The following is a 57,671-nucleotide window of genomic DNA, read 5'->3' on the forward strand; positions in this document are numbered from 1 at the left end:
TCATCGTCAAAACCAGTAAAAATCCACACAAGTTGTTCTTTACAATCTTTTAATGAATCAACTCCTAATCTCTCAAGAGTCACAACACCTCGTCAGTGTTGTTTAAATCAGAGCGCGTATTCTATATCATATTTGCTCTTTGTCAATCAGTTTTTAAATATTTTTTCGATCATCTCTACTTGAACACTTAAATCATTTTACTAATTGATTTGGCTAGATTTTTAGCTAACTCGCTGTTTAATAACAACTTATCGTTTCGCTTCATCATCGCCGTGGTGCGCATTATAGGGGGTTTAAAATGCTTTGCAACCCTTATTTTAAAATAATTGATTAGGCGTTTATGTTTTAATCATTTTTCTGATATATGTTTAGATTTTCGCCTATTTGAGCCTAATTTTGATCATTTCAGGGTGATTAAGCTTGAGCAAATGATTGAGGCTATTTGAATGGTAGTGTAATTACTCAAGGATGAAGCGGTGCTGCACTTATTTTTGCATTAATCAGCAGCGCAATACTCATGCAAGTTTGTTGCATTCTAGACGTAGATAATTTTAAACCTTGCAAAATGACGATGAGGTAAGGCGCTAAAGGCGGGGTTATTAAAAAGCGGCTATCATCAGGCCGCTTTTTAATAACTTAATGATAAATCAGGCCAAGACCTTAACCCGTGCAATGGCTTTTTTACCGGCTTGAATAATTACTGCATCACCAGCTTTCAAGGTAAAGCTGGCATCAATTACCTGCTGGTCGACCTTGACTGCGCCACGGCCTAAAGCATCCTTGGCCTGTGCTGCATTTTTGGTTAGGCCTGCACGCGATAACACGCTGGTAATAAATAACTGTTCCTGACCTTCCAGTGACAGTTCAACTTCATTGATGTCTTCCGGGATTTCGCCATCAACAATGCGATTGCCAGCACTCTTATGCGCATTGGCAGCAGCATCGGCATCATGGAAACGCTCTACCAGTTCCAGGGCAATGATACGTTTGATGTCCTGCGGGTTACGCCCGTCGCTGATTTCCTGCAAGTGCTGTTTCACTTCAGCCATGGGCTTAAAGCTTAGCAGTTCGAAGTAACGCTCAATCAGGCTATCCGGCATGGACAGGATTTTCTGGTAAATGGTGCCGGGGGTATCAAACACGCCAATATAGTTGCCTAAGGACTTGGACATTTTTTGCACGCCATCCAGCCCTTCCAGAATAGGCACGGTAATGCACACCTGTGGTTCCTGGTCATAACGGCTTTGCAGGGTACGCCCCATCAGCAGGTTAAAGGTCTGATCGGTGCCCCCCAGTTCGACATCGGCTTTAAGCGCGACCGAGTCATAGCCCTGAATGAGCGGATACAGGAACTCATGGATGGCAATGGGCTGCTGGTTTTTAAAGCGCTTGGAGAAGTCATCCCGTTCCATCATGCGGGAAACCGTTTGCTGACTGGCCAGACGGATCAGGTCGGCGGCACTTTGGGCATTAAACCATTCACTGTTAAACACCACTTTGGTTTTGGCCGGATCCAGAATTTTAAATACCTGTTCCTGATAGGTCTTGGCATTGGCCAGGACGTCTTCTCGGGTTAACGGCGGACGTGTGGCGCTTTTGCCCGTTGGGTCGCCAATCATGCCGGTGTAGTCGCCAATCAGAAAATAGACTTCATGACCCAGATCCTGAAAAGTTTTGAGCTTGTTAATCAGCACAGTATGTCCCAAGTGCAAGTCGGGTGCCGTGGGGTCAAAACCGGCTTTAATCCGCAGTGGACGGTTTTCTTTTAATTTTTTGAGCAAATCTTCGCGGGAAATAATGTCGGCAGTGCCGCGCTCGATTAGCTCAAGTTGTTGCTCAGCAGGTAAAAACGTTGTCATGGCAAATCAAAAACAATAAAGTTGGCATTGCGCGATATACTAACTTTTTTTTAGGCGAATTGCAGGCTTTGATATGACAGCAATGTATATAGGGATTATGTCGGGCACCAGCATGGATGGCATTGATCTGGTGGCTGCCTCATTTGATCCATTGGTATTGCATGCCACATTGACTGTTCCTTTCCCTGAAGAATTGCGTGATGAACTGATGGCCTTAAGCTCGCCCGGCGACAATGAAATTGAGCGCATGGGTCAGGCCGATGTGGCCTATGCCCGGCTGGTGGGACAGGCAGTGTGTCAACTGCTGCACGACAATAGCCTGGATGCGGCCAGTATTGTGGCGATTGGTAGCCATGGCCAGACGATTCGGCACCGGCCCCACTTGGGCTTTAGCCTGCAAATTGGCGATCCAAATTTAATTGCCGAAATGACTAAAATCCCCGTGGTATCTGACTTTCGCCGTCGTGATCTGGCAGCAGGTGGTCAGGGTGCGCCACTGGTGCCGGCCTTTCATCAGGCGCTGTTTGGACACGACAGCATTAACCGGATTATTTTAAATCTGGGCGGTATGGCCAATATCAGTGTACTGCCTGCCGAAAATCCGGCGCATATTTATGGTTACGATACTGGCCCGGCCAATGTGCTGATGGATGGCTGGTGCAAGCGGCATACTGGCCACAATTATGATCAGGATGGCGCATGGGCGGCCAATGGCAACTCAATTCCTGCCTTAATGGAAATTATGCAGCGGCATGATTACTTTGGTAAAAAGCCACCCAAAAGCACCGGGCGTGAAGACTTTAATATGGACTGGCTGGACAACCAGCTGGATGACTGGCGCAATCAGGCTGATTATGACCCCAATGATGATCATCCGGAAAATATTCAGGCCACTTTATTAAAGCTGACTATCCGGCCGATTAAAAAAGCCATTGCACGCTGTGGCCTGCCCGGTGGTGAGCTATATGTATGTGGTGGCGGGGCATATAACAAAACCCTGATGGAGCAGCTGCGCTGGAAACTGGGCAAGCATTGCTGGACGGTTGAAAGTACGGAGGTACTGGGACTGTCACCAACCTGGGTGGAAGCAACCGCCTTTGCCTGGCTGGCCAAACAGCGCATTGAACAGCATCCGGGTAACTTACCTGCCGTAACCGGTGCCAGTGGCTTGCGGATTTTAGGCACGGTTACTGGTTGATTCTTATGTGGAAATGGTTATTGCAACAAATTGATATCAGTGATGAATTGCCCAGATTTTCTGCCCTGTACATGGGATTATCGGGCGTGGTGATGGGAATGGCTTTTGTGGGGCTGTATTTTCACTATGAACGACAGGATAACCATGTGCTGGGTATTGCCATTATTATGACCCTGCTTATGTCACTGTATGAGCGCTACCGGATTAAGGCACATAAAAGCGCCAACTTAACTCTATTGTCAGCGATAATTTATAGCCTGCTCATGCGTTAAGCAGGCTTTTTATCCAATGTCTTGAACCTTAAATCACCTTTCTCACGTAGCGGCCCAAGCAGCAGGCGAGCGATTTAGATAATTCAGTGCCTGCTGGGTATTGCCTTCATGAACCGGATGAAAACTGGGCGGCAACCAGCGCAAGCTGGCTTTCAGCAGGTAGCTAAAGCGCGGCACATGATCAGTTTTACGACCAGTCTTTTCCATGGCCCATAGCATTTGCAGTACATTGTAGCGGGCATACTGTTTGGCATCAGCATCTTCACGGCAAATGGCACGCAAGCCATCGACCCATACTTTTACCAGTATTGGCAGTACAATGGCCATGAGTGCCTGCCGGCTCAGGTAAAAGCCAAACTCATTTTCAAACAGGTGGGCAAACAGGTCAAAGGCAACGCTGCGGTGTTCCACTTCTTCGGCCAGATGCCAGCGGAACAAATCAGCCATGACCGGATCAGCCTGATCCAGACTGGTGTTATCCAGCGACCACTGCCCTGCCACACCAGTAAAATGTTCAATAGCAGCCACCACACCAAGCCGTGTTAGTAACCACAGTTTTTCAGTGGCTTTAAATTGCAACGCTTTTAGGCCAGCCGGTGCTTCCCCCAGTAAAATTTCAAACAGGTAATGCATGCGGCGGTTATAGGCATCTACATTAATCTGATGATTTTTAAAGTATTGTAAGGCATGCTGATGAGTACGCCCATGCACTGCTTCCTGCCGGATAAAACCCAGTACATCCTGCTTAAGCTGCTCATCTTTAATATAAGGCAGCGCCTTGTTATAAACCCGGCAAAACCAGAACTCACCAGCAGGCAATACCAGATGGGCCACATTTAAAAAATGGGTTGAAAAGGCATCATTGGGAATCCAGTGTTTGGGAACAGCTGAAAAATCAAACTGGACTTTACGTGCCTTGATTTGATGATGGGCCAGTGCGTTCATGCGCTTTGTCCTGCTGCAATATGTACTGTGCTTACTATAAAAATTACCGTAAAAACAGACCAGCGCTATTGGGGACATTGACATGCATTGTTGTCCTGTAATGACAAAACAGGGTTAAACCCAACCACCCAAAGAACAGATATAAAAAAGCGCCCTGAATTTGAGCGCTTTTTTGAAGCTTTAATGGGGGTATTACAAGAAAAACTATAAGGAAAACGAAGAACCACAGCCACAGGTTGTAGTGGCATTTGGGTTTTTTACAATAAAGCGTGAGCCTTCCAGCCCTTCAATATAATCCACTTCGGAACCCACCAGATACTGGTAGCTTAGCGAATCCACCAGCATGGCCACATCACCATTTTCAAATCTGGCATCGTCGTCATTGGCAGCTTCAGCAAAGCTAAAGCCATAGGAAAAGCCTGAGCAGCCACCACCCGTTACATAAACGCGTAGCATTAGATCTTCGCTACCTTCCCCTTCGCGCAATTGACGAACCTTGTTCGCTGCACGATCTGTCATTACCAAAGCAGGAGCGTTCATGCCTGTCTCCAAAAACATAAAATCATGGCCAGCATACTGGCGATATCAGGCTGCTACTGTAGCACAACCCAGCTTATAAATTGGGTTGTGCTGCTGCCTTTTCAAGCATTATTTGCAACCGGATAAGCGATTTTACTCGTCTTTAAGCGCACATTCAAAGCTGGACGGTTCTGCCTGACAGCGTGCCCGCTTCAAAAATGACATCATTTTCTTGTTGTAAATGCCTTCCTTGGTCAGGGCAATGCGTGATTCGCGCATAAGCTTGATATAACCAATTTTGTCATTGGCCGGAATTTCCATCCAGTATTTGGCTGGAATATCTGCTTCCTGTTTGCCCAGCATAGTAAAAGCACGCGGTAACTGGCTGGCAATCCAGGTACGCGACTTTTGCCCGTAACCTTCAGGAAATTTGTCCTTGCGAATGATTACGTTACCGGTAACCTGCAATAGTGGAAAACGGACAATAGCGCCTTTAGAACCTAGCCCTTTGTACAGCTCCAGTGGCTTAAACACCACGGCTGGCGCACCAATGATGTCAACCTGGCCGTTATTAAACTTGCTACCAAAGTTGGTGACATCAGCAGAAACTGGTTGCGCACCAATTTGCTGAACCATCTTGGCCTGTGCCTTGTCATAGTCCAGTACCGCAACTTTCTTGCCCGCTGCCTTGGCCAGTGTATTTAAACTGCGGTCATTAACAAATAAATAAGCCGCACCCACCGGAATAACCCCCGCAACTTCATACGGGCCATTCACCATATCGGCGGCCAATTGTGGCTTGGCCAGCAGTTGCATGACGTTAACGGTTAGCTTCAGGTTAGGTAAAGCACCAATTGCATCCAGTGAGCCGGTAAAAGAGTTAAATTGACGGCCACGCATGCCACTAATTGCAGCACCATCGCATTTGCCGGCTTTAAAGTCTTCTGCAGCAACACGCTCATCGGTGTAGGCCTTGAGCTGAACATCAGCCCCCCAGCCTTTAGCAGCCAGTGCATAATCCTTCATGAGCGCATAAACATCACCAGCCGTACCCACCAGATCAAACACACAAACCGTTTGTTTGGCCTGTACCTGACTCGATGCCATGGCAATCACACCTGCCACTAATCCAAATTTTAAGCGCTGTAACATAATTTTTATGTCCTCATATCCTGTTGATGGTAACCCTGCTTTTCCAAACAGTTTGAACAGTGCTAGGTATAATCGCTTCCAAGGCGTTAAACAATAATCTTTTGGCAGTTTTTCCTGTCACTGGGGCCAATAAAAAACCCGACCTAAGTCGGGTTTTCAATCATGCGCCAGATTACGAGCGTTTATAACATCGTATCTTTAGGCAGCTTATTGTCGAGGATTACTCGTCTTTAAGCGCACATTCAAAGCTGGATGGCTCAACCTGACAACGCGCACGTTTCAGCAGGCTCATCATGCTTTTGTTATACAGGCCCTCTTTGGTCAACGCAATGCGTGATTCGCGCATCAGTTTCACATAGCCTACCCTGTCATTGGCTGGAATATCCATCCAGTATTTGGCTGGAATGGCAGCTTCAGTCTTGCTGATTAAAGAAGTCATGCGCGGTAACTGGCTGGCAATCCAGGTACGCGATTTTTGGCCATAACCAGCAGGGAATTTGTCCTTACGGATCACTACGTTGCCAGTTACCTGTAAAATCGGGAAACGGACAATGGCGCCTTTGGAACCCAAGCCTTTATGCAATTCCAGTGGCTTGAATGCCATGGCTGGCGCACCAATGATGTCAACCTGGCCGTTATTAAACTTGCTACCAAAGTTGGTAATATCGGCAGAAACTGGTTGCGCACCAATTTGCTGAACCATCTTGGCCTGTGCCTTGTCATAGTCCAGTACCGCAACTTTTTTGCCAGCCGCCTTGGCAATGGTATTAATACTACGGTCATTAACCATCAGATAAGCCGTACCCAACGGTACTACCCCGGCAACTTCGTAGTTGCCATTAACCATATTGCTGGCCAGTTTTGGGCTTGCCATTAACTGCATAACACTTTGAGCAACCTTGTTGCTTGAAATGGCGCCAATCGCATCAATAGAACCGGTGAAGGTATTGAACTGACGGCCACGCATACCGGTTAAGCTTACTGCATCACATTTGCCGGCTTTAAAGTCTTCCGCAGCAACACGCTCATCGGTGTAGGCCTTGAGCTGAACATCGGCCCCCCAGCCTTTAGCAGCCAGTGCATAATCCTTCATTAATGTATAGGTGTCACCCGCAGTACCCAGCAAGTCAAACACACAAACCGTTTGTGCCTGAGCAGTGTTGGACAGGGTGAAAACAGAGGCAGCCGCCATGGCCAAAGCAATTTTTTTCATCTTTAACTTCCTAGCAGAAAATTCCGGCTATGATTGTAGGGTGAAATTGGACATCATCCAAATTGATCATATTCTATCGAACAATTGTGTGAAACAATAGAGTATTTACTCCAATTTGCTCCACCATTTTTTGTTTTTTTACGTGTGGTTTATATTATTTGTTAATAGACAGTATGTTAATTAGCTGAGCTAATCATTCACAGTGTTTTCATAGTTATTGCAACATGAAGATTAGGTGAAGCTGTTGAATGACAAATCCTAATTTTAACCTTTATTTATACTATAATTCGCCTTTCAGTTAAATTGCTCCGGATGATTCATGATTCAGCTTCAAAACTTTGCTATTCGCCGTGGCGGCCGCCTGCTGTTTGAAAATGCCACCATGCAATTGCACCATGGCTGGAAAATTGGCTTAACCGGAGTAAATGGTGCAGGCAAATCCACCTTGTTTGCGGCCCTGCTGGGTTCCATTCACGGCGATGTGGGCAGCTTAACCCGGCCATCGGGCTGGATTGTGGCGCACATGGCGCAGGAAGTTGAAAGCCAGGAAACCTCGGCCATTGATTTTGTATTGTCCGGTGACGAGGAGTGGTGGGACATTCACCAGAAGCTGGAACATCAGGCCGACCAGCTGGATATTGATACCCTGACTCAGTTATATGGCCGGTTTGATGAAATCCATGGCTATACGGCACCGGCCAAGGCCGCGCAAATGATGGCTGGACTGGGATTTCTGGAAAACCAGATCAGGTTGCCGGTATCAAGTTTTTCCGGTGGCTGGCGCATGCGCCTGAATCTGGCACGCACCCTGATGAGCCGTTCTGACCTGCTGCTGCTGGATGAGCCGACAAACCATCTGGATTTGGATGCGGTACTGTGGCTGGAAGACTGGCTTAAAGCCTACGAAGGAACACTGGTGCTGATTTCACATGATCGTGATTTTCTGGATGCCATCGTTGACCATATTATTCATGTTGAAAATGCCCAGTTAACCCTGTACACCGGCAATTATTCTACTTTTGAACAAACCCGCGCTGAACGTCTGTCCCAGCAGCAGCAGGCTTTTGAAAAACAGGAAGCCACCCGCGCCCACCTGCAAAAATATATTGACCGCTTCAAGGCACAGGCCACCAAGGCCCGGCAGGCCCAAAGCCGTATCAAGCAGCTGGAACGCATGCAAAAGCTGGCACCAGCGCATGTGGATACGCCATTTACCTTTAGTTTCCGCGAACCCAGCCGTATGAGTTCTCCGTTATTACGACTGGATCATGTAGATGCCGGATATGCCGGTAAACTGATTTTAAGTAATATTAACCTGCAAATTACACCAGACAGCCGTATTGGCCTGCTGGGTATGAATGGCGCGGGTAAATCCACTTTAATCAAGACACTGGCAGGCACGCTGGCAGCCTTAAATGGTGAGCGTGATGCCAGTGAACTGCTTAATCTGGGTTATTTTGCCCAGCACCAAATGGATGCGCTGGATGGTGATGCATCACCCATGCTACAACTGGCACGCTTGGCAGGCCGGCAAATATCCGAAGCCACCTTGCGGGCCTTTTTAGGGAGTTTTGGCTTTAGCGGGGAGCGGATGGACACGCCGTGTGAGAGTTTTTCCGGCGGTGAACGGGCACGTCTGGCACTGGCATTAATTGTCTGGCAGAAGCCCAATGTGCTGATTCTGGATGAGCCGACCAACCATCTGGATCTGGACATGCGGCATGCACTAACCATGGCCTTGCAGGATTTTGAAGGGGCTGTGGTACTGGTATCGCATGAGCGTCAACTAATTGCCAGTGTGTGTGATGAACTGATGCTGGTGCATGATGGCAAGTGCGACGCTTTTGATGGTGATCTGGTGGACTATGCCAACTGGCTCCGTCAGGCGCGCATTGACATGGAAAAACAGCAAAAAGCCCTGCACCAAAAAGCCAATGAGCAAAAAAATACCTCTCCGAAAGCAGCCCAGCCTGCTGTTGCAGCAACGCCGGTTCAGGAATTCATTAAGCCTGCCCCCATTGCAACCAGCACAATCACTGGCCTGAGCAAGGAAGAATCACGCAAGGAAACAGCCCGTCGCCGGGAAGCCACACGTCCCTTGCGGGATAAAATTGAGAAGCATGAAAAGCAGCAGCAAAAAATCCAGCTTCGTCTGGTGGCAATTGAAAATCTGCTGGCTGATGAATCGCTGTATTTACCTGAGCAAAAGGTTGCATTGCTCAATCTAATGAATGAACAAACCGAACTTAGATCCACGCTGCAACACAGTGAAAATGAAACGCTGGAACTCATGCTGGAGCTGGAAGAGCTGCAACACAGTTTTGATCAGGCTTAATAGCCGATAGATAGTAAAAATTTGCCTTGTTTCACGTGGAACATAGTTTAGGAGCCGTAGGTTCCAACAATATTATGGCTATGATTCAGGGCAATTCTTTTTAAAGAGTGTTTTGTTGTTTAAGGTACTGCATTAGCAGTTGTGCAATCCGGTCAATGGCCTGCAAAATCACTTCCTCTGCCCCACCCTGAAACACCTCACGGTGGCTATAGGACTGCTGGTTAATAATCAGATGAAAAAACATGGTACCCACTGGCTTTTGTGGTGTTTCACTGCCACCTGGTGAAGCAAGCCCGGTAACCCCAACAATAATATCGGCGCTAAAGAACTGTTTCACATTTTTGGCAATCGCTTCGGTCACCTCGGCAGATTCCGGGGTGAACTGGTCGATTAATTCCTTGGGTACTTTTAATAAATCCTGTTTGATACAGGCATCATAACAAACCAGACTGCCCAGCAGACATTTTCCAGCATGTTCAGTCATGGAAAACTCTGCAGCCAGACGCCCTGCGGTTGCACTTTCAACAAAAGCAATTTTTAGCTTTTGCTCCGCCAGTAGCTGGGTACATTGCTCAACATACTTTGAAGACATCTAAATGCGTCCTAAAAATTCCTTTACTGGTGTAAAACCTAGCATGGTTTATTTTGATGCCACGTTATGTTTTGGTTGAAGTTTTTTAGCGGAATGCATCTTTTAGTCCGGTTATTAAACACAATATTTAAACCTAAAAATCAGCAATAAAAAAAGCTGCAACCTGTGCAGCTTTTTTAGCTTAACTTTCAATAGCCAGATTAAATATCCAGATTAGTGACTGTTAGCGCATTTTCTTCGATAAAAGCCCGACGTGGTTCTACGTCATCACCCATGAGACAACTAAACATGTGATCAGCATTAATGGCATCGTCAATGGTCACTTGCAGCATGCGCCGGTTTTCCGGATCCATGGTGGTTTCCCATAGCTGCTCGGCATTCATCTCACCCAGCCCTTTATAGCGCTGGATCATCAGGCCACGGCGTGAATCCTGCATGATCTGATTCCACAGATGGTGAAAGCTGGTAATGGGTACTTGCTTATCCCCGCGCTGTAAATAGGCCCCTTCTTCCAGCAAATGCAGCCAGCTTTGGCTACTGTTAATCAGACGGGCATATTCAGTAGATTGCAGCAATGCCGTTTCCAGCAAGTAATGCTGTGGCAAGTTATGCACATACACTGTCAGGCGCGGCCAGTACAAGGTCTTGCTAACACCCTCAGCACTTTCACTGCTAAAGCTTTCCAGACTGAATTCAGGCAGCAAACTTGGCTGAATCTGGGCAATCTGCTCAACCAGCTGGCTTGCCCAATGCTCGACATAAGCCTGATCATTAGCTTGTTCCACGTGGAACATCGGCACTTGTAACATGCCCTGTAACAGGCTGGCCGGATAGCGCTGGCCAAGCCGATTTATGGTTTTCTGGGTAGTCTGATAATCAGCAATCAGCTTTTCCAGCGCACTGCCGCTAATCGCCGGGGTATCCGGATTTATATGCAGTCTGAGTTCATCCAGTGCGCTCGACACCAGATATTTCTCCAGGGCATCGCCATCTTTCAGATACTGCTCCTGCTTGCCTTTCTTGATTTTGTATAATGGGGGCTGGGCAATATAAATATAACCACGTTCCAGCAATTCCGGCATTTGACGGAAGAAGAAGGTCAGCAACAAGGTGCGAATGTGTGAACCATCCACGTCGGCATCAGTCATCAGGATAATCTTGTGATAACGCAATTTATCCGGATTGTACTCTTCCCGGCCAATGCCGCAGCCCAGTGCAGTAATGAGGGTGCCTACTTCCTGACTGGAAATCATGCGGTCAAAGCGTGCACGCTCCACATTCAGAATTTTACCCTTCAATGGCAAAATAGCCTGCATCTTGCGGTTGCGGCCCTGCTTGGCACTACCACCCGCAGAGTCCCCTTCCACAATGTACAGCTCAGACAATGCCGGATCTTTTTCCTGACAGTCAGCCAGTTTACCGGGCAAACCGGCAATATCCAGCGCACTCTTACGGCGGGTCATTTCACGTGCTTTACGCGCGGCATCACGCGCGCGCGCCGCATCCAGAATCTTGCCAACAATGGTTTTGGCCACATTGGGCTTTTCCAGCAGGAAAGTTGAAAACTCACGGCTCATGGATGATTCCACCGCAGGTTTAACCTCACTGGAAACCAGTTTTTCCTTGGTCTGGCTGGAAAATTTGGGATCAGGCACTTTTACCGAAACAATGGCAGTCAAGCCTTCACGCGCATCATCACCGGTAACACTGACCTTTTCTTTTTTCAGCAGGTTTTCGTTTTCCATGTAGGTATTGAGGCAGCGGGTTAATGCCGCACGAAATCCTGCCAGATGCGTGCCACCATCCTTTTGCGGAATGTTATTGGTAAAGCAGTATACACTTTCCTGATAGGAGTCATTCCACTGCAAGGCCACTTCCACGCCAATGCCATTATCCGCCTGAACGGTAAAATGGAAAATCTCATTTAGCGGATGCTTGCCTTCATTGATGTATTTAACGAACTCGGACAAGCCACCTTCATAGTCAAATACATGCTCAACATTGGTACGTTCATCTTTTAGGACAATCCGTACCCCAGCATTCAAAAATGACAGTTCACGCAGGCGACGCGCCAGAATATCCACTGAAAAAATGGTCTGGGTAAAAGTATCGGTGCTGGGCCAGAAGCGCAATGTGGTGCCTGTCGTGCTGGCTTCACCAGCCACACGTAATGGATAATCCGGCACGCCATGACTGTAAGATTGCTCATACAGCTGGCCATTACGACGAATGTTAAGGGTAAGCTTGCTGGACAGGGCATTTACAACTGACACCCCTACCCCATGCAAACCACCGGAAACCTTGTAGCTGTTGTCATCAAACTTGCCACCGGCATGCAGGATGGTCATGATGACTTCGGCAGCCGATACGCCTTCTTCAGGGTGAATATCTACCGGAATACCCCGGCCATTGTCGCTAACACTAACGGATTCATCGGAATGAATGATGACCTTGATTTCATCACAGTGGCCAGCCAGGGCTTCATCAATGGCGTTATCAACCACTTCAAACACCATGTGGTGCAAGCCAGTACCATCATCGGTATCACCAATATACATGCCCGGACGCTTACGAACGGCATCCAGACCGCGCAGTACCTTGATACTGGAAGAATCATACGCCTTAGGGGTTTCTTGCTGTTGCAGCGAATCTTGTGTTGAGTCTGGTGTGTTGGTCACTGACTGGGTCTGGGAATCAGAACTCATGTTGTCTCCCTGATGATTCATATTTAAAAATGCTTAATTCAAATGAGATGTTACTAATTGTCAGAAAATGGCTGGGGCTGGACCTGTCCATTGCTGACTTCAAAAACAGCAGCCGGGACGCTCAGCACGTCCTGCATTTTCTGTACAGCACTGCCATTAAGGGTTGTGATAAAAACCTGACTATTTAAGCCGGCCAAGGTGGACAATAAACGTCCCTGAGCAGTGTCATCCAGCTCGGCACTAAAATCGTCTAATAATACCACAGTTTCCTTGTTCAAGTCTTGCAGCAGATGTATTTGCGACAGCTTTAGTGCCACCATCAGCAGCTTTTTCTGGCCGCGGGACAGCACCTCATCGGCAAGGCCTAAAGGCGTCTTTAAACGCAAATCAGCACGATGTGGCCCATGTTGCGTGGTGGCGCGATCCATATCCTTATTGCGATGCTGTACCAGACTGGCAGCCAGTCCCTGCTCGCGATCAAACCCGGCAAGATAAGCCAGCGTAATATCAATCTGGGGTAATAGCTGCTGGCGGTAATGCTCAAACAGAGGTTGCCACTGCCGCATCACTTTTTCACGCAGGCCATCAATTAGCTCACCATATTCTGCCAGGCCATGTTCCCAGCTCTGAATACTTTGCAGCCATAGTTTCTGATCACCCAGTGGATGCTTGAGCAGGTTATTGCGCTGTTTTAAGGCACGCTGGTAACGCAACCATAGACCATGAAACTCATGTTCCACGTGGAACATCAGCCAGTCCAGCAGTTGTCGCCGTGGCTTGGAACCGGTATCCAGCAGACTAATGGTATCGGGGTCAATCAGCTGGATGGGCAGCAGTTTGGCCAGTTCACTTTGGGTGGCAACAGTATCGCCATTGAGCCGAATAAGCTGTTCACCCGAAGCAAATTTTTGCAGGCCTAAACGATAATGGGTGGCTTCAGCATAAACCAGTCCATCCAGCTCACTATGCTGGATATATTGCTTAACCAGATTGGTACGAAAGGAGCGGCCTGTTGCAAGAATATGCACAGCTTCCAGAATAGATGACTTGCCGCTGCCATTGGCGCCATAAAAAATATTAAAGGGCTGAAGCTGTGTTAGCTCCACCCCTTTTAAATTACGGATACGCTCAATATGCAGGCGCTGTAAATGCATGGCAAACGGCCGCAATAACCGGCATTAAACCCGCATTGGCATAACTACGTACAAACTGCTGCTGGTACTTGGATCCTGCACCAAGGCACTCGCATTGGCTTCGGACAAGGTTAGCTGCACCTGATCACTGCTTAACACACCAATCACATCCAGCAGGTACTGGGCATTAAAGGACATCTCCAGACTATCCCCTTCATAGGAAATAGCCATGTCTTCAACCGCTTCATCCTGCTCGGGGTTATTGGCACGTAGTTGGAGTTCATTGTTTTTAAAGACCAGAAACACGCCACGCAGTTTTTCATTACTTAAAATGGCTACCCGTTGCAGCGACTGGCGGAACTGATCATGGTTAATCAGCACAATCTTGTTGCCATGGCGCGGCAAGACACGGCGATAATCCGGGAACTTGCCATCAATCAGCTTGGTGGTAAAACGCACCACAATATCGCTGTCTTTTTCTTTATCCTTGCCATTTAGGGTAATGCTGACATTCATCAGCTCACGGCCAATGATCAGGGTTAGTGGTTGTTCATCCACTGTCAGCAGGCGCTGTAGCTCTCCCACCGCCTTGCGCGGCACAATCGCTTGCAGGGTTTGCTGACCTTCAAAAAATGCTGAGGTTTCAGACAGGGCCAGACGGTGACCATCGGTAGTGACGGCACGCAATTGCCCCTCACCCACTTCGATTAAAGTACCGGTTAAATAAAAACGTACATCCTGTACTGCCATGGCAAAGGCTGTTTTATCCAGCAGTTTTTTCAGTTCACTTTGCGCAACCTGTACGGATTCGCCAGCCACCATGCCATTGCTGGCCAGTAAAGGATAGTCTTCCGCCGGTAATGTTCCCAGCACAAAACGGCTATTGCCGGACTTTAAAATACAGCGCTGGTCTTCTGTTACTTGCAGGTCAATCAGCGCAGCATTTGGCAATGATTTACAGATATCCACCAGCTTGCGGGCAGGTACAGTGGTTTCGCCGGCTTGCAGACAGGCACCACTGCCAAGCTGGGTACTGGCCACCAGTTCAACTTCCAGATCAGAGCCAGTTACCGTAAGTTGTTGCTCGGTAACCTGTAACTTGATATTGGACAAAATGCTTAAGGTATGACGACGCTCTACCGCCCCAACCACATGAGATAAAACGTTCAGTAGCAAGTCTTTGCTGATTTTCAGACGCACGCTGCTATCCTCTTTAAGGCAGTACAACACAACATTATTATGACAACATGGCTATTGGATTTAATGCTGGTTTGAAATTAAAGCGAAAATGATTACAGAGCTAATCATATAAAAAAATATGGCTTATTGTGCCAGTTAACTCTGCAATAAGCGCAACAAATTTTGATAATCTTCGTTAAAGGCAGGATCAGACTGGCATAGCTCTCTAACCTTGTCACAGGCATGCATCACAGTGCTGTGATCGCGGCCGCCAAAGGCTTCGCCAATGTCAGGAAAACTATCATTGGTCAGTTCACGGGCCAGTCCCATCGCAATCTGGCGTGGGCGTGCATAAATCCGGGTGCGCTTGGGCCCAATCAGCTCTTTTAGGGGAATACGGAAAAATTCGCTCACCACCCGCTGGATATTATCAATACTCATGGTACGGGCACGGATTGCCAGCACATCCTTTAAGGATTCACGCACCACCTCAAGGTCAATAGTAGTGCCCTTAAAGCGTGAAATGGCCACAACCTTATTCAGGGCACCTTCCAGTTCGCGCACATTGGCCACCACCTGCTGGGCAATAAACAAGGCACAGTTGCGCGGCAGTTCAATCCCATTACTTTCAGCTTTTTTGAGCAGGATTTCAATCCGGGTTTCCAGATCCGGCGGCTCTACTCCAACTGACAATCCCCAGGAAAAACGTGATACCAGACGTGGGTCCAGTTCAGTCAGTTCTTTGGGATAACGGTCTGAGGTCAGAATAATCTGTTTGGATTCATCCAGTAAGGCATTGAAAGTATGAAAAAATTCGACCAAACTGGCTTTGCCGGTCAGCAGGTGAATATCATCAACCAGCAACAAATCCAGTGAGCGGCAATTTTGCTTGAACTCATCAATCTTGCCGCGCTGCAAGGCACTGACAAAATCCTGCACAAAGTTTTCCGAGGTCATATAAATCACCCGGGCATTAGGCTTGGCCTGCAACAAGGCATTGCCAACCGCATGCATGAGGTGAGTCTTGCCCAGACCGGTAGGCCCATATAAAAACAGTGGATTGTGTTGTGATTCCCCCAACTGGGTCAGGACCCGGCGGCAGGTTTCAGCGGCCATCTGGTTAGAACGGCCTTCAACAAATAAAGCAAAGGTAAATTGCGGATTAAGCTGGCGTTTTTTTTGAGTCGGTGGGGCTTTGCTATCATCGGCTTCAAGAGCAGCCTTGCGCTCCCGCCCTGCCCCGTTGCTGATTTCAGTGGCTGCATGAGCGCTTGCTGGCTCGGCAGTCTGCGAAATAACTTCACCCGGCCGCGAATCAACCTGAATATGAACTTCAGAAATGCGTCCAGCACTGGCCTTGTTGACCAGATGACGGATCTGGTCCAGATGATGTTCCTGGATATAGCGGGTCCAGTAATGATTCGGCGCAAGCAGCACCAGCGCGTTGTCACGTTCTTCAGCATGAAGCGGACGAATCCACATCGTGAATACATTATCCGACAACTCATGCCGCAGTGTATTCAGACATTCGGCCCAGATCATGACACCCCCATAGAACGATGAACAATAAAAAAATGAACTAACGACAACCAGCGCTAATTAACTACGACATATCTCATGCACATCCGGGACTTTATTAGTGCTCACTTCCTGATGAGGACAGCATTCTAACCAACTTATCAACATCTGTCATGACAACCGTTCCCTGTGTTGCTGCTTTCTTGAACATTAAATTCATTTTCTACAAATTTAAATTTAAAGCAGGCTGTGGAAAACTTCTTGGATAATCCTGTGGATAAAATAATACCCAAACTTATCCACAATTCATACACAAATCTTAACTATTTTTATCCACAGGCTAAGTTATTGTTCTTCAATTAAAAAACATCCATTTCCACAGAAAATCCCTTCCCTAATAATAATAACCTTGAATTTAATAAAAATAAATTTATATTACTGGCTCGCCAGATTGGGGATAAATAAGATTTTAAATTTAAATTCAAAAAATTGAGATGGAGTGAGTCCGAGTGATCTGAACAGATGCACTAAAATATAATAAGATTGTGGATAACTTTCAATAATAACTTATTTTCTGTACCCATTTTATTGATTTAAAATGATTTTATTTTTATAAAGATACTGTGAATAATTTTGTGGATAACCAGATTAATACTTAAAACCCGTCATTTAGTTAAAAAATGAAGTTTATTATCAGTAAGTTACATATAATAATTACTAAATCAATATTTCAGTCCATCAGGCATTAGCACAAAAAAATGGCAGCAAACAAGGGCTTTTGTTTGACACAGCCCGCATAGGTCAATAAAATCGCGTTCTTTTTGTCAGCTTTGAGTTTTCATCATGAAACGTACTTTCCAACCCAGCGTGATCAAGCGTAAGCGTGTCCATGGTTTCCGTGCCCGTATGGCAACCAAAAATGGTCGTCAGGTTCTGGCCCGTCGTCGTGCTAAAGGCCGTCATCGTTTAACTGTGTAAGCGGTTAAACGTGAACAGACGCGTGCGCGTCGGGTAACATGACATCGTTTGCATTTCAACCAGAATGCAGGCTACTGACAACTGCCGATTTTAAGGCAGTGTTTGACCATGCCATGTATAAAGTCCATCAATCTGGTTTTTTGGTATTGGCAATCAAGCGCAATGCTGAATCTTCTCAAAGCCGTATCGGCATTGTGGTGGCCAAACGAAAAATCAAGCGCGCACATGAACGCAACCGCTTTAAACGGTTGACCCGAGAAAGTTTCCGGCTGCACCAGCAACAGCTACCTGCACTTGATATTATTGTGATGGCAAAGCAAGGCGCCGATCACATTGACAACCCGCAATTGCATCAGGAATTGCAAAATGCCTGGCGCATGCTACATACCCGGGTTAAAAAACAGCAGCTGATCCAGCAGCCTATTTCTCCTCCAGTGATGTAAAGGGCAAGCCAATGGCTCGTTTTTTACACTGGTTGATCCGATTTTATCAAATTGCCATCAGTCCATTGCTTGGCCCCCGATGCCGCTATACGCCTACCTGTTCCCAATATGCCCTTGAGGCCGTTGCCCTGCATGGCGCAGGCTATGGCAGCTGGCTGGCCTGTAAACGGGTATGCCGCTGTCATCCGTGGGGCGGGCATGGCTATGATCCGGTGCCTTCGATACGGCAACCGATGCGCCAATTTATATCGTTTCAGCCGCTTGATGCAAAGCAGGTAAAACCTGGCATTCCGTTTCGGCAATGCTAGGCGTTTCAGACAGCTTTATTTTTTGGGGTAAGCACTATGCAACAGTGGGGCAGAATTGCAATTCTGGCAGCCATGTTTGTGACGGCGTATTTAATTATCTTGGCGTGGCAAAAAGACTATGGTCCAGACGCCCAGGTAAACCAGCCACCAGCAGCCATTGCACCAAAAGCAGTGTCACCGGCGGACATACCCAATGCTTCTGGCACTGGTACAGCCACCGATATTCCATCCACCGCTTCGGCCACCGCCGCAAATCCTGCAGTGACTAATCCTGCTGCAACCACCAGTAACCTGATAGAAGTCACCACTGACGTTTACCATTTGTGGATTAATCCCAAGGGGGGTGACGTGGTGCGTGCTGAATTGCTTCAGCATGACCTGAACAAGAATCAGGAAAACAAACCGTTTGTCATACTGGAAAACGATGCCAACCGGGTCTATATCGCCCAGTCTGGCCTGATTGGCACCAATGGCCCGGATGCCAGTACGGGTGGACGACCCAATTTTGAAACTGAAAGCAAACAGTACAAACTGGCTGCCGGACAGCAGTCGCTGGTGGTGCCTTTGGTGTATCAGGCCGCCAACGGGGTAGAAATTATCAAGAATTTTACCTTCAAGGCGGGTGAATATCCGATTGGGGTAAGCTACCGGATTATTAACCGTGGCAGTCAGCCATGGCAAGGCCAAATGTTCGGCCAGATCAAGCGCGACAGCAGTGCTGATCCCAGCAAGAGTCATCAGGGTATTTTCCAACTGGGTACTTATCTGGGCGGTGCCTGGGGTACGCCGGATGAGCAGTATAACAAACTTAAGTTTGATGATTTTCAGTCTGATGGCTTAAGCCAGCAAGCAAAAGGCGGCTGGGTGGGTGTGGTTCAGCATTACTTTGTGACTGCCTGGATTCCCGATGCCAAATACAATGCCACGCTGGAATCACGCAAAGTGGGTGAGGACAATGTAATTGGCTTCCGTACACCGCTGATTAATGTGCCTGCGGGCAAGCAAATGGATGTTAGTGCCACGTTGTATACAGGTCCGAAGATACAGTCCGAGTTAAAAGACCTGGCTGCTGGCCTGAACCAGACTGTAGATTATGGCTGGTTGTGGCCAATTGCCCAGGTGCTGTTTATGGGCCTGAAGTTCTTCTATGGCATTGTAGGTAACTGGGGCTGGGCGATTATCCTGCTGACCTGTGCGGTCAAGCTGGTGCTGTTTCCGTTATCGGCCAAAAGCTATCGCTCGATGGCCAAAATGCGGGTGATTGCACCAGAAATGCAGCGCCTGAAAGAAGAACATGGCGAAGACCGCATGAAGTTTTCGCAGGAAATGATGGCACTGTACAAGAAGGAGCAGGTGAATCCGTTATCGGGCTGTCTGCCGTTGTTGCTGCAAATGCCGATTTTCCTGGCCCTGTACTGGGTCCTGATGGAAAGTGTGGAATTGCGTCATGCGCCATGGCTGGGCTGGATTCAGGATTTGTCCGCTATGGATCCGCTGTTCATTTTGCCACTGATCATGGGTGTCACCATGTATGTGCAGCAAATGCTGAACCCACAGCCGACTGATCCGATGCAGGCCAAGGTGTTCAAGCTGATGCCGATTATCTTTACGGTGTTCCTGCTGTTCTTCCCGTCAGGTCTGGTACTGTACTGGATTGTGAACAACCTGCTGACTATTTTGCAGCAATGGCTTGTTAACCGTGCAATTGCCAAGGAAGCAGCGGCCAGATCAGCGAGCTAATGATCAGTTCATTCTTGCCATATGTTTTTAAAAACCGCCTGAAGTGATACGCTTGGGCGGTTTTTTTATGCCTGCTGTTTAACGATCCGTTTACCTGTTTGTTTGAGATGCCATCATGACGCCAACCACCACCATTGCTGCCATCGCCACACCGCAGGGACGCGGTGGCGTTGGGGTTATCCGCCTGTCTGGCCCCAATGCCTTTGCCATTGCCGAAGCCTTAACCAGTAAGCCGCTACCTGCGCCACGCATGGCCGCCTTTCGCCAGTTTTGCGATGCACAGGGTGAGGTAATTGATGAAGGGCTGATTTTATGTTTTCCGGCGCCGCATTCGTTTACCGGTGAGCAGGTGGTGGAGGTGCAGGGCCATGGCGGGGTAGTGGTGCAAAACGCCCTGTTGACACGCCTGCTGAGCCTTGGGGCAACCGCAGCCAGGGCGGGAGAGTTTTCCCTGCGTGCCTTTGAAAATGGCAAGATGGATCTGGTGCAGGCCGAAGCCATTAGTGACCTGATTGATGCCAGCAGTCAGGCAGCAGCCCGTTCGGCGGTACGCTCGCTACAAGGTGCATTTTCAGCGCGGGTCAATGCCGTGCTGGAACAATTGATTCATTTGCGCCTGCATGTGGAAGCTGCGATTGATTTTCCTGAAGAAGAAATTGATTTTCTGGCCGATGGCCGGATATTAACCCTGCTGGAGCAGGTACAGGAAGCTGTGGCACAGGTGCAAAAATCGGCCAAGCAGGGCCAGTTATTGCGCGAAGGGTTACAGGTGGTAATTGCTGGCAAGCCGAATGCCGGCAAGTCCAGCCTGCTAAATGCACTGGCCGGGGTTGACCGGGCAATTGTCACCGACATTGCAGGGACTACCCGTGATGTCCTGCATGAAAAAATTACCTTGAATGGCTTGCCCATTACCCTGACGGACACAGCTGGTCTGCGTGAAACGGGTGATATTGTCGAGCAGGAAGGTATCAAGCGGGCTTATAAGGAAATTGAACAGGCGGACTTGCTGCTGCTGGTTTATGACCTGACCACGGACGATGATCCACTGGCACTGGCTGATGGTTTTTTTCACCAGCTGGATCACAAGCGTTTGCTGTTGATCGCCAACAAGGCTGATCTGGCCGGGCAAACCCCGCAACAGGATGAACTTAACGGCTTTAGACGCATTGTGTTGTCGGCGCGGCAGGAAAGTGGCCTAGAGACGCTTATACAGGCGATTAGCGCGCATGCTGGCTACCAGCCTGAGGAAACCACCTTTATTGCCCGTACGCGCCATCTGGACGCAATGATGCGTTGCCAGCAGCACTTGGCCGATGCCCGGGTACAACTGGTTGAGTTTTATGCTGGCGAGCTTATGGCAGAAGCCCTGCGGCTGGCCCAAAATGCCTTGAGCGAAATTACTGGTGAATTTAGTGCGGATGATTTACTGGGCAAGATTTTTGGCAGTTTTTGTATTGGCAAGTAAATTAAAACACGCAAAATTGGTAGAGTAATTATAATAGTAAAAAGCCATGAGCAATCAGGTAATAGAGGCATAGCAAGACTTGCATACAGCCAAAATTGTGCTGACGCCTTGGCCAGCACAATCAGGTAATTAGGGCTTAAGTTATTTATTTAATAGAGTCACTGATTTGCTCAGCCATTTGTAAATGCATGGCCACTGCCGCACGGGTCATAGTCAGGTGGTTGCGCAGATCAGCATGCTGGGCATTGGGGATCAGCTTCTTATCAATGGTTTCCAGTACCATTTTATGCACTTTAACCTGACTTTCCATATAAGTTTCATCAAAGTCCTTGGCATCTGCCTTGTTAAGTTTCATGACCACGTCATTGCTGTCTTTTTGCAGTTTCATGCTGAGGTGATTGGTTTGTGGCGTCATGTTGGCGCTAGTCAGCAACGCCTGTCCTTTCTGGTCATTCTGGGTATGTTCAGTCACCATGCGCTGGGCAAAGCTTCTGACATCGGCACGCTGCGCTTTTTGCAGGGCAATCTGGCCCTGACTAATTTCACCCATGTTGGCGGTGTGCAGAACCGATAAAATCTGGGCATCACTCATCTTGGCTTTCATCATGGACATGCCATCGCCATCACCCATGCCATCCATACTTTGGCAGCCCGTCATGGCAACCAGCACACCCAGTAGCGCTCCAGTAGCAATAATTTTCATAACGTATCCTCTATTTGCTATATACACGTGTAAAGCTAAAGACTAGGCCATGAAAATAAATAATTTGTAAGATTTTAACCAAGGTTTTAAAGAAGTTACGTGAAAAAATGGCTTGTAATGTAGCGTTATATAACAATTTCTGCTTTGGATAACAGTGTATTAAATTAAGTTAACAATGAAATAAGTAGATTAAATTGAATCAGTGCAACTGATAAGCTGGTGATGTTTTGGGTTTAAAAATAAGGCAGGGAGCAAACTACACACTGCCTAATCGTTAAACCTCTGCCCTTGGCTCAAGCCTGATGGTTGATCATTGCCAGGGTAACAATTGACCCTGTCAAGTTCAAAAATCAGGCTGATAGAGGATTTAAGGCGTAATCAATTTTATACCTGATGACGCTTGCGCATAATCAGGTTGTAGATAAACAGCACCAGTACGGCACCCACTACCGACATGATAAACCCGGCCGCCTCACCATCGGCATACCACCCCATCCAGCGTCCCAGATAGGTCGCTAGCAGCGAACCAATAATGCCGAGTACGGTAGTGACGATAAAACCAGCTTTGTCATCCCCCGGATGAACAGCGCGGGCAATCAGGCCAGCAAAAAAACCAATAATAATTGCGCCAATGAGTGAAAACATGTGAAAGCTCCTTAATTGATGAATGACCCCATACATTAAGAAATAGCATGCTGGAAAAAACAGTCAAACGGGCTTTGGTGAGCTTTGGGTGAGGGATTGTAGTTATTGTTACTAATGGATTTTTTAATTTAGCCGCTAAAAAAGCCTTGCAGGAAAATGACCAGATGGCAATCTCATTGCAAGGCTTTTAAAAAATTCAAGCCTGATGCTTAAATGGCCCAGCCACCGATATAAAAAGCCGCCAGAATGAGGGCAATGGTTACGGTGCCGATATTCAGCTTGCGCCATTCGCCCGCAAACAGGCGGCCAATCACCAGCGCGCTAAAGCCCAGCATAATGCCAGTCACAATATTGCAGGTGAGTACAATAAACACTGCACAAATCAGGCCGGACATGGCCCCAACAAAGTCGGCAAAGTTAATCTTGCTGACGTTGCTGAGCATCAGCAGCCCCACATACATGAGCGCCGGTGCCGTGGCATATTCCGGCACCAGATAGGCCAGCGGTGATAAAAACAGAATCAGCAGGAACAGCACACCCACTACAATGGCAGTCAGACCGGTTTTGCCACCCGCAGCAGTGCCAGCAGCGGATTCGATATACACAGCAGCAGGGGCTGTACCCAGCAGGCCGGATGCAATGCTGCTGACTGAATCAGAGGTGAGTGCGCGCTTGCCATTAATAATTTGCCCATCCTGATCAATCAGGTTGGCTTGACCAGCCACCGCGCGAATAGTGCCTGTGGCATCAAAAATGGCCGTCATTACCAGTGCAAACACTGTTGGCAGGATTTTCGGGTCCAGTGCGCCCACAATATCCAGACTAAACAGCAGCGAATGGCCGTTACTGTCCGTCAGGCTGGGCATGGCAAACAGGCCCTGAAACTTCACCGCTGGATCAAAAATCAGTCCCAATATGGAAATGGCAATGATCACCAGCAAAATTGCGCCCGGCACTTTCAGGCGTTCAAGGCCAATGGTCACTGCAAGACCCAGTAGCGCCATCAACACCGGAAACGAAGTCAGCTGACCGAGGCTAATGGGCAGGCCTTCATTGGGGTTTTTGATAATCAGGCCAACACCGCTGGCTGCAATTAAAAACAGGAACAGGCCAATGCCCACACCAATACCATGGGCAATATCCATTGGCAGGTTTTTTAAAATCCAGGTGCGAATACCAGTGACCGAAATCAGGGTAAACAAAATACCCATTAAAAATACCGCACCCAGTGCCACAGGAATACTGACCTGCTGGCCCAGTACCAGACTAAAGGCAGTAAATGCAGTCAGCGAAATGGCACAACCAATGGCCATGGGAACATTGGCCCAAAAACCAATCAGCAGGGAACCAAAACCAGCCACCAGACAAGTGGCAACAAACACCAGCTCAGGTGGAAACCCGGCCTTGGCCAGCATGCCCGGCACCACAATGACCGAGTACACCATGGCCAGAAAGGTGGTAAGACCAGCAATAATTTCCTGCCGGATATTGCTGCCGCGTGCACTGATGCCAAAAAAGCTATCAAGTCCGCGTGGGTTAGAGTGAGGGGCAGTCATAAATTTCCTCTTCACAGCGCATTGCGCCTATTTCCTGACAAATACAATTTCTGATGGTTCACCCTGCGCCAATACATGCCGGTTTTTTGGTTAAACCGTGCTAATGATACACGTCCGAATCACTTTTTTGCGCGGGAAAAAGCTGCCTTAACCAGTCAGTTTCCTGCTGGTTTTGCTTCAGCAGATGGGCAAATCTTCAGTTGAAAATACCTGACCGAAAGCAGGAAAAGTTCTAAAAATAAAAGCGCGGGCAGGCTCAATGTTAGTGGTAGGAATATATAACCACATGAAAAGCGGCAGGATTTATTGCAATGGTCTGCATTAAAAGCAAAAAGCCAGCGAGGTTTGACACTGGCTGGCTGGTTGAGCAACATGAAGGGGTTTATCTGCTCTTGAGGGCAGCAATAATTTTCTGGTGCAGGCCACCAAAACCGCCATTGGACATAATGACAATAGCATCGCCAGACTGCGCTTGTTGCTGAACGCGGCTGATAATCTGCTCCAGCTGTTGCGAAATGGTGGCAGAATTGGTAGACGCGGCAATTACCGGCGATAAATCCCAGTCCAGACCTTCGGGCTGATACCAGATCACTTCATCGGCCATGCGGGCAGAATGCGCCAGATTATCCTTGTGGCTGCCCATGCGCATGGTGTTGGAGCGTGGCTCAATAATGGCCCACAATTTGCGCTGGCCAATTTTCTTGCGCGCGCCATCCAGTGTGGTTTCAATGGCAGTGGGATGGTGGGCAAAGTCGTCATACACATCAATGCCATCAATGGTGCCCAGCAGTTCCATGCGCCGCTTGATACCTGCAAAATTTGACAGGGCTTCACAGGCTTGCTGTGGGCTAACTCCTACATGATAAGCTGCTGCAATTGCGGCCAAGCCATTGGACACGCTATGCTGGCCACTCATGCTCCAGTTGACTGTGCCTGCTTCCTCACCCTGATGCATCACCTTAAACTGGCTACCATCTTCATGCAGTAATTCAGCCTGCCAATCGGCTTTATTTTCTCCAATGGCCGTGCGCTGTACCGGCGTCCAGCATCCCATGTCCAGCACTTCGTCAATATGGTTTTCGGTGATTGGGGCAATAATCTGGCCTTCGCTGGGAATAGTGCGCACCAGATGGTGAAACTGCTTTTGAATGGCGGCCAGATCATCAAAAATATCAGCATGGTCAAATTCAAGGTTGTTTAAAATGGCGGTGCGCGGCTGGTAATGCACAAACTTGGAACGCTTGTCAAAAAACGCCGAATCATATTCATCGGCTTCCACCACAAAGTAGTTTTTCTCAGCGTTTACCTCACCACCAAGACGCGCACTGTGGCTAAAGCACAACGGTACGCCACCAATCAAAAAGCCCGGATTTAAACCCGCCTGATCCAGAATCCATGCCAGCATGGTGGTGGTGGTGGTTTTGCCATGGGTTCCGGCCACTGCCAGCACATGGCGGCCACGCAGCACGTAATCAGACAAAAACTGCGGGCCCGAGGTGTAGGGCAGGCCAGCATTCAACATGTATTCCACGGCATCAATGCCACGCTTCATGGCATTACCGACAATCACCAGATCAGGGTGCGGCTGCAAATGACTGGCCGCATAGCCCTGCATCAGTGCAATGCCAGCAGCTTCCAGCTGGGTGGACATGGGCGGATAAACATTCTGGTCTGATCCGGTGACCGTATGACCCAGTTCGCGGGCCAGTAGTGCCAATGAACCCATAAACGTGCCACAAATCCCCAAAATATGCAGATGCATTACTTGTTTTCTCCATGCCAGAACCGGTGCGTGCAGGCGAGTGCTTAAAAATTTTGCCTGCTAAAAATTGCCAAGAACGATAGCAAGGCTCAGGCTAAAAAGATACTGTTAGCCCATGTCTTTTAGCACTGGTGTTTCAGGCCTGTAATGCCGTGCAGCCTGTATTGCCCAATGGGAGAAATTTATGTCAGCCCTCTGGTTTCCGCTGTTTTTGCTGGTGGTGTCCAACTGTTTCATGACACTGGCGTGGTATGGTCACCTCAAGTTTTTGCATCATGCCCCATTGTGGCAAGCCATCCTGTGTGGCTGGCTGATTGCCTTGCTGGAATATGCCTTTATGGTTCCGGCCAACCGGTTTTTAAACGAACAGGGATTTAGCCTTGGGCAAATGAAAATCACGCAGGAAGTCATTACCCTGCTGGTGTTTGTGCCGTTTATGCTGTGGATGTTCAAGCAACCCTTCAAACTGGATTACGTATGGGCTGGTTTGTGCCTGCTGGGAGCGGTATTTTTTGTGTTTAGAAGTCATGGAGTTAGTGCTTAACCCAGTGTTAAGCTCATTAAACGCCAATAGCCTAGCTCAAATATCCTGATTTTCAGGAATTTTAACCACACGGCCACCACGCCGCTTTTTATAGTTCCAGATTAGGCTGCCTGCAATCAATAGTACAAGCCATAAGGGCCACAGCAGCATGGCAGTGACAATAAAATCCATAAAACCAACACCACCCAGCACCATTGCGTGCCAGAGACGAGTCAGAAAACCGTCCTGCTGTTTAGCCAGCAGATGCAGGTCAATATCCTGGGTTTGCCGTACTCTTGCGGGCTGATTAAAATCAAGCTCAATAGTGCTGTAATGCAGGCGGTCTACTACTTCCTGCCGGGTTAATTGGGCAATTTCCGTAGCCAGTGGGCTAGCTGTTCTGGTTGGTGCTGATGCAGCCGTACTTTGCTGGGCCAGTTTTTCCTGCAACAGTTTCAGCTCAAGGCGTTTTGCCTCATAGCGCTGTTCATTTAAAAACAGCATGAATTTTGGCAGCGTATTAATAAAACGCTGGGTTTGGGCACTGGGAATCCTGACAATCATGCTGGCGTGCGGCCTTATTTTGCTATACACAGTCTGGGTTCCTTCCTGACCTGTGTTGTTTCGCCTAATTTGATCTTCAAGCTGTTTCTGAATATTTTTCTGTTCTACAAACCCTGCAAAGTCATTAGCCAGTTGCTCTAGCTGCAAAGCCGTTTGATAAACATCCTTCACTTCAAAGCTAATGGTCGCGGTTTTTACCATTGGCCGGCTTTTTTCAACGGCATTAATTTGCTCTGACATTAATAGCTCAGGCTTGTCCTGAGAGTTGATGCGCTGCCTTAGCTGATCAGTGGCAGGAATGGCCGCGTCAGTTTGCACTTCGGCACCGGTTGCGGCGCTTGCATCAGCATATTCCGGCTGTTTGGAGCAGGCAGTTAATGTCATGAGCAGGGTGAACAGGACGCTGAGTTGAAGCATGGAATTGGTTTGCATTGTTTGGAGGGTTGTGTGCATTGTTTTTTGCATGATAACGGGCCTTAATTTTTAATTATTTTGCAAAAGCAGCAGGTGGTTTATACAGTACCACAAAGATTTAAAATTTCTGGATAACTTATTGAAAGCTTAAAATCTTTTCTTATAAGAAGGTAAGCAAAAGTCTAAAATGCGCTGTATTGTTAATTTTGTGCTATTTAGAAATTTAATATTTAAACAATAAGCGCGTCAACTCATGGGTAAACGCGCCTGATTACCATAGGCTATATCAGCCTATGGCCTTGATTTATCTTGGCTTAACTGAGAAGCCTATCTTAAACTGCTGGTTTTGGCATGTCACGGTGTGCCTTGTTGTGATGGTTAAAACTGGCGCGTTTGGCTTGTGCCGTTTTCAATTCATCAATGCTCAGGGCACCATCCTTGTTGCTATCCAGACGGGCAAAGCGGTTTTTTTCCATTTCTTGCTTGCGGGCTTACCACGCTGCTTTTTTCAGTTCATTAAACTTGGCAAATTCGGTGCTGGATAGCTTGCCATCTTTATTGCTATCCGCTTGCTGGAATAACGCCACCTGCTGAGCCTGCATTTTGGCTTTACGTTCAGTTTGCTTGGCGCTGTGGTCAGTGTTTGCTGGCTGGGTAGTAGAAGTTGCCGCAAAGGCAGACACGGCGATACCACTGCTTACAATAGCAACTGCTAAGGTTTTTGATAAGGTTTTCATGGTTCATTCCTGCATGTATGGCTTGATCTGGTTGTACGTGATCAGCTTTAGAGCAATTATCCTGTGGTGTTGTATACAGGCAATTGGGCAAATCACGCCATGCCGCCATCATAGCGGCTTGTCTGGCCCACAGTTGGTAGAAAGCATGTAGAAATGCCCCGATTGGCAGCTTTGGCGAGTGGCTTGTGTAATGGTTTGAAATACAGCAGGTTATTTTGCTCAATAAGTTAATTTTTATCCTTTTTCTTTGCTATTTTCAATTACTCATGAAGCAATGTGCTGGTTTAGTACGCTGAATAACTTGATAAGCTGCTTAATGTGCAGCCATTTTATCCAGTCATGCTTAAAAAATGATAAATTTCTTGGCTGTTGCTGCTTTTTCAGGCAAAATATGCGGTCTTTTTTTTAACAAACGCTCTGGATAGCCGTGCTTATGAACTCGTCCGTTAACCCTGCCAACCCACCGCTGGTTGGAATTATCATGGGCTCTCAGTCTGACTGGGCGACGCTTGAACACACTGCCAATATGCTGAATGCATTAAATGTGCCCTTTGAAGCCGAAGTGGTATCCGCGCACCGTACCCCGGACCGTTTGTTTGAATATGCCGAAACAGCGCGCGCGCGCGGCATTCAGGTAATTATTGCCGGTGCGGGCGGGGCAGCGCATTTGCCGGGCATGTGTGCGGCCAAAACCGACTTGCCGGTGCTGGGTGTGCCCGTACAGTCATCCATTTTAAATGGGGTGGATTCGCTGCTGTCGATTGTACAAATGCCAGCGGGTATTGCCGTGGGAACCCTTGCCATTGGCAAGGCAGGTGCCACCAATGCAGCAATTTTGGCGGCACAAATTCTGGGCTTAAACAACCCCATCATTGCCGAAGCGGTGCAGCAGTTTAGACTGTCACAAACTGAAAAAGTCAGCAGCAACAACATTCCCGGTCAAAGTAATTAAGGACGGGCAGCATGGCACCTAACGACAATCTGAAAGTGAACTCGGCTATGGTTAACACTGTTGGCATTTTTGGTGGTGGCCAGCTCGGCCGGATGCTGGCACAGGCCGCCTTGCCGCTGGGTTTGCAATGTACTTTTTATGAGGCTGGCAGCGACTGTCCATCCGCCGCGCTGGGACGGGTGATTGATAATACCCAGCCCGAAGCGCTGCAAGCCTTTATACACAGTGCTGATGTATTTAGCCTTGAATTTGAAAACACGCCACTGGCCGATGCAGATGCACTTACCCAGCACAAAACCTTGTATCCGCCGCGTCAGGCACTCGCCATTGCGCAACATCGCCTGTCGGAAAAAGCCCTGTTTGACCAGCTGGCCATTCCGGTTGCCCCTTATTCAGCCGTGCATAGCCTGAATGATTTACAGCGCGCTGTACAGGAACAAGGCTTGCCCTTGGTGGTGAAAACTGCCACCGGTGGCTACGATGGCAAGGGCCAGTTTGCCATTCGTGAAACAGCGCAAATTGAGCAAGCTTGGCATGAGCTGGGTCAGGCGGGGCCACTGATAGCCGAAAGCTTTGTGCGCTTTAGTCGCGAAGTGTCGATTATTGCCGTGCGCGGGCAGGATGGTGAAGTTCGCACCTGGCCACTGGCTGAAAACCACCATCATCAGGGCATTTTGTCGCACTCCATTGTCCCGGCACCGCAAAGCCAGGATTTGCAACCAATTGCCACCGATTACATCACTCGTTTGCTCAATCATTTGAATTATGTTGGCGTACTCACGCTGGAGCTGTTTGTCACCGAACAGGGCCTGCTGGCCAATGAAATGGCGCCACGGGTGCATAACTCCGGGCACTGGAGTATTGAAGGCGCGGTATGTTCGCAGTTTGAAAACCACATGCGTGCGGTTGCAGGCTTGCCGCTGGGTTCTACCGAGCTGGTTAAGCCTACTGTCATGGTCAATATCATTGGCCAGCATCCCAATACTGCTGATATTCTGGCGCTGGATGGCGCACATTTGCACCTGTATGGTAAAACTGAGCGGACTGGCCGCAAGCTGGGCCATATTACTCTAATGCCGACAGACAGCAGCCAGTTAAGCCATTTGTGTCAGCAACTTGCTGGCTTACTGCCACAACCATTGGCCCTGACACCGGACATGGCGATTCCACTGGCTGATAATGCTTAAAAAATACTATTTTGTTAGACAATTTTTTTGGTTTTTGTGTCTTGCCATTTTATAATGGTAACGTGAACGGCTAATTTAGTTTGTTGCACCCTTTCGATGGGGCACATCGACCAAACCCTCTTTCAAAGGTGGCTCCTGCCACCTTCTTTTTTGCCTAAAATTTGCCAAGGCTACCATCAAAAGTATTCATTAATTGCCTGTTTAAGACCTTTTAAGGCCGTTCCGCATATTGTAGTTAGCCATCACAAATCATTTTCCATTCGGCTTTGGAGGCTACACAAACATGCAGGCTTGGGCCATGGCTCAGTGGTGTATCCAGCGTGCCCTGCCGCAGGCGATAATGCACTGGATCATTGTCGCGCTTGCTATAAATGGGCGCACCGCAATCGCCACAAAATACCCGGTTTACGCCAGGACTGGAAGAAAATTCCTTTAAGCCGGTTGCACCTTTTAGCAGCTTAAAATCAGTCCTATCTATCAATGGGTACATTTACCGCTGGCTTTAAGGCAAGGCTGACAATGACAAATGACTACCTTACCCATTTCAGCATGAATCTGATAGACCACCACACCGCATAAACAGGTTCCGGACTACATCATTACCTCGTTTGGTTATGCTTGTTGAATAGACCTCTTTCACAATTGTGGTTTCGACAGGCTCAACCATCGTAGCCTGAGCTTGACGAACCATGTCAAAACTATCTTCATAAAAGAAATCTAATGATGATAAATAGTTATCCACAATTTTAGGCAATATATTTCCTATTTTCATTTGAATTTAAAAGTTTCCATTTTAAATTCAAATCCTAAACATGATAAAATTGATCCCTTGTGGATAAGTTTTTAGACTGAGAATTATCTGGTTGAAATGAATTCAAAAGTTTAAATTTAAAGTTTTGAATTCATTTTTAAGCGACTGAACTGGCGTAATAATTAAAAAATAGGCATTTAGCCAAAAACTATGAATTTAAAACCGTGAATTTTAAATTCATAACTATCCCATTGCAGTGAATTATTTTAAATTTAAAAGTTAATAAAATGAATTTAAAAGTTTGAATTCAAATTTTGCTGGATTGGTTTGAAAAAAATTTGAATTCAAAATTTCTGAATTAATTGATTTGCTGGTTTGAATTTAAATATCTTATTTTGAATTTATTTTAATGATTAATATTTGGGTAATAACATGACAGATTTTCATCCTGCCATTTCAGCGGCAGCTCATCACGAAATTCTGCAGCGGCTACAGCATGCAGAACAGCAACATAATGTCCGCATCCTGTATGCCACTGAATCGGGTAGCCGTGCCTGGGGTTTTCATTCTCCGGATAGCGACTATGACGTGCGCTTTGTTTATATCCGTCCGCAAGACTGGTATTTAAGTATTGACGTGGAAGATCGCCGCGATGTGATTGAATACCCGATTGTGGATGAGATTGACATCAATGGCTGGGACTTGCGCAAAGCACTGCGTTTGCAGGCCAAAAGTAATCCGGCCATTGTGGAGTGGCTACACTCACCAATTGTGTATCGTGAGCAGGGTGAATATGCACAACAGGCGCGCCAATTATTAAGCCAGCATTACAACAAGGCCCGTGGTTTTTATCATTACCGCAGTACAGCCAGTTCCAATTTTCAGCAGTTTTTACAAGGTGAGCAGGTTAAGCTGAAAAAATACCTATATGTCTTGCGGCCTTTGCTGGCGGTACGCTGGATTGAGCAGTTTGGCGGCGTTGCACCCATTGAATTTGAGCGCCTGCGTCAGGTATTAAACGATACGCCCGTACAGCAGGCAATTGATGCCTTACTGCTTCAAAAGCGCCAGCACGGTGAAGCCGAGGCGCAACCAGCGGTTCCGGTACTACAGCAGTGGATTAAGGCCGAATTAGCGCGTTTACAGCATGTGGTGCCAGCACAGGACATGGAGCCTGTAGCGCTGGCCAACCTGAACCAGTTGTTTTTGAAGCTATTGCCGCACGCTTAATATTGCTTCAGTGGCTGATTGATGACCGTCCAAGAGTAATGCTACATATTAAAACCAAGCGGCTGGTTATAAGCAGGTTTCAGCATGCTAAGGTAATAAAAATCAAGGCAGTCACCGGTTTTAAAAGGGCTAATTTTAAAACCGGTGCTTTTACAGCTAGGCAATTAAGGTAGGACAATGAAACGTAGTGGTATAACCAGAAAATTATCCCTGAGAAAATTATCCCTGTTGGCACTGGCTGGCTTACTGACTGCACCGGTCAGTAGTTTTGCTGTTGATGCCCAAAGCTCTGATAGCCAGTTTCAGGGCTGTTTGAGTAACCTGCGCAGTAATGCGATGGCCGCTGGTGTTTCGGGTCAGGCCTTTGATCAGTACACGGCCAATCTTGCTCCTGACATGACAGTCATTGAAAAACTGAATTACCAGCCTGAATTTAGTACGCCGATCTGGGATTATTTGTCAGGTCTGGTGGATCAGGAGCGGGTGAATCTGGGGCGGCAAAAAATGACGCAGTATGCTGATGTGCTGCGCCGCATTGAAGCACAGTATGGAGTAGAACCTGCGGCAGTGGTTGCGGTCTGGGGCGTAGAAAGCAATTTTGGCGATATTTCAGGTAAATACTCACTGGTGCAGGCCTTGGGCACTTTAAGCTGCTATGGCCGCCGTCAGGGCTATTTCCGTACCGAATTGTATGCTGCCTTACGGATTTTACAGGCGGGGCACATTTCAGAAGACCGTTTGCGCGGTTCATGGGCTGGCGCATTTGGCCATACCCAGTTTATGCCATCGACCTTTGAGCGTCTGGCAGTTGATTTTGATGGTAATGGTCGCCGTGACATTGTGGATAGCGTGCCGGATGCGCTGGCATCAACCGCCAATTTCCTCAAGAAATCCGGCTGGCAAACTGGCATGCCGTGGGGTTTTGAGGTTCGCTTGCCTGATGGCACCAATACCAGTGGGGAAGGGCGACGCAGCAAGCGCTCGCTAAGTAGCTGGCAGCAGCGTGGTCTGACCCGTGTTGATGGGTCAACGCTCATTCAGGGTAATTTAAGCGCATCCAGTATGGCAGGCCTGTTAGTGCCAGCAGATGCCACTGGCCCGGTGTTTCTGGTATTTAAAAACTTTGATGCGTTTTATAGCTATAACGCGGCAGAAAGCTACGCGCTGGCGATTGCCCATTTGTCTGATCGCCTAAAAGGTGCAGGTCCATTTGTCACTGCATGGCCAACCGATGATCCGGGTACCTCACGTGCGGAGCGCCGTGAAATCCAGCGCTATTTGCTGGCTAAAGGCTATGATATTGGGGAACCCGATGGCCTGATTGGGGACAAATCCCGGCAGGCCATTCGGCAGGAACAGGCTCGACGTGGCTTGCCACAAACAGGCCGCGGTGGACAGCGTATTTTGCAGGTATTGCGACAGGATGCCCAGCAAACGGGTCAATTGGGGAGTACTGGCAGCACCAGCGTAGTCAACAGACCTGCACCTGTCCCGGAATTAAGCACAGCACCGGCAATAGAGCAAAGTGAAAACCTGACCATTCAGCAAACCATCCGGCAGGCCCCACAAAACATGCAGGGTGAACCGTTTTAGTTGGGTTGATTCAGCCTAAATACCAAGCAGGATGCCGTTTGATCCTGCTTTTTTCAGGATAATATTCATGCGCTTACGGTTAAGCCGTTATGTTTACAGCTTGTGCTGCTTGATTATTGGCTTGGGACTCAATTTAGTACTAAGTACCACGGGCTATGCTAAAGTACATGTTTATCAATTTGGCTTTCCAAAGCGACACAGCACGGTGGCTGAACGTGCGCGTGTCCATCAATGGATTCCGTTGGGAGCAGCACAGTTTCAGGAGGGTGTTTCAATCCCTGCTTATGGCATTACTATTGAAGACCCTATTGAGGAAGGTTTACTCAAGGACTTTACATTCTGCCAGCCAGTAACATGTCATTTCAAGTTCAAACTCAACGCTGCACAGGCGCAGCAATTGGCAGTGTATCAGGTACAGGGCTTGGGCTGGTTTCTCGCACCACGCCACTGGAAAACCATTGAAGCCAGCATGGGGCCATCCGGGATTGCTGCACTTGTCATGTTTAGTCCTGATGGTACTCAGTACTTAAGCATGGATGACACGTCAGCCTGTGTCGGCTGCGCCTTAACCAGTGCCTCGCTATTTTTTCAAGAAGCAGCAGACGAAGCCCGCAAAAATGATTTCTGGGTATATGGTTCAAGCAATGTTCCCTTAAAAAAAATCCTGTTAAATCAGCAAACCATAATTTATAGCTATCAGTTGCCAGCGCATTATCCCAGTCATGGTGTGGCAAAATTTACTGGCATGCAGGCCGATATTGTCAACTTCAGGCGCATGACCGTTAGCCTCGCGCCAGAGGACAAAGCACTGGCACAGGCCATACTTAATTTTTATTTGCTCACTCATTAGTAAGCTATCTTGCATCATGTTCCACGTGAAACATGAGGCAAGATAGCTTGCACAACAGAAAGCCAGTCAGGGCAACATGCTATCTTACAACTGGCGGTAAAATCACTTTAACTGGCATTAGCCAGCATTAGCACAGATGAGTTTAACGACAATTCTTGAAATTTTTGCGCAATACAACCGCAGACAATCGCGGCATAATAAGAGTAATGGCTATCAGCAGGTAGCCGTGTTGCGATACTGGAGCATTGAAATCACCATGAATGAGAAACGTAGTGAACAGGATTTAATTCAGGCCATTGCCGAATTGACAGCAAAGCTGGATCGGTTCACGCAGGTGTTTGGCAGTTTGACGCAATCTGTGGTGCCAGATACTACCGTGCTGGATAGTGCGATTGCCTTTCGCTGGGAAAAAACCGAAGGCCTGCTGCAAAGTTCTGGTTTTGTACCCTTGCATCAGCCGCAATTGATTGACTTTGATGCACTTTGTAATGTGGAAAAACAGCAACTAAAGATTCGCCAAAACACCGAGCAATTTGTAAAAGGCTTTTTTGCCAATAATGTATTGCTGACTGGCGCACGCGGTACGGGCAAGTCTTCACTGGTTAAAGCTTGCCTCAAAGAGTTCCATATGCTGGGCCTGCGCGTGATTGAAGTGGAAAAAAAGTTTTTAAATGACTTGCCGCGCATTGTGGCTGCCATTAACAACCGCCCGGAAAAGTTTATTATTTTTTGCGATGACTTATCGTTTGAGGAAGGTGATACCAGCTATGCCGGGCTTAAAACCGTGCTGGATGGCTCACTGGCTGGCCCATCAGGTAATGTATTAATTTATGCCACCTCAAATCGTAAGCACTTAATGGTTGAGAAAAATCGCGATAATCTGGAATACCATCAAAGTCCAGATGGCGAAATTCATCCGGGCGATAGTATCGAGGAAAAAGTATCTCTGGCTGATCGCTTTGGTTTGCAAATTACCTTTTATGGGTTTAGCCAGCAGGAATACCTGAATATGATTCATGCCTGGCTCAGCCGCTTTGGCTGGACAGATGCAGACATCAAGGCGCAGGAAAAACTGGCATTACAGTGGGCCACCCAAAAGGGTAACCGTTCTGGCCGGGTGGCCATGCAGTTTGCCAAGCAGGTGGCCGGGCAGCGTATGGTCGAGCAGGGCCGCTAAAAAGCTATGATGTGTTCCACGTGGAACCTGCCAGCAATACATGAATGGAGTGATGTCACTCTATAGCTTGCGGTTTATTCATCACGCTTAGACAGTAAGGTTTTATCAGCCACAGTTAGTTTGAAATTATCGACATCCTGCTGCTTAAGCACCGGATACATGAGGGCATACGGGTCGCTGTTATGGGCAAGGCCCAGTGCGTGGCCCAGTTCATGGGCAATGGTCAGGCGCAAATCGGCAGGTGTACTAAACTCATAAATATTAATCTGACGGCCATCGTATACACCTTTTTCAAACTCACGCGGTACAAAGCGCGCTTCATAGCGATTAACCGCCTGATTATAATGGTCGGCCATCTGGTTTAGGCTACTGGCCACCTGATTTAGGCCATTAACCTGCTGGTTATAATGCGCCATGGCATTGCGAATGTCCTGACGCTCGTTGTCCAGTAGACGTTGCTGCTGTTCCAGTTGCTGGCGGTTAAAGTCATCCAGCTGGCCCAGGGTGTTCCAGTCCTGTACGGTGCGGTTATAGCTGGCCAGTCGCTCCCTAAAAGCGGCTTCACGCAAATCCAGCTGACGGCGCTGCTGTTCTAATTGCTGCTGGCGCTGCTGGTATTCACTGTTATTGCTTTGCTGACTGGCTAATTGCTGCTGCAACTGCTGTTGCTGGGAATGACGCAGGTTACTTTCAAGCTGGCGTTCATCAAAGCGCAGGTTAATGCTTAAGGCGGCGGCTGGATCATAAACAAACAAGTCCTTGCCAGCGCCCTGATGCCAGATTTTAGCAGCTTGTTTGGCTAACTCAATTACGTCGGCTTTTGACAAGTTAAACTGCGGATCAACTTCACCAATGCGGTAATGCACCCGCTTGTCAAAAGGATGCAATAGCTGGGTTGCCAGACTGGTATGGCGACGTTGTGACTCATTAGCCTGATACAGATACACCAGAACTATCATTACTAGTAAGACAGGCAACCATGAACGCATGGGCATTGGCACTAATAAAAGCGTAATGCATGAAGTATAAAGTGCGCAGTAAACAGATTAAAGCCAAGTTTAAAACCAGCATTAGAAAAATGTGCATCAAAAACCGCGCACACAGCGCGGTATTAACGACAACACAGACTTGAGCAAGAGGATTAATTAATCATCCAGTTTGCTGGCCATACAACCTACAGTAGTGCATTCCCGCAGGCGATCATTCAGCCAGTTGGTGCGGCTGGTGGTTTGATCCAGCAGGCAGGCGCTATCAATCACTTCACCCATGTCTACACTGTTCATGGTGCAGGCCTGATCGCGCTGTTTAATCCATCTTAACTGGCCACTACGCAGCGTCTTTTTATTGGCAACCGATAGCTTTTTTGTGAGTTGCTTATACACAGTGTTTAGCTCTTTATCGGCTTTTTGATAAATAATATTGCTACAGTGAATGGCATCCAGACTATTACGGGTATGGTCGCAGTTATCCGCGTGAGCCGTTAAACAGACAGCCGCCAGTCCTAATCCCAGCAGTAATTTTTTCATGGTTGCTCTCATTATGGTTGTCCGAAATGGTTTTCTTAAAAATATGAGTAATACAAAGTCATTATTGTTGGTTTTCATCAATGACTACTGTTTTGAAGTTTAATCGGCAACCGGCCAAATACCAGTAAGCATTTGTTAACTGAACTAGACATCAGTCATCGTTTTGCCGTCGACCATTTCGACAGGCTCAATGACCGTAGTCTGCCTTTAAAAGAACTCTACTATAAAACTATAAAGACACAGCCATAAAAAAACCGCCCTGTTTTTCAACAGGAGCGGTTTTTATTTTTTACCTTGAGTATCAAGCTGACAAATTATTTCTTGTCGTCTTTTACTTCGGTAAACTCGGCATCAACCACGCCATCGTCGCTTGGTTGTTGCTGTTGCGCACCGGCGTTCTGGCCAAAGCTGTTTGGATCAAAACCTTGTGCACCACCAGCATCACCACCTTGTGGCTGGTTCTGCTCATACACACGCTGCATTAAAGGCAGGGAAGCATTGGACAATGCCTCGATCTTGGCCTTAATGGCATCCACATCATTTTCTTTGGTAGCCAGTTCCAGTTCAGAAATCGCCGCATCAATTGAAGCTTTTTCTTCATCAGTGGCCTTGTCACCCAAGTCCTTGATAGCTTTTTGCGTGCTGTGGATCAAGCCATCCGCTTCGTTACGCGCTTTGGCCAAGTCCTCGAATTTTTTATCTTCTTCGGCGTTGGCTTCCGCATCACGAATCATTTGCTCAATTTCAGCATCAGACAGGCCAGAGTTGGCTTTAATCTGGATAGATTGTGCCTTACCTGTACCCTTGTCTTTGGCAGACACATTCAGGATACCATCCGCGTTGATATCGAAAGTTACTTCGATTTGTGGCATGCCGCGCGGTGCTGGTGGAATATCAGTTAAGTCAAAACGGCCCAGCGATTTGTTTTGCGCGGCCATTTTGCGCTCGCCCTGGAATACCTGAATGGTTACCGCAGGCTGGTTGTCATCGGCGGTTGAGAAAACCTGTGATTTCTTGGTCGGAATCATGCTGTTTTTCTCAATGATCGGTGTTAATACACCGCCCATGGTTTCAATCCCCAGCGTGAGCGGGGTAACGTCCAGCAGCAGTACGTCTTTCTTGTCACCACCCAGTACTGCACCCTGAATCGCTGCACCGACGGCAACCGCTTCATCCGGGTTTACGTCTTTACGTGGCTCTTTACCAAAGAATTCCTGCACTTTGGCCTGTACCAGTGGCATACGGGTCTGACCACCCACCAGAATCACGTCCTGAATATCAGATGCAGACAAACCGGCATCTTTCAGTGCAATTTTGCAGGGTTCCATGGTGCGGGCAACCAGATCACCAACCAGTGCTTCCAGTTTGCTACGGGTAATGTTCACCACCAAGTGTTTTGGACCGGTTGCATCGGCAGTGATGTACGGCAGGTTTACTTCGGTAGAGGTGGCAGAAGACAGTTCAATCTTGGCTTTTTCGGCCGCTTCTTTTAAGCGTTGCAATGCCAGCGGATCGTTTTTCAGGTTAACACTTTGTTCTTTCTTGAACTCTTCAACCAGATAGTCGATTAGTGCCAAGTCAAAGTCTTCACCGCCAAGGAAAGTGTCGCCATTGGTTGACAGAACTTCAAACTGCTGTTCGCCATCAACGTCGGCAATTTCAATAATCGACACGTCAAACGTACCACCGCCAAGGTCATACACGGCAATTTTGCGGTCGCCTTCTTTTTTGTCCATACCAAAGGCAAGGGCAGCAGCGGTCGGCTCGTTAATAATACGCTTAACGTCTAAGCCCGCAATTTTACCGGCATCCTTGGTGGCCTGACGCTGCGCATCGTTGAAGTACGCAGGCACGGTAATGACCGCTTCAGTAACCGTTTCGCCCAGATAGTCTTCGGCGGTTTTTTTCATTTTTTTCAGGATTTCAGCAGAAACCTGTTGTGGCGCCAGTTTTTTGTCGTTGACGTTAACCCACGCATCGCCATTGTCAGCCTGTACAATCTTGTACGGTACCATACCGATGTCTTTTTGTACCACGTCATCCTGATAACGACGGCCAATCAAACGCTTGATGGCAAACAGGGTGTTTTTTGGGTTGGTAACGGCCTGACGCTTGGCACTTTGGCCAACCAGCACTTCACCATCTTTATAGGCAATAATCGACGGCGTGGTGCGTGCACCTTCGGCGTTTTCAATGACTTTTACTTTGTCGCCTTCCAGAACGGCAACACAGGAATTGGTTGTACCTAAGTCAATGCCAATAATTTTGGCCATGTGTATCTCTCCTCATAATTTTGCAGTAGTGGCTGCTTGCTATTCGATATCGGTGTGAATCGGTTAATTTCAAGCATATTCCGCAAAAAATTTTTAAAAATGACTCAAAAAACAATGAATCACGCAACTATTTAGTAAACAACTTAGTGAACAACGAATTATTGGGATGCTCTGGCCACACCATGGACAAGGCATTTAATGACCAAATACAGCCCTGCTTGCAGGACATGCATGGTTTTATCAAAATTACTGGCCCACGGTAACCATGGCTGGACGCAGCAGGCGACCCGACAGGCTATAACCTTTTTGCAGCACATTGGCGACTTGTCCCGCCGGGGTATTGGGATCAATGCCCACTGCCTGATGCAACTCGGCATTAAATGGCTGGCCCGCCGGATCAACGACACTAACGCCGTGCTTTTCCAGTGCACCGAGCAGGTTTTTGTGGGTCAGGCGCACCCCTTCAATCACCGGCTGATTTATTAAATGGTCATCGTTTCCGGCAGCAGCAATGGCACGCTCAAGGTTATCCACTACATCCAGCAGGCTACCGGCAAACTTTTCCAGCGCATATTTCTTGGCGTTGTCGGTTTCACGCTCAACCCGCTTCTGGAAGTTATACATGTCAGCATTGGCACGTGCCTTTACTTCGGTAATTTCAGCTTCCAGTTCTTCAATACGGGCTTGTAAATCTTCCGGTGTCCCGTTGTTGTCATGGTCATCCGCAGGGGTGCCAGAAGGGACAAAATCGCTATCGTTATTGATCTGATCCTGTGTATTGATCTGCTCATTGTTGTTCGTGGTACCGTTTTCAGGCATGGAATTGTCTTGGCTAGACATGGCTGACCTCCGTTTAAAAAATTGAAACATGTACAGTCCTTAGGCCTTGCGGCAATATTTTGACGTTGCTGTACGTTTAAGCTGAACATGCACACTTGAGTGAGGGTAATCCGCCTAAAATTCAAGAAAGTAATGCGATTTTTTTAGTGAGTCTGTTGATTTTTAAACCAGCAATGTTCCAAATATGCAACAAACTGTTGTTAGAAATGACCCTGACATTTAAAAATCATTCGATAAAATGAAGCACGACTAACAAATGAGGCGAATGACAATGCAAAAGTTAATGATGCAAAAACTAAAAATGCTTGCCCACGGTACGGTAATCAGTACCGCATTAATTGCAGCCAGCACTGCCAGTATGGCAGCAACCACCGACTACCAGATTGATGCCAAGCACACGGCTACCCTGTTTAGCTGGAGCCATTTTGGCTTTTCCAACCCGACAGCCAACTTTGATGACGTACAGGGCGTGATTACGGTAGATGACAAGCACCCGGAAAAATCCAGCGTGTCTGTCACTATTCCAGTCAAGAGCATTAATAGCCACGTTGAAGCACTGGACAAGGAATTTTTAACCGAGGCCTGGTTTAACGAAGCCAAATATCCCAACATCACCTTTAAAAGCACCAAGGTTCAAACCAAGGACAAAAAACACTTCAAGATTAGCGGTGACCTGACCGTGAAGGGCGTAACCAAACCAGTAGTGCTGAACGCAACCTTAAATGGCATGGGCGAGCACCCCATGGCCAAAAAAAAGGCCATTGGTTTTAATGCCACCACCAGTTTCAAGCGTTCCGACTTTGGCATTGGACAGTACGTGCCTGCAGTCAGTGATGAAATCAAGGTGAACATTACCACCGAAGCACTGATTAAATAACGCACATAGCAGTCTTTAACAACTGCATTGAATTTCTTTTTTAGTTTTAAATTTTGCTAGGAACACCTCATGGCCAATACTTTTTTAGACAGCATTACCAAGCGCCGCTCCATTTATCACATTGGTAAAAATGTGAGCCTGTCAGAAGCGCAAATCAGCGAGCTGATTCAAACTGCCGTTGAACAAAGCCCGTCATCATTTAATTCGCAAAGCTCGCGTGCGGTTATTTTGTTTGGTCAGGCCAGTGCAGACTTCTGGGAAATTGTGCGGGAAACCTTGCGCAAGATGGTGCCAGAAGCGGCATTTGAAGCCACCAGCAACAAGATTTCGTCATTTGCAGCAGGTCTGGGCACCGTGCTGTTTTTTGAGGATCAGGACATTATTAAAAATTTACAGGAACAGTTTGCCCTGTATGCCGATAATTTTCCGGTGTGGTCTGAGCATTCGACTGGCATTGCACAGTTTGCGGTGTGGTCGGCACTGGCCAATGAAAACATTGGTGCCAGCCTGCAACACTACAATCCAATTATTGATGCTGAGGTACAGTCGCGTTTTGGTATTCCGGATAGCTGGAAACTGCGGGCACAAATGCCATTTGGTTCTATTGAATCTCCAGCAGGTGACAAGAACTACATGCAGCGTGAAGACCGCTTCAAGATTATTAAATAGCGGTTTTTCACTCAGGCTGTTTAAGTCAGTACGGCTAAGTTAATTAGCTAAAACAAAAACGTCCCTGATGGCTAGTTGATCAGGGACGTTTTTGTGTTTAAACACTATAAAAACTGCAAAACCTTACTGGTGCGCAGCAGTGGCGGGTAGCATTTCAGGCAATTCAATATAACCGCTGATACTGGCCTCGGCATGTGCCTTGCTGCTGCGGCCAAAGTAGCGGCTACGGCTGCTAATGACCAAGCCCAGCACTTCTCCTTGCTTAAGTTTTGCATTGACTGCCGGTAAATCAATCCCCTTGGCCGGGTCATCAATCGGCACCTGTAACTGGCTGAGCATTTGATTGCGGTAATGCAGCTTTTGCAGGTTAATGGGAAGCACCTGCTCATTGAGTACCTGATAGCTGCCTTTGCCCGGTGTCCAGCGTGCCAGCGACACAAACAGGGTGGGGGAGTTTTGGTTATTTACTGTAGTGGGCGTATCAATGCTGAGGTGCAAGCGTGGAATGCCAGTAAGCCATTGCGTGGCGTTCATGCGGGTTAGCGGCAACAATAACGGACGCTGGCCGCCATGTTGCGGTTGTTGCCAGTGGGCCGGTAAATGCTGTGCCGTAAACAAATGCCGCAAGCGATCAGTTGATTTAAATAGCCATTCATAACCACCCCCTGCATGGATATGCAGGGCTGGCAGCGGATAGCTGACCCGGGGCTGTAAGGCGTCACTGTTTTGCACCGGGCTATGGTCAATGCAAACGGCCGGAATCTGGTCCAGTTGCGCAGGCTGATCCTTGAGCTTGGCATCAAACCAGCGGGCAATCATGGCCTGTATGTTGAGCATTTTGCCCTGACAATCCATGGTTTTACCAATGTACCATGCCGGTAGTTCAAGGCCGGGAGAGCGTTGCACACCGGGCTGCAAATGGCCGCCTTCAACCCCCAGCAAGCGCACATCATGGCCAGCCTGCTTTAGGCACTGATAGGCTGAAATGCCTTCATTAAAGGGAAACAGCACATCGCGGAAACCCTGAATAATCAGTGCATCGGCTTGTGGGGCTTGCCCGGTGTCACAAAACCAGCGCGCCTGATGGGTTTTTAAAAACTGATACGAGGACGCTGAAATAGCCCCATTTTTGGTGTCCTGATAGGCCATTTTCAGTGCGGGATCAAACTTGTTCCAGTTCCACCAGTCGCCCACAATATTAAGCAAATCCAGCCAGCCACTTTTGGGCACGCCATTGGGTGCAAGGCTGTATTCCAGATTGTACCAGGTGGTGACGGGCACCAGTGCGGCAATGCGCTTGTCCTGTGCCGAAGCAATATACTGAATTGCGCCGCCATAGGATTCGCCAATCATGCCCACCCGTGCACCATGGGTATTGCGTGCAAGCTGCGGCAGGTGTTGCTCGGCCCAGTCAATGAGGCGGCTGACATCACGGCCTTCAAACTGCGGATCAGTCAGGCGGATTTTGCCACCGGTTCCATCCATGCCCCCATGTCCACGCTGGTCAAAACTAATGACCCAGTAGCCACGTTTCCATGCTGCTTCGGCACCTTGTCCGGTAGGCATCACGCTGCCATACAGGCTTAAATACGGGCGCTTCATGCGTGACAGGCCAAAACCATGGGTGTGAATGACCAGCGGTGCAGTCTGGCCGGGGGCAAGTGCGGGCTGGTATACGGTAAAAGACAGGGTAACGCCATCATCCGTGGTCATGCGCATTTGATAATGGCTTTGCTTCAGCGTACCGTGTGCCGTGGTAGGCAACAGTGGCTTAACCTGACGGGTAGCACAACCGGTTAAGGCAAGTAGCAGGCTTAAGCCCAACAGGCTAAGCGATGTTTGAAATGCCATAAGATTCCTTTTTACAGCAGCCATGCTTCGGCAAAACATGGCGTTGAAGGTTTTAAATTAACAGACTAAACAAGTGCATAATTATTGCGCGTTAATAACAGTGCCCATGGCCTGACCCATCATCACCGTACTGCCGGCTTCAAACGGGGCCAGCCAGTTAATTTTACTGTTTTCAAACAGCACAATAGCCGTAGAACCCAGATAAAAACGGCCCAGCTCTGCACCCTTTTCAAGCTGAAGATCATGTGTGCGGTGTTCCAGTGTGCCGGATGGCTTAATCTTGCCGGTGGCCACGCATTCAATACCCGCCACAATCATGGCACCCACCAGTACCACCGCCATACGGCCCACGCTGGTGTCAAACAGGCATACCAGACGCTCATTGCGTGCAAACAGCGCTGGCACATTTTCAGCAGTGACAGTATTGACCGAAAACAGCTTGCCCGGCACATAAATGGTGTCAGTCAGGCGACCGGCAAACGGCATGTGCACGCGGTGATAATCACGCGGTGACAGGTACACGGTGGCAAATTCACCGCCAACAAAGTGTTGGGCAAGTGCTGCATCACCAATCAACTGGTTAAGGGAAAAACTTTGTCCCTTGGCCTGAAAAATCTCGTCACCGTCAATTTTGCCCAACTGGGAAATCGCACCATCGGCAGGGGAAACAATGCTGGTGGGCGAAGCATCCACCGGGCGGGCATCCACTTTAAGCGCACGGGTAAAGAATTCATTAAACGAGCCAAACCCAGCCAGTTCTTCAATTTCAGCCAGACTCATGTCAATCTGGTAGCGGTCATGGAACAGCTTGATAAAGGCCTTTTTCACCAGCGGATTTTTGCTGGCAGCCAGTGTACCCACCAGACGGCTTAAACCATGTTGCGGTGCCAGATGCTGAAAGTGGATAAAAGCCTTATCCATCAAACTTTTCTTTTGATTTGCGTTGTCTTGACTCAAAGCGGGTGTTCTCCTGTCACAATAGGCGTATCAAGTCGATTGCCCCATTCACTCCACGCGCCATCATACGCGCGAACCGGCCAATTGAACAGCCGCGCCAGCACGTAGGCCAGCCCTGAGCGATGGTGGCTTTGGCAATATACAATTACGGGTTTTTGCGGGTCCAAGCCTTGCTGTTGCAGCTCGGCCATAATCTCGGGCAGGGGCCGTAAACACAGGTTATTTTGCCGATCCAGTACCGTGTTCCATTCATAATGAAATGCCCCCGGCAAATGCCCGCCACGCCGTGCTGCCAGCCGTGCGCCGGTGTATTCACCCTGCGTGCGGCAATCCCACAGGGTATAGGCATCCGGTTGTTCATCCAGAATGGTTTTTAGCTCGGCTAAGGTAATGCGTGGTTCAGGGTTTAAGCCATTGAGTTGAAAAGGTTCTACTGGTGCAAGACCAGTCATCTCGCTGCTGGTCGGCAAGCCCTTGGCCAGCCAGGCATGAATCCCGCCGTTCAGCAAACTGACCCGGCTAAAACCCAGTATATGCAGTGTCCAGATCAGGCGGCCTGCCCATGCGCCGCCTTCATCGTCATACACCACCACCTGATGCTGTGGAGTAATTTGCAGGGTTTGTACCAGTTGTTGCAGTTGCTCAATATCTGGCAGCAAACCCGAGGCATGTTCTTCCTGTCGCACCAGCAGGGCTGGTGGCAGTGACAACGCATGGGGCAAATGTACCTGTTCATACACCCGTGGCTTGCCCAGATCCACAATACGCAGCAATGGATGAGAAAGCACGGGTAACAGTTGTTCGGCATCAACCAGCAGGGGCAGGCTAAGGGTTTCGGCAGGCATCATGAGTGTGATAAAAAACGGCAAAAAACCACTGTACAAGAACTTATCCGAATTGACTACCCGCCAAGTTTTGTATTTTTTGAATGACTGTTACGCCATCATTTAAACAATCCATCAGCCTGTCAGTTTTTAACAGGATTGCAGCAGGGCTATGCTTTATTTCACAATAGCCAAAACAGCAAGGATAAGGTTATGCGGGTACTGATTCAGCGCGTTAAACAGGCCAAAGTTGAGGTTAATGGCGAGATAATTGGTCAAATTGAACAGGGTTTATTGGTGTTTGTGGGGCTTGGCAAAACCGATACCCTGCACACTGCCGAGAAAATGCTGAAAAAAATTCTGGCCTACCGTCTGTTCAGTGATGACAATGATCGCATGAACCTGAATCTACAACAGGTCAACGGCGGCTTGCTGCTGGTATCGCAATTCACCCTGATGGCCGAAACCCGTAAGGGATTACGTCCGGATTTTGGCCCGGCCATGCCACCCGATGAGGCGCGTGAGCTATTTAGCCAACTGGTTGCGCATGCCAAAGATATCTATCCGAATGTGCAAACCGGTGCTTTTGGTGCCGACATGCAAGTGAGCCTGCAAAATGATGGGCCAGTCACCTTTATGCTGGAATTTGAATAATGCACTGTGGCGCTATTGCTTTATTTCTACAGGGAAATTTAGTCAAAATACTTATTATCCTGATTCAGCCCGCCCAATAAATAGTCTAAAGGCACCGCAATGATCTGGATTTTCTTTACCCTGATGGCTGCATTCATGCAGGCGTGGCGCAATGCCTTTCAAAAGCAGCTCAGCACCACAGTGGATGCCTATGGCGTCACACTGGCCCGCTTTATTGGCGCAACCCCACTGGCTGCGCTGTATTTGCTACTGCTTTATCACTTTCAGCCGGTGACGCAATACGTGCCTCTGAGCAGCTTTGGCAATCGCTTCTGGTTGTATATTGGCATGGTGGCAGTGAGCCAGATTCTGGCCACGGTACTGATGGTGAAACTGTTTCAGCAAAAAAACTACGCCATTGGGGTGGGCCTGGCCAAAAGTGAAGCGATTCTGGCTGCGATCATTGGGGTGGCTGTACTGGGCGTGCAGTTATCATTCTTGGGATGGCTTGGTGTACTCATTGGCGCAGTGGCAGTATTTTTACTCAGCGGTGCGCGCTCCATGGCCACGCTGTCATGGCCAACCTTATGGACGGGACTGGCCAGTGGTTTTTGTTTTGCTATTGCATCCTTAATGGTGCGTGAAGCCAGTCTTGAGCTAATCCAGCTACCTTTTTTGCACCGGGCGGGGTGGGTGCTGCTGTGCGCTATTAGCTTGCAAAACCTGCTACTGCTTACATGGTTATCCATTAAAAGTCCGCAAACATTAACTGCCATGCGACAGCGCAAAGGTTTAACGGCACGCGTAAGTATTGCCAGTTTTCTGGGGTCACTGGGCTGGTTTAGCGCCATGAGTTTGCAGTCAGTGCCACTGGTCAAAACGCTGGGGCAAATTGAGGTACTATTTACCTTATTGATTTCATTATATTTCTTTAAGGAAAGACTGGTGAAAACAGATCATGCCGGATTGTGGCTGGTCATGCTGGGTGCGGTATTAGTGATTTGGGCTTAAGGGTTAAGGATAAAATATTTCTGCCCAATAAATATGCTAGGCTAGCTCAATCATTCACTGATTTTGACGTGAGGTTGGGTATGTCTGTTGTTTATAAAAATAGGTCACTTATTACTGAAACAGATTATCTGGAAGGTGAGAAAGATACGTATATAAAGCATGAATATGTGGATGGTGAAGTTTATGCCATGTCTGGCGCTAGTGCCAATCACAACCGGATTGCTGGCAATATATTCCGCAAGCTTGGAAATGCGCTGGAAAATCAGTCTTGTCAGCCCTATACCTCAGATATGAAGGTTAAAGTGAGCAGCAAATACTTCTATCCGGATGTGCTGGTTGATTGCTCTGATTTGTCAGGAGATAGTTACTTTACCGAAAGCCCGGTTTTAATTGTTGAGGTGTTGTCCAAATCAACTCGGCAAATTGATGAGAAACTAAAACGTGAAGTTTATTTGCAAATTGGGACATTGCAGGAATATATCCTGATTGAGCAGGATTTTGTAGATGTGGAGATAGTACGCCGCAGTAAAGGCTGGCGCTCGGAGCATTATTATCTGGGTGAACTAATTACGCTTGAATCCATTAACTTAACACTAAGTGTGGAAGATATTTATCGCCGTGTTGATAATAGTGATGTTAAAGAATGGCTAGAGCAAAAAGCTGTTGAAAGTACATTAAACCAGTCTGAATAAATTAGGTTTTATTTCACATAACCCTTACTGAACCTTAAAGCCAAAACAGGATAAAAATAATCAGGAAATAAAGGATGAAAACTCAGGATGTCTTAATTGATGTTTCATGACACAGAAACTTTTGTTATTCAAGCGGTGAGCTGGTTACGCCTCATGGTAGAAAGCGTCGGCGCGCTGATTATTGCTGTGGGTATTTTTGCGGCACTTTATGGATTTTTAAAGGCTTTTATTGGTCGCCACCCTGATGGTTTTACCCCAGTTCGGCTGACTTTTGCCCGTTATCTGGCATTAGGCTTGGAGTTCCAATTGGCTGCCGATATTTTATCAACTGCGGTATCACCGAGTTGGGAACAAATTGGAAAACTGGCTGCCATTGCCATTATTCGGACGGGTTTAAATTTCTTTTTAATGAAAGAAATGCAGGAAGAACGGGCTGTTGAACCTAAAAATAAACCAGAAAACATCAATCTGGTAATTAGCGAAACGAAGCCTGATGAACTGCCAAAGCACTAATTAATTGAGAAAGGTGCTCATCCGTATGCGCTGCACTCAACGTAATTCTTAAGCGTGATGTTCCACGTGGAACAGTAGGTGGCCGAATAGCACTCACCAATAAGCCTTGCTCAAGCAGTTTTTTTGACAATGCCAACGCATTCTCGGCGCTACCCACAATAATTGGCTGAATAGCCGACTGGCTGGGCAGCAATTGCCAACCCTGTTCAATTAGGGCAGTGCGCAAACGGCCAATATGTTGCTGTAGTTTTACCCGACGCCATGATTCCTGCTCAATCACATCCAGCGCGGCTAGGGTGGCGGCTGCGATTAACGGTGGCGTGGCGGTGGTATAAACAAAAGGACGCGCCCGGCTTTTTAAATAATCAATTAACAGTTCTGAACCTGCTACGAATGCACCAAATGTTCCAATGGCTTTGCCCAGCGTGCCCATATACACATCAACAGCAGGCAAGGGTGGCCGAGAAAAATCACGCAGGCCAAAGCCATGGGCATCATCAATCATCAGGGCAGCCTGATGCTGTTCAGCAGTTTTAATCAGATCAAGCAAAGGTGCTTCGGTGCCATCCATGCTAAAGATTTGATCAGTCACAATAAGTTTTTGTTCAGTGCAATCATGATTCAACCATTCATTCAGTTGAGCAACATCCAGATGCGGATAGCGACGCAGCTTAACCCCGGCTAGCCTTGCTCCATCCAGTAGTGAGGCATGGTTTAAGCGATCCTGATACACAATGCCGGATTTGCTGTCAGTTAACTGTCCCATCAGCGCATCAATCACGCCCAGATTGGCCATATATCCGGTAGAAAACAGCATGGCTTTTGGATAGCCTGTGACTTGTGCCAGCCGTTGTTCCAGTTGTTCGTGAATGGCATGATGCCCGGTTACCAGATGTGCCGCCCCCGCACCAAGGCTATGCAGCCTCAAATAATCAACAGTGGCCTGTTTTAAGGCAGGATGACTTGCTAGCCCCAGATAATCATTACTGGAAAAATTAATCAGGCTTTTGCCGTGACGCTGAACCAGTGGTGTGACGCCCTGTTCAATCACTTGCGTGTGACGGTCCAGATGCTGATGCTGTAACGCCGTATATTTCTGGTCTAATTGAAAACGTTTAAGAGACATTTATTCATTAAACAGCCATGGCATTGACGGCAGTGACTTTTACATTCACTTTGGCTTTTTCCTTGCTAATGCCCAGTTGTGCAAACAGCAGGGCATCACGGCTCTCACCGGCATTGGGTGTGGTCAGCAGTTGCTCACCCGAAAAAAATGAGTTGGCACCCGCCTGAAAACACAAGGCCTGCTCAGCATCACTTAAGCCTTCACGTCCTGCTGACAAGCGGATATAACTCCTGGGCATCAGGATACGGGCGGTGGCAATGGTTCTGACCCATTCAATCACGGAGACCTTGGGGGCATCTTCAAGTGGTGTGCCCTTGATCGGTACCAGCATATTGATGGGGACAGATTCAGGATGAATCGGCTGGGTGGCCAGTTCATGCAATAAGCTGATGCGATCAGCTTGCTGCTCACCTAAGCCTAAAATGCCGCCACTACAAACTTTCATACCGCTGTTGCGCACATGCTCCAGGGTTTGCAGGCGGTCATCAAAGCTGCGGGTGGTGATGACATTGCTGTAATGCTGGCGTGAGGTGTCCAGGTTATGGTTATAGTAGTCAAGTCCCGCATCAGCCAGGCGTTCAGCCTGTGATGAGGTGAGCATGCCCAAGGTCATGCAGGTTTCCAGTCCCATGCCCTTGACTTCACGCACCAGTTCCAGCACATAGGGCATATCCCTTTCATGCGGGTTGCGCCAGGCAGCCCCCATGCAAAAGCGTGATGAACCACTATCCTTTGCCGCCTGTGCTGCTTTTAGCACTTCATCAATCTGTAGTTTCTTTTGCGGGGTTAAGGGGGTGTCGTAGCTGTTGGACTGTGAGCAGTAGCCACAGTCCTCAGGGCAGGCCCCGGTCTTGATCGACAATAAGGTGCTGACCTGTACGGTATTGGCATCAAAATGCTGGCGGTGCACAGTCTGGGCGGTAAAGATCAGGTCATTAAACGGCTGTGCATATATCTGACCTACTTGCTCTAATGTCCAGTCTGTGCGTTGCATGAAAACCTATCCTTTTAAAGCTTCTTTTTTATCCATGATAAAACGCTGTGCCTGCTTAATTTTTTTCAGTACAGGTTTTGGAATGTTGGGGGCAATCAGCTTGGCCGCCTGATTGAACCACATTAAGAGGGAAAAATCACCTTCCATCTGGATTTTGCCAGACTGCATGCCAGTCATGAATACGGTTGGATCACCTTTGAGCAAGGTTTGTACGGCAAACATGCTGTCTTCAAAGCGCAAGGTAAAATCCGGTTTGGCTGCTGTACCCGATGCCATTTTGACGTGTTCGTCCTGAATAATAAAATGGCGAGAAATACCATTTTTACTTTCCAGCTGTAAGGTGAAGTTACGGCCGTGCAGCAGCTCAATAAACTTGGGGCTGGTTTTGGACAGTTGCTGCATGCGCAAACCCAAGGCAACCAGTAACAGGTCAAACGGGTCGGTGCTGACATTGATCAGGGGCAGTTTAATAACAGGAAGCGATGATAGATTCATGATTTAACTCTTGATATTTAAATTCTGGCAAATAGCTGATGATCACTATGGCTTGCATGCTAGCGCCTGTGGCCAGCCTTTGCAATCAATTGGCCAGTCAAAAATGAACAAGCCAAATGAATCAGCAGGGTGCTTTATCATGCTATCAAGCAAAGCCGCAAGCTAGGTTATAAGTTTTTCATTTATGTTGTTTTTTTTAAGCCAGTTTTTCTAATGATCAATTTTACAATAGTAGTCTAGCCGGGCTGATACTGCCATTAACTGGGGTCATGCCCCAGTCCGGCATGATTGACAGGCTTAATGACCTGACAATGAACCCAGGTCGTCATCATAAACCGGGGTATGTTCAATACAGCGCTGCTGGTTGACTACAGGCTGTTCATTGGTGGCTGCAAGCCAGGTAGCCAGCAATGCCAGTGCCGCACCAGCGCCGGTCATATAGCCCTGAAAGTCGGTAAAACTAAACAGGTACTGGCTACATACCCGGATGATTTCCAGAAAACACCAGAACAGCATTCCTGCCAGCATAAAGCCCAGCCAGCGACGGTAAGGAGAAAAGAATATGATGATCATGCCCAAGGCCACCAGACCACCACCAATCATTGTGCTCATTTCACCATTTAGCATGATGAACCCTCCTGTACGGGTGTGCGGGACACCGTAATCTAATATTATTGCACTGTTTTGCAGACACAGGGTCTATATCCCCATGACACAGCCACTAAGCCCCATGTTGTGTCGCTACGATGCGTTTTTCAGGTTTTGTTTGTCTGTTGTTTAAGTAGCTTTAATTCAATTAGCAGCTATTTTCAGTAACTCACCCTGATGACACGGCAGGTTTGATTGCTCATCATGATGAGTTCAACCAGATACTGGCTAAAACCAAAATATCGTGTCATGGCGCTATTATGCGTAACCGTGCAAAATTGAAAAGAGGTTAAAATGTCTTTAGCGTCATGGAGTGACGCGTAGACCAAATGTAATTACGTTTTTGTGCCTTATAAACTTTAAAAAAGTACTTATGTAACTGGATTTGCCTGTCATTACATTTGATGACCAGCCTAAAAAGCCCTAAAATTTTTTTTTAATACCAAACTATTCTTTTGATTATTTTATTAGCAATGAGGTACTTAGAACAAAAATTGGTCACTGCAATTTTGCTGATGTAACTGTTCTGAAACCAATAAAAATATTGTGTAAAAATTAATCAGTTTCAGAACGTAAAAAGCTTATAAGCTATGTAGATTAAAGGTTTACAAATCTTTATCGCGGACACCCAGCAGGTATAATATGCCGTCCAGTCCCACGCTGGAAATTGCCTGCCGCGCGTTTTCACGCACCAGCGGTTTGGCCCGGAATGCAACACCCAGTCCGGCAATGGACAACATGGGCAGGTCATTAGCGCCATCACCCACTGCAATCACCTGTTGCAGGCTAATGCCGTGTTTTTCGGCCAGTTCACGCAGCAATTCAGCCTTACGGTTGCCATCCACCACCTGTCCAATCACTTCACCAGTGACAATGCCATCCACCACGTCCAGCTGGTTGGCATACACTTCATCAATACCCAGCTTGCGCTGCAGCATTTCGGCAAAATACTGAAAACCACCGGATAAAATCGCTGTACGGTAGCCCAGCGCTTTAAGGGTGGAAATCAGCCGTTCAGTACCTTCAGTCATGGTCAGGCGCTCGGCAATTTGTTCCAGTACCTTGGTGTCCAGCCCTTTGAGCAGGGCCACCCGTGCGGCAAAACTTTGCTTAAAGTCCAGTTCACCCTGCATGGCCCGCTCAGTAATTTCAGCAACCTGAGGGCCCACACCAGCTTCCAGCGCCAGCTCGTCAATCACTTCCTGCTCAATCAAGGTGGAGTCCATGTCAAAGCACACCAGACGACGGTTACGACGGTAGGCATTGTCTTCCTGCACCGCAATGTCAATCGACAGGTTGGTACTAAGTTTCAGGCAATCGGCGCGCAGGGCCTGGGCATCCAGCAACTGGCCACTTAAGCCAAATTCCACACAGGCCTTGCGGTGTTGATCGCTGTCACTTTCATCCATGCCCAGACGGCCGGACAGGCGGGTGACAGTTTCAATATTAAAGCCATGCTGTGAAATAATTTGGCTAACCGCCTGCAAATGCGCAGCGGTGAGCTCACGTGACAACACAGTTACAATATATTTGGTTCTGCCGCCTTCTTTGACCCAGTGCTGGTATTCTTCAAAACTAATCGGTTTAAAGTACAACGTCAGGCCAATGTCGTGGGCCAGCAGCAGCATGTCTTTCATGGCCAGCGCGGCCTGAGTGGGCTGATCACTGGCCACCACAATGCCCAAAGTCAGCTGGTTATGGATTACCGCTTGTCCGACATCTAAAATATCCAGTTGATGGGTGGTCAACACCTGCATCATTCGGTTAAATTGGTTAGGTTGATCAGGGCCTAAAAAAGAGATAAGAATTATTTCACGCATTAATCGTCTCAGGCTTGAGAAGCAAGTCGTGTAGAATCATAATCTATTTGTCATCTATTTGCCTGTTTACACATTAGGAACTTTCACTTGAACGCGCCTCGCCAAGGGCTGTATGCCAGCCTGCTGATTATTAGTTTTGCCGTGCATGTCATCCTGATGGTGCATACGACCAACCACCAGTTGAGTAAGACACGCGCTATTCAGGGCGATTTGATGACGCGTCAGCTGGCGGATGACAGCCTGACCATGCTGGCGCCTGTCGATACCGTGTCACTGGCACTGATGGCCAACCGCTATACCAAGCGTCCTGATGTGGCATCCCTCAAGATTATGGCAGCCGATGGCCGGGTACTGACCACCAGCGGTAATGCACCTACGCGTTCGGGTGCAGTGTTTCGCAAAAAAGTCCTGCTGGATCAACAAGCCATTGGGCAAATTGAACTGACCCTGATCCAGCCCAGCATTGGCGAAATGATCCGTACCCAGTGGCTGCCCTTGTTGCTGTCGTTATTCACCCATATTTTATTGTGGCTGCTGTACCGCGTGGTAGCACGTCCCACCCGGCGCGAATATCTGGCCACGCTGGCCCGTGAGCAACAACTACAGGAACAGTTGCTGGCGCTTAAGCTGCATGCCGAACAGGCCCAGAAAAATGCTGTACTGGCGCGGGTAATGGCCAATCCTGCGGAAATTCCCAAACCAGCACAGGCCAGTAATGGCACGCATGACAATGCTTCAGGTGCGGATATACGGGATACTGCATTGATCTTGCGGATTGGCTTCGTTGATCCCAAGCAATTGCTGGGGACCTTAAGCCCGGGCTTGGCAAGGCCATATTTTAGCTTGTGCCAGACTCTGCTGGAGCAGGCCATTCAGCAAAACCGCCAGCATTTCGATGCGCTAGGCGGCAAGCCGGTAGAATGTAAAATCGTACAGCCGTTTGGTGAAAGTGGTGCCATTGTCAGTGCCTCAGGCAGTAACCCGCAAAGTGCCTTATTTTTGGCGCAGTTGGCCCAGCTGTTTAACCTGCTGACCGAAGTAGTCTATCGCCGCCATCGTGAAATCAAGCGTTTTGCCCTGCATACCCGCACTGCGCTGGCTGAGCCGCAGCATAACCAGCCGGCACAGGCACTGGCACAAAGCCTGATTCATCAGGTGGATGCCAATCAGCTGGCTGTGCATTTAACCGATGATCAGGTGCTGAACCTGCAACAGTATTTCCAGTTGTCGCCCTTTGATAGCCCAACGGATACCCAGACCCGTGAAGCCCTGCTGGTGACGGCCATGAATGTGGAAGGGGCGCGGTTTGTCAGCAAGGCCCGTGAGCGGATTCTGGCTGGTAACAAACCCGCCAGTGCTCATGCAGCAGTGCAGCAATCAGCCGATCCCGCAGAAGAATCCGAACAATAGTATTTTCAGAACACAGCCTGTAATGAGCTGTGAATAGTCCTAAAGCCAGTTCCTTACACCGGACTGGCTTTTTTTAATTAATTGTTCAGGAATTATTCAGAAATGGGACAGGTTAAAAAACAGCTTTAACTACGGTGAAAAGAAAAATACGCCAATGCCAATCAGCAGGAAAACCAGCGCTGCAATGCGGTGAATCAGTGTAATAGGCAAGCGTCCGGCCAGACGATCACCAATAAAAACTGCCGGGGCATTGGCAATCATCATGCCAAGCGTTGTGCCTGCCAGTACCATCAGTAAGCCATCAAACCGTGCCGCCAGTGCCACCGTGGCAATCTGGGTTTTATCGCCAATTTCGGCCAGAAAAAACAGCACAAAAGTCGCGCCAAATACGCCGAAGCGCTGCCAGCGGCTAATGCTGTCTTCATCATCGTCCAGTGTGTCGGGAATCAGCATCCAGCCGGCCATGGCAATAAAGGAAATGCCCAGAATCCAGCGCAATACCTCAGGATTTAAAAAATCGGCAAGCCATGCACCCAGCGCCGCAGCCAGTGCATGGTTAAATAAAGTGGCCAGTAAAATGGCCATCAGGATCGGTAGCGGCTGGCGATAGCGGGCGGCAAGCAATAAGGCAAGCAGTTGGGTTTTATCACCCATTTCTGCAAGGGCCACAAGGCCGGTTGAAATCAGAAAAGCATCCATGGTCAGGTTCCGGGCTGGCCCATTAAACCAGTGATCTTATCTTTTGCCAGCCCAGACGCGCCGCACCAGCACGATTGATGAGAGCACCAAACGGCCAGTGTGAGACAAAGATAAAATCAAAGGTCTTGCCAGTCCTGCTGGATAGTGGCGTGTTAGCAAACACTGAACCATTCCAGCGGCAGGATTACAGCCGCCATGCCCATTTAGTAAAAACCAGTTGATGAAAACCCGATTTAGAAAATCCGGTTCAGTAAAACATGGTTAAGCAAGTATGTTGACGACTGCCAGTGCAAGCTTTTGTAAGGCTAACACTGCGGCTACTCCCCAATGATGGCCTATTATAAGGCAAATAAAGCGTATAAAACAAACTGAGTCTATAAGCAAAGTTTGTAGGGCATCGCTTGGCAAAAAAAGGTGTTATACGCAGTAATTGCCAAATAGCTTGGCCGCTTTGCATTAGCTTGTGACTTAACAGTGGCGATTGCAGCAGTCATTTTGACCAATGCGTTAACATGAAAATAAGAATATGTCGACTAAAGTTGGGCAAAACGGCTAAAAAATCGGTAGAATAGCCCGCCAAACGTTTTTTTAATCCAGTGCAATCTCTACTATTGCACCGGACAGTTTTTTATCAGGGTAAATTTCATGCAGCTCAACAGCGTTGAAGAGCTAATTGCCGACATCCGTGCCGGTCGTATGGTCATTCTTATGGATGACGAAGACCGCGAGAATGAAGGCGATCTCATCATGGCGGCCAGCCATGTGCGCCCCGAAGACATTAACTTCATGATTACGCATGCGCGTGGTCTGGTGTGTCTGACCTTAAGCAAGGAGCGTTGCCAGCAGCTGGATTTACCACTGATGGTCGAGCGTAACGGGGCCCAGCATGGCACCAATTTTACCTTGTCGATTGAAGCTGCCGAAGGTATTTCTACTGGCATTTCAGCAGCCGAGCGCGCGCGTACCGTACAGGCGGCAGTTGCGCCACTGGCCAAGCCCACGGATATTGTACAGCCGGGTCATATTTTCCCGCTAATGGCGCAGCCGGGTGGGGTATTACACCGTGCTGGCCATACCGAAGCAGGCTGTGACCTGTCACGGCTGGCCGGTCTGGAACCCGCTTCGGTAATTTGTGAAATTATTAATGAAGATGGCGAAATGGCACGCCGTCCCGACCTTGAAGTATTTGCACAAAAACATGGGATCAAGATTGGCACCATTGCCGACCTGATCCATTACCGTATGACCAATGAGCAAACCATTGAGTGTCTGGATGAGCAGCAACTGGATACCGAATATGGTTCATTCAGGCTGCGTCGCTATCGTGAGCTGGGTAGCCCTGATATTCATGTGGCGCTGATTAAAGGCAACCCTGCTGAAGGGGTGAGTACAGTAAGGGTGCATGGCTTTAACCCGGTGCGTGACCTGTTGCATGTGCAGCAGGATACGCCAGCGTGGCATATGGACAGCATTTTAAAAACCATTGCAGCCAGTGAACGGGGTGTATTGGTATGGATTGGCCAGCCGGTACTGGAAGATCTGGGTGCAGCGCTGGCCAGTGTGACCAGGCAGGACAACAAGCCGTCTTCCAAGGCACTGTCGCAGCAATACC

55 protein-coding genes and 1 pseudogene (1 of these 56 running past the window's edge) are annotated in these 57,671 nt (G+C 48.1%); 23 read left to right on the top strand and 33 right to left on the bottom strand.

What is annotated here, in order from left to right; translation table 11 throughout:
- Window positions 1–647 precede the first annotated feature (647 nt).
- Complete coding sequence (tyrS, locus tag BKE30_RS06040; protein ID WP_076877710.1) at window positions 648–1,859, bottom strand: tyrosine--tRNA ligase; 1,212 nt, start codon at window positions 1,857–1,859, stop codon at window positions 648–650.
- A gap of 73 nt (window positions 1,860–1,932) precedes the next feature.
- Here tyrS and BKE30_RS06045 point away from each other — a divergent pair, with 73 nt between their 5' ends.
- Entirely contained in the window at window positions 1,933–3,057 is a 1,125-nt protein-coding gene (locus BKE30_RS06045) for an anhydro-N-acetylmuramic acid kinase (protein ID WP_076877711.1), read from the top strand.
- Window positions 3,058–3,062: 5 nt separating this feature from the next.
- Complete coding sequence (locus BKE30_RS06050; protein ID WP_076877712.1) at window positions 3,063–3,329, top strand: hypothetical protein; 267 nt, start codon at window positions 3,063–3,065, stop codon at window positions 3,327–3,329.
- 42 nt (window positions 3,330–3,371) lie between these two features.
- Here BKE30_RS06050 and BKE30_RS06055 read toward each other — a convergent pair whose 3' ends face one another.
- The 4 genes from BKE30_RS06055 to BKE30_RS06070 form a co-directional block, all read right to left on the bottom strand.
- Window positions 3,372–4,274 (bottom strand): metal-dependent hydrolase, encoded by a 903-nt coding sequence (locus tag BKE30_RS06055; protein WP_076877713.1) that lies wholly within the window; start codon window positions 4,272–4,274, stop codon window positions 3,372–3,374.
- Window positions 4,275–4,478: 204 nt separating this feature from the next.
- Complete coding sequence (gene erpA, locus BKE30_RS06060; RefSeq protein ID WP_076877714.1) at window positions 4,479–4,814, bottom strand: iron-sulfur cluster insertion protein ErpA; 336 nt, start codon at window positions 4,812–4,814, stop codon at window positions 4,479–4,481.
- Window positions 4,815–4,946: 132 nt separating this feature from the next.
- Window positions 4,947–5,945 (bottom strand): putative solute-binding protein, encoded by a 999-nt coding sequence (locus BKE30_RS06065; protein WP_406564671.1) that lies wholly within the window; start codon window positions 5,943–5,945, stop codon window positions 4,947–4,949.
- A gap of 220 nt (window positions 5,946–6,165) precedes the next feature.
- Entirely contained in the window at window positions 6,166–7,158 is a 993-nt protein-coding gene (locus BKE30_RS06070) for a putative solute-binding protein (RefSeq protein ID WP_076877715.1), read from the bottom strand.
- Window positions 7,159–7,477: 319 nt separating this feature from the next.
- Here BKE30_RS06070 and BKE30_RS06075 point away from each other — a divergent pair, with 319 nt between their 5' ends.
- Window positions 7,478–9,493 (top strand): ATP-binding cassette domain-containing protein, encoded by a 2,016-nt coding sequence (locus BKE30_RS06075; RefSeq protein ID WP_076877716.1) that lies wholly within the window; start codon window positions 7,478–7,480, stop codon window positions 9,491–9,493.
- 100 nt (window positions 9,494–9,593) lie between these two features.
- On the opposite strand, the gene BKE30_RS06080 is transcribed toward BKE30_RS06075, so the two are convergent.
- The 5 genes from BKE30_RS06080 to dnaA all read right to left on the bottom strand — a co-directional run bounded on the left by BKE30_RS06080 (window position 9,594) and on the right by dnaA (window position 16,644).
- Entirely contained in the window at window positions 9,594–10,085 is a 492-nt protein-coding gene (locus tag BKE30_RS06080) for a CinA family protein (RefSeq protein ID WP_076877717.1), read from the bottom strand.
- 200 nt (window positions 10,086–10,285) lie between these two features.
- A complete protein-coding gene (gyrB, locus tag BKE30_RS06085; protein WP_076877718.1) occupies window positions 10,286–12,790 on the bottom strand; it encodes a DNA topoisomerase (ATP-hydrolyzing) subunit B in 2,505 nt (834 codons plus the stop codon).
- A gap of 53 nt (window positions 12,791–12,843) precedes the next feature.
- Window positions 12,844–13,944, bottom strand: coding sequence for a DNA replication/repair protein RecF (gene recF, locus BKE30_RS06090; protein WP_076877809.1), 1,101 nt, complete (start codon window positions 13,942–13,944; stop codon window positions 12,844–12,846).
- A gap of 24 nt (window positions 13,945–13,968) precedes the next feature.
- Window positions 13,969–15,123: a DNA polymerase III subunit beta gene (gene dnaN / locus BKE30_RS06095; RefSeq protein WP_076877719.1), complete on the bottom strand. Its 1,155-nt coding sequence runs from the start codon at window positions 15,121–15,123 to the stop codon at window positions 13,969–13,971.
- Window positions 15,124–15,258: 135 nt separating this feature from the next.
- Window positions 15,259–16,644: a chromosomal replication initiator protein DnaA gene (dnaA, locus tag BKE30_RS06100; RefSeq protein WP_076877720.1), complete on the bottom strand. Its 1,386-nt coding sequence runs from the start codon at window positions 16,642–16,644 to the stop codon at window positions 15,259–15,261.
- 819 nt (window positions 16,645–17,463) lie between these two features.
- On the opposite strand from dnaA, the gene rpmH reads away from it, so the two are divergent.
- The 5 genes from rpmH to mnmE all read left to right on the top strand — a co-directional run bounded on the left by rpmH (window position 17,464) and on the right by mnmE (window position 21,557).
- Window positions 17,464–17,598 (top strand): 50S ribosomal protein L34, encoded by a 135-nt coding sequence (gene rpmH / locus BKE30_RS06105; protein ID WP_026472118.1) that lies wholly within the window; start codon window positions 17,464–17,466, stop codon window positions 17,596–17,598.
- A gap of 38 nt (window positions 17,599–17,636) precedes the next feature.
- Window positions 17,637–18,041, top strand: a complete 405-nt coding sequence (rnpA, locus tag BKE30_RS06110) for a ribonuclease P protein component (RefSeq protein ID WP_076877721.1) — start codon at window positions 17,637–17,639, stop codon at window positions 18,039–18,041.
- An 11-nt stretch (window positions 18,042–18,052) separates the two neighbouring features.
- Window positions 18,053–18,349, top strand: a complete 297-nt coding sequence (gene yidD, locus BKE30_RS06115; RefSeq protein WP_076877722.1) for a membrane protein insertion efficiency factor YidD — start codon at window positions 18,053–18,055, stop codon at window positions 18,347–18,349.
- A 36-nt stretch (window positions 18,350–18,385) separates the two neighbouring features.
- Window positions 18,386–20,089, top strand: coding sequence for a membrane protein insertase YidC (yidC, locus tag BKE30_RS06120; protein WP_076877723.1), 1,704 nt, complete (start codon window positions 18,386–18,388; stop codon window positions 20,087–20,089).
- 115 nt (window positions 20,090–20,204) lie between these two features.
- On the top strand, window positions 20,205–21,557 hold the full coding sequence (gene mnmE, locus BKE30_RS06125; RefSeq protein WP_076877724.1) for a tRNA uridine-5-carboxymethylaminomethyl(34) synthesis GTPase MnmE: 1,353 nt from the start codon (window positions 20,205–20,207) through the stop codon (window positions 21,555–21,557).
- A gap of 145 nt (window positions 21,558–21,702) precedes the next feature.
- Here the strand turns inward: mnmE and BKE30_RS06130 are convergent, their stop codons facing one another.
- From BKE30_RS06130 to mpl, 4 genes are all read right to left on the bottom strand, one after another.
- Window positions 21,703–22,260: a DUF4142 domain-containing protein gene (locus BKE30_RS06130; protein ID WP_076877725.1), complete on the bottom strand. Its 558-nt coding sequence runs from the start codon at window positions 22,258–22,260 to the stop codon at window positions 21,703–21,705.
- A gap of 384 nt (window positions 22,261–22,644) precedes the next feature.
- The gene (locus BKE30_RS06135; protein ID WP_076877726.1) at window positions 22,645–22,905 is read right to left on the bottom strand and encodes a GlsB/YeaQ/YmgE family stress response membrane protein; all 261 of its coding nucleotides are present in this window, start codon (window positions 22,903–22,905) and stop codon (window positions 22,645–22,647) included.
- Window positions 22,906–23,114: 209 nt separating this feature from the next.
- Window positions 23,115–24,461, bottom strand: a complete 1,347-nt coding sequence (locus BKE30_RS06140; protein ID WP_076877727.1) for an NCS2 family permease — start codon at window positions 24,459–24,461, stop codon at window positions 23,115–23,117.
- 382 nt (window positions 24,462–24,843) lie between these two features.
- Window positions 24,844–26,223, bottom strand: a complete 1,380-nt coding sequence (gene mpl / locus BKE30_RS06145) for a UDP-N-acetylmuramate:L-alanyl-gamma-D-glutamyl-meso-diaminopimelate ligase (RefSeq protein ID WP_076877728.1) — start codon at window positions 26,221–26,223, stop codon at window positions 24,844–24,846.
- A 184-nt stretch (window positions 26,224–26,407) separates the two neighbouring features.
- Between mpl and BKE30_RS06150 the strand changes: the two genes are divergently transcribed.
- Complete coding sequence (locus tag BKE30_RS06150) at window positions 26,408–26,767, top strand: DMT family protein (RefSeq protein WP_076877729.1); 360 nt, start codon at window positions 26,408–26,410, stop codon at window positions 26,765–26,767.
- Window positions 26,768–26,803: 36 nt separating this feature from the next.
- Here the strand turns inward: BKE30_RS06150 and BKE30_RS06155 are convergent, their stop codons facing one another.
- The 3 genes from BKE30_RS06155 to BKE30_RS06160 all read right to left on the bottom strand — a co-directional run bounded on the left by BKE30_RS06155 (window position 26,804) and on the right by BKE30_RS06160 (window position 28,461).
- Window positions 26,804–27,763, bottom strand: coding sequence for a DUF4349 domain-containing protein (locus BKE30_RS06155; RefSeq protein WP_158073163.1), 960 nt, complete (start codon window positions 27,761–27,763; stop codon window positions 26,804–26,806).
- A 293-nt stretch (window positions 27,764–28,056) separates the two neighbouring features.
- Window positions 28,057–28,200 carry a hypothetical protein gene (locus BKE30_RS15980; RefSeq protein ID WP_158073164.1) on the bottom strand — a complete coding sequence of 48 codons (144 nt, stop codon included), beginning with the start codon at window positions 28,198–28,200 and terminating at the stop codon, window positions 28,057–28,059.
- A 15-nt stretch (window positions 28,201–28,215) separates the two neighbouring features.
- Window positions 28,216–28,461, bottom strand: coding sequence for a hypothetical protein (locus BKE30_RS06160; protein WP_076877730.1), 246 nt, complete (start codon window positions 28,459–28,461; stop codon window positions 28,216–28,218).
- Window positions 28,462–28,894: 433 nt separating this feature from the next.
- Here BKE30_RS06160 and purE point away from each other — a divergent pair, with 433 nt between their 5' ends.
- Complete coding sequence (purE, locus tag BKE30_RS06165; protein ID WP_076877731.1) at window positions 28,895–29,413, top strand: 5-(carboxyamino)imidazole ribonucleotide mutase; 519 nt, start codon at window positions 28,895–28,897, stop codon at window positions 29,411–29,413.
- 47 nt (window positions 29,414–29,460) lie between these two features.
- On the top strand, window positions 29,461–30,600 hold the full coding sequence (locus BKE30_RS06170) for a 5-(carboxyamino)imidazole ribonucleotide synthase (protein WP_076877811.1): 1,140 nt from the start codon (window positions 29,461–29,463) through the stop codon (window positions 30,598–30,600).
- Window positions 30,601–30,835: 235 nt separating this feature from the next.
- On the opposite strand, the gene BKE30_RS06175 is transcribed toward BKE30_RS06170, so the two are convergent.
- Together BKE30_RS06175 and BKE30_RS16635 are read right to left on the bottom strand one after the other, a co-directional pair.
- Complete coding sequence (locus BKE30_RS06175; RefSeq protein WP_406564672.1) at window positions 30,836–31,090, bottom strand: GFA family protein; 255 nt, start codon at window positions 31,088–31,090, stop codon at window positions 30,836–30,838.
- Complete coding sequence (locus BKE30_RS16635) at window positions 31,078–31,143, bottom strand: hypothetical protein (RefSeq protein WP_454464558.1); 66 nt, start codon at window positions 31,141–31,143, stop codon at window positions 31,078–31,080. Before BKE30_RS16635 ends, BKE30_RS06175 begins: the two co-directional genes overlap by 13 nt.
- Window positions 31,144–31,783: 640 nt before the next feature.
- On the opposite strand from BKE30_RS16635, the gene BKE30_RS06180 reads away from it, so the two are divergent.
- The 4 genes and pseudogenes from BKE30_RS06180 to BKE30_RS06195 all read left to right on the top strand — a co-directional run bounded on the left by BKE30_RS06180 (window position 31,784) and on the right by BKE30_RS06195 (window position 36,201).
- A complete protein-coding gene (locus BKE30_RS06180; protein ID WP_076877732.1) occupies window positions 31,784–32,581 on the top strand; it encodes a nucleotidyltransferase domain-containing protein in 798 nt (265 codons plus the stop codon).
- A gap of 177 nt (window positions 32,582–32,758) precedes the next feature.
- A pseudogene (locus BKE30_RS06185) lies at window positions 32,759–34,006 on the top strand (lytic murein transglycosylase); the annotation flags it as partial.
- Between the two features lie 235 nt (window positions 34,007–34,241).
- Window positions 34,242–35,024, top strand: coding sequence for a DUF4850 domain-containing protein (locus BKE30_RS06190; RefSeq protein ID WP_076877733.1), 783 nt, complete (start codon window positions 34,242–34,244; stop codon window positions 35,022–35,024).
- 256 nt (window positions 35,025–35,280) lie between these two features.
- The gene (locus BKE30_RS06195; RefSeq protein ID WP_076877812.1) at window positions 35,281–36,201 is read left to right on the top strand and encodes an ATP-binding protein; all 921 of its coding nucleotides are present in this window, start codon (window positions 35,281–35,283) and stop codon (window positions 36,199–36,201) included.
- Between the two features lie 74 nt (window positions 36,202–36,275).
- Here BKE30_RS06195 and BKE30_RS06200 read toward each other — a convergent pair whose 3' ends face one another.
- The 4 genes from BKE30_RS06200 to grpE form a co-directional block, all read right to left on the bottom strand.
- On the bottom strand, window positions 36,276–37,190 hold the full coding sequence (locus BKE30_RS06200) for a matrixin family metalloprotease (RefSeq protein ID WP_076877734.1): 915 nt from the start codon (window positions 37,188–37,190) through the stop codon (window positions 36,276–36,278).
- 156 nt (window positions 37,191–37,346) lie between these two features.
- Window positions 37,347–37,727 (bottom strand): lysozyme inhibitor LprI family protein, encoded by a 381-nt coding sequence (locus BKE30_RS06205; RefSeq protein WP_076877735.1) that lies wholly within the window; start codon window positions 37,725–37,727, stop codon window positions 37,347–37,349.
- A 314-nt stretch (window positions 37,728–38,041) separates the two neighbouring features.
- Complete coding sequence (gene dnaK / locus BKE30_RS06210; protein WP_076877736.1) at window positions 38,042–40,000, bottom strand: molecular chaperone DnaK; 1,959 nt, start codon at window positions 39,998–40,000, stop codon at window positions 38,042–38,044.
- A gap of 246 nt (window positions 40,001–40,246) precedes the next feature.
- Window positions 40,247–40,819 (bottom strand): nucleotide exchange factor GrpE, encoded by a 573-nt coding sequence (gene grpE / locus BKE30_RS06215; RefSeq protein ID WP_406564673.1) that lies wholly within the window; start codon window positions 40,817–40,819, stop codon window positions 40,247–40,249.
- A gap of 307 nt (window positions 40,820–41,126) precedes the next feature.
- Between grpE and BKE30_RS06220 the strand changes: the two genes are divergently transcribed.
- Together BKE30_RS06220 and BKE30_RS06225 are read left to right on the top strand one after the other, a co-directional pair.
- Window positions 41,127–41,717: a YceI family protein gene (locus BKE30_RS06220; RefSeq protein WP_076877814.1), complete on the top strand. Its 591-nt coding sequence runs from the start codon at window positions 41,127–41,129 to the stop codon at window positions 41,715–41,717.
- Between the two features lie 69 nt (window positions 41,718–41,786).
- Window positions 41,787–42,386 (top strand): nitroreductase family protein, encoded by a 600-nt coding sequence (locus BKE30_RS06225; RefSeq protein WP_076877737.1) that lies wholly within the window; start codon window positions 41,787–41,789, stop codon window positions 42,384–42,386.
- Between the two features lie 123 nt (window positions 42,387–42,509).
- Here BKE30_RS06225 and BKE30_RS06230 read toward each other — a convergent pair whose 3' ends face one another.
- From BKE30_RS06230 to BKE30_RS06240, 3 genes are all read right to left on the bottom strand, one after another.
- A complete protein-coding gene (locus BKE30_RS06230; protein WP_076877738.1) occupies window positions 42,510–44,237 on the bottom strand; it encodes an alpha/beta fold hydrolase in 1,728 nt (575 codons plus the stop codon).
- A gap of 81 nt (window positions 44,238–44,318) precedes the next feature.
- On the bottom strand, window positions 44,319–45,158 hold the full coding sequence (asd, locus tag BKE30_RS06235; RefSeq protein WP_076877815.1) for an archaetidylserine decarboxylase: 840 nt from the start codon (window positions 45,156–45,158) through the stop codon (window positions 44,319–44,321).
- 32 nt (window positions 45,159–45,190) lie between these two features.
- Complete coding sequence (locus BKE30_RS06240; protein WP_076877816.1) at window positions 45,191–46,039, bottom strand: sulfurtransferase; 849 nt, start codon at window positions 46,037–46,039, stop codon at window positions 45,191–45,193.
- A gap of 192 nt (window positions 46,040–46,231) precedes the next feature.
- Here BKE30_RS06240 and dtd point away from each other — a divergent pair, with 192 nt between their 5' ends.
- From dtd to BKE30_RS06260, 4 genes are all read left to right on the top strand, one after another.
- Window positions 46,232–46,672 carry a D-aminoacyl-tRNA deacylase gene (gene dtd / locus BKE30_RS06245; protein ID WP_076877817.1) on the top strand — a complete coding sequence of 147 codons (441 nt, stop codon included), beginning with the start codon at window positions 46,232–46,234 and terminating at the stop codon, window positions 46,670–46,672.
- A gap of 99 nt (window positions 46,673–46,771) precedes the next feature.
- On the top strand, window positions 46,772–47,662 hold the full coding sequence (locus BKE30_RS06250; RefSeq protein WP_076877739.1) for an EamA family transporter: 891 nt from the start codon (window positions 46,772–46,774) through the stop codon (window positions 47,660–47,662).
- A gap of 80 nt (window positions 47,663–47,742) precedes the next feature.
- Complete coding sequence (locus BKE30_RS06255; protein ID WP_076877740.1) at window positions 47,743–48,354, top strand: Uma2 family endonuclease; 612 nt, start codon at window positions 47,743–47,745, stop codon at window positions 48,352–48,354.
- Window positions 48,355–48,453: 99 nt separating this feature from the next.
- Window positions 48,454–48,867: a DUF1622 domain-containing protein gene (locus BKE30_RS06260; RefSeq protein ID WP_076877741.1), complete on the top strand. Its 414-nt coding sequence runs from the start codon at window positions 48,454–48,456 to the stop codon at window positions 48,865–48,867.
- Here BKE30_RS06260 and bioF read toward each other — a convergent pair.
- The 5 genes from bioF to serB form a co-directional block, all read right to left on the bottom strand.
- Window positions 48,830–49,993, bottom strand: a complete 1,164-nt coding sequence (bioF, locus tag BKE30_RS06265; protein WP_076877742.1) for an 8-amino-7-oxononanoate synthase — start codon at window positions 49,991–49,993, stop codon at window positions 48,830–48,832. The genes BKE30_RS06260 and bioF overlap by 38 nt on opposite strands.
- A gap of 7 nt (window positions 49,994–50,000) precedes the next feature.
- Entirely contained in the window at window positions 50,001–50,987 is a 987-nt protein-coding gene (bioB, locus tag BKE30_RS06270) for a biotin synthase BioB (RefSeq protein ID WP_076877743.1), read from the bottom strand.
- A 6-nt stretch (window positions 50,988–50,993) separates the two neighbouring features.
- On the bottom strand, window positions 50,994–51,482 hold the full coding sequence (locus BKE30_RS06275) for an SCP2 sterol-binding domain-containing protein (protein ID WP_076877744.1): 489 nt from the start codon (window positions 51,480–51,482) through the stop codon (window positions 50,994–50,996).
- A gap of 297 nt (window positions 51,483–51,779) precedes the next feature.
- Window positions 51,780–52,109, bottom strand: a complete 330-nt coding sequence (aciT, locus tag BKE30_RS16520; RefSeq protein WP_076877745.1) for an AciT family ciprofloxacin tolerance protein — start codon at window positions 52,107–52,109, stop codon at window positions 51,780–51,782.
- A 626-nt stretch (window positions 52,110–52,735) separates the two neighbouring features.
- The gene (gene serB / locus BKE30_RS06285; protein ID WP_076877746.1) at window positions 52,736–53,950 is read right to left on the bottom strand and encodes a phosphoserine phosphatase SerB; all 1,215 of its coding nucleotides are present in this window, start codon (window positions 53,948–53,950) and stop codon (window positions 52,736–52,738) included.
- An 87-nt stretch (window positions 53,951–54,037) separates the two neighbouring features.
- On the opposite strand from serB, the gene BKE30_RS06290 reads away from it, so the two are divergent.
- Entirely contained in the window at window positions 54,038–55,360 is a 1,323-nt protein-coding gene (locus tag BKE30_RS06290) for a hypothetical protein (protein WP_076877747.1), read from the top strand.
- A gap of 129 nt (window positions 55,361–55,489) precedes the next feature.
- Here the strand turns inward: BKE30_RS06290 and BKE30_RS06295 are convergent, their stop codons facing one another.
- Complete coding sequence (locus BKE30_RS06295; RefSeq protein WP_076877748.1) at window positions 55,490–56,059, bottom strand: TMEM165/GDT1 family protein; 570 nt, start codon at window positions 56,057–56,059, stop codon at window positions 55,490–55,492.
- A 22-nt stretch (window positions 56,060–56,081) separates the two neighbouring features.
- On the bottom strand, window positions 56,082–56,222 hold the full coding sequence (locus BKE30_RS15985; protein ID WP_158073165.1) for a hypothetical protein: 141 nt from the start codon (window positions 56,220–56,222) through the stop codon (window positions 56,082–56,084).
- Between the two features lie 482 nt (window positions 56,223–56,704).
- Between BKE30_RS15985 and ribBA the strand changes: the two genes are divergently transcribed.
- Window positions 56,705–57,671, top strand: partial view of a bifunctional 3,4-dihydroxy-2-butanone-4-phosphate synthase/GTP cyclohydrolase II gene (gene ribBA / locus BKE30_RS06300; protein ID WP_076877749.1) — the 5' portion only. The gene runs 140 nt beyond the window's last position; 967 of the gene's 1,107 nt are visible here — the first part of the coding sequence; its start codon is at window positions 56,705–56,707; its stop codon lies off the right edge, out of view.

The sequence above is a fragment of the Alkanindiges hydrocarboniclasticus genome, assembly GCF_001982605.1.
GTDB lineage: Bacteria > Pseudomonadota > Gammaproteobacteria > Pseudomonadales > Moraxellaceae > Alkanindiges > Alkanindiges hydrocarboniclasticus.

Coding starts and splice junctions, on each gene's coding strand:
- tyrS (WP_076877710.1), bottom strand. CDS start 1,859: ATGACAACGTTTTTACCTGCTGAGCAACAACTTGAGCTAATCGAGCGC.
- BKE30_RS06045 (WP_076877711.1), top strand. CDS start 1,933: ATGACAGCAATGTATATAGGGATTATGTCGGGCACCAGCATGGATGGC.
- BKE30_RS06050 (WP_076877712.1), top strand. CDS start 3,063: ATGTGGAAATGGTTATTGCAACAAATTGATATCAGTGATGAATTGCCC.
- BKE30_RS06055 (WP_076877713.1), bottom strand. CDS start 4,274: ATGAACGCACTGGCCCATCATCAAATCAAGGCACGTAAAGTCCAGTTT.
- erpA (WP_076877714.1), bottom strand. CDS start 4,814: ATGAACGCTCCTGCTTTGGTAATGACAGATCGTGCAGCGAACAAGGTT.
- BKE30_RS06065 (WP_406564671.1), bottom strand. CDS start 5,945: ATGTTACAGCGCTTAAAATTTGGATTAGTGGCAGGTGTGATTGCCATG.
- BKE30_RS06070 (WP_076877715.1), bottom strand. CDS start 7,158: ATGAAAAAAATTGCTTTGGCCATGGCGGCTGCCTCTGTTTTCACCCTG.
- BKE30_RS06075 (WP_076877716.1), top strand. CDS start 7,478: ATGATTCAGCTTCAAAACTTTGCTATTCGCCGTGGCGGCCGCCTGCTG.
- BKE30_RS06080 (WP_076877717.1), bottom strand. CDS start 10,085: ATGTCTTCAAAGTATGTTGAGCAATGTACCCAGCTACTGGCGGAGCAA.
- gyrB (WP_076877718.1), bottom strand. CDS start 12,790: ATGAGTTCTGATTCCCAGACCCAGTCAGTGACCAACACACCAGACTCA.
- recF (WP_076877809.1), bottom strand. CDS start 13,944: ATGCATTTACAGCGCCTGCATATTGAGCGTATCCGTAATTTAAAAGGG.
- dnaA (WP_076877720.1), bottom strand. CDS start 16,644: ATGATCTGGGCCGAATGTCTGAATACACTGCGGCATGAGTTGTCGGAT.
- rpmH (WP_026472118.1), top strand. CDS start 17,464: ATGAAACGTACTTTCCAACCCAGCGTGATCAAGCGTAAGCGTGTCCAT.
- rnpA (WP_076877721.1), top strand. CDS start 17,637: ATGACATCGTTTGCATTTCAACCAGAATGCAGGCTACTGACAACTGCC.
- yidD (WP_076877722.1), top strand. CDS start 18,053: ATGGCTCGTTTTTTACACTGGTTGATCCGATTTTATCAAATTGCCATC.
- yidC (WP_076877723.1), top strand. CDS start 18,386: ATGCAACAGTGGGGCAGAATTGCAATTCTGGCAGCCATGTTTGTGACG.
- mnmE (WP_076877724.1), top strand. CDS start 20,205: ATGACGCCAACCACCACCATTGCTGCCATCGCCACACCGCAGGGACGC.
- BKE30_RS06130 (WP_076877725.1), bottom strand. CDS start 22,260: ATGAAAATTATTGCTACTGGAGCGCTACTGGGTGTGCTGGTTGCCATG.
- BKE30_RS06135 (WP_076877726.1), bottom strand. CDS start 22,905: ATGTTTTCACTCATTGGCGCAATTATTATTGGTTTTTTTGCTGGCCTG.
- BKE30_RS06140 (WP_076877727.1), bottom strand. CDS start 24,461: ATGACTGCCCCTCACTCTAACCCACGCGGACTTGATAGCTTTTTTGGC.
- mpl (WP_076877728.1), bottom strand. CDS start 26,223: ATGCATCTGCATATTTTGGGGATTTGTGGCACGTTTATGGGTTCATTG.
- BKE30_RS06150 (WP_076877729.1), top strand. CDS start 26,408: ATGTCAGCCCTCTGGTTTCCGCTGTTTTTGCTGGTGGTGTCCAACTGT.
- BKE30_RS06155 (WP_158073163.1), bottom strand. CDS start 27,763: ATGCACACAACCCTCCAAACAATGCAAACCAATTCCATGCTTCAACTC.
- BKE30_RS15980 (WP_158073164.1), bottom strand. CDS start 28,200: ATGGAAAAAAACCGCTTTGCCCGTCTGGATAGCAACAAGGATGGTGCC.
- BKE30_RS06160 (WP_076877730.1), bottom strand. CDS start 28,461: ATGAAAACCTTATCAAAAACCTTAGCAGTTGCTATTGTAAGCAGTGGT.
- purE (WP_076877731.1), top strand. CDS start 28,895: ATGAACTCGTCCGTTAACCCTGCCAACCCACCGCTGGTTGGAATTATC.
- BKE30_RS06170 (WP_076877811.1), top strand. CDS start 29,461: ATGGTTAACACTGTTGGCATTTTTGGTGGTGGCCAGCTCGGCCGGATG.
- BKE30_RS06175 (WP_406564672.1), bottom strand. CDS start 31,090: ATGTACCCATTGATAGATAGGACTGATTTTAAGCTGCTAAAAGGTGCA.
- BKE30_RS06180 (WP_076877732.1), top strand. CDS start 31,784: ATGACAGATTTTCATCCTGCCATTTCAGCGGCAGCTCATCACGAAATT.
- BKE30_RS06190 (WP_076877733.1), top strand. CDS start 34,242: ATGCGCTTACGGTTAAGCCGTTATGTTTACAGCTTGTGCTGCTTGATT.
- BKE30_RS06195 (WP_076877812.1), top strand. CDS start 35,281: ATGAATGAGAAACGTAGTGAACAGGATTTAATTCAGGCCATTGCCGAA.
- BKE30_RS06200 (WP_076877734.1), bottom strand. CDS start 37,190: ATGCGTTCATGGTTGCCTGTCTTACTAGTAATGATAGTTCTGGTGTAT.
- BKE30_RS06205 (WP_076877735.1), bottom strand. CDS start 37,727: ATGAAAAAATTACTGCTGGGATTAGGACTGGCGGCTGTCTGTTTAACG.
- dnaK (WP_076877736.1), bottom strand. CDS start 40,000: ATGGCCAAAATTATTGGCATTGACTTAGGTACAACCAATTCCTGTGTT.
- grpE (WP_406564673.1), bottom strand. CDS start 40,819: ATGCCTGAAAACGGTACCACGAACAACAATGAGCAGATCAATACACAG.
- BKE30_RS06220 (WP_076877814.1), top strand. CDS start 41,127: ATGCAAAAACTAAAAATGCTTGCCCACGGTACGGTAATCAGTACCGCA.
- BKE30_RS06225 (WP_076877737.1), top strand. CDS start 41,787: ATGGCCAATACTTTTTTAGACAGCATTACCAAGCGCCGCTCCATTTAT.
- BKE30_RS06230 (WP_076877738.1), bottom strand. CDS start 44,237: ATGGCATTTCAAACATCGCTTAGCCTGTTGGGCTTAAGCCTGCTACTT.
- asd (WP_076877815.1), bottom strand. CDS start 45,158: ATGGATAAGGCTTTTATCCACTTTCAGCATCTGGCACCGCAACATGGT.
- BKE30_RS06240 (WP_076877816.1), bottom strand. CDS start 46,039: ATGCCTGCCGAAACCCTTAGCCTGCCCCTGCTGGTTGATGCCGAACAA.
- dtd (WP_076877817.1), top strand. CDS start 46,232: ATGCGGGTACTGATTCAGCGCGTTAAACAGGCCAAAGTTGAGGTTAAT.
- BKE30_RS06250 (WP_076877739.1), top strand. CDS start 46,772: ATGATCTGGATTTTCTTTACCCTGATGGCTGCATTCATGCAGGCGTGG.
- BKE30_RS06255 (WP_076877740.1), top strand. CDS start 47,743: ATGTCTGTTGTTTATAAAAATAGGTCACTTATTACTGAAACAGATTAT.
- BKE30_RS06260 (WP_076877741.1), top strand. CDS start 48,454: ATGTTTCATGACACAGAAACTTTTGTTATTCAAGCGGTGAGCTGGTTA.
- bioF (WP_076877742.1), bottom strand. CDS start 49,993: ATGTCTCTTAAACGTTTTCAATTAGACCAGAAATATACGGCGTTACAG.
- bioB (WP_076877743.1), bottom strand. CDS start 50,987: ATGCAACGCACAGACTGGACATTAGAGCAAGTAGGTCAGATATATGCA.
- BKE30_RS06275 (WP_076877744.1), bottom strand. CDS start 51,482: ATGAATCTATCATCGCTTCCTGTTATTAAACTGCCCCTGATCAATGTC.
- aciT (WP_076877745.1), bottom strand. CDS start 52,109: ATGCTAAATGGTGAAATGAGCACAATGATTGGTGGTGGTCTGGTGGCC.
- serB (WP_076877746.1), bottom strand. CDS start 53,950: ATGCGTGAAATAATTCTTATCTCTTTTTTAGGCCCTGATCAACCTAAC.
- BKE30_RS06295 (WP_076877748.1), bottom strand. CDS start 56,059: ATGGATGCTTTTCTGATTTCAACCGGCCTTGTGGCCCTTGCAGAAATG.